This window comes from Leptolyngbya subtilissima AS-A7 (assembly GCF_039962255.1).
Taxonomy (GTDB): Bacteria; Cyanobacteriota; Cyanobacteriia; order Phormidesmidales; family Phormidesmidaceae; genus Nodosilinea.
This window is the reverse complement of record NZ_JAMPKY010000009.1, coordinates 285,162-329,999: the sequence shown is the minus strand read 5'-3', so window position 1 is coordinate 329,999 and position 44,838 is coordinate 285,162. Positions and strand designations below refer to the sequence as shown.

The window sequence follows — 44,838 nt, the reverse complement described above, 5'->3', positions numbered from 1 at the left end:
TGGTTGTCTAGAATCTCCTTCATGCTGTGGCCAATGCCCCAGTTGGTGCGGTACATATGACCTGCAACAATGAAGAGGACGGCTAGCGCCAGGTGGTGGTGAGCCGTATCCGACAGCCAGAGGCCACCGGTCACGGGGTTCAGACCGCCCTTGAAGGTGAGGAAGTCAGAATAGACATTCCAGTTCAGGGTGAAGAACGGCTTTATACCCTCGACAAAGCTGGGGTATAGGTCGGCCATCAGAGCCTTGTTGAGAATCCACTCGTGGGGCAAGGGAATTGCCCCTATTGAGTCGATTACCCGGCCACCAATGGTTAACGGCCGCCCCGCATCGATCGCATCCATACAAGCGTTGATGGGCAACGACACGTGGATCTGCTGACCGGCATAGCCCAAGCAGCCCAGGCCCAGTAGCCCAGCCAAGTGGTGGTTCATCATCGATTCCACGTTCTGGAACCACTCCAGCTTGGGAGCGCGCTTGTGATAGTGGAACCAGCCGGCAAACAGCATCAGAGCCGCCATTACGAGCGCCCCAATGGCGGTGACGTAGAGCTGGAAGCTGTTAGTAATGCCGTTGGCCCGCCACCACTGGAACAAGCCAGAGGTGATTTGAATACCGTGGAAACCACCGCCCACGTCGCCATTCAAAATTTCTTGGCCAAAGATGGGCCAAACCACTTGGGCACTGGGCTTAATACCGGTGGGATTAGTTAGCCAAGCTTCATAGTTTGAGAACTTGGCACCGTGGAAGTACATGCCGCTGAGCCAGATAAAAATAACGGCTAAGTGGCCAAAGTGAGCGCTGAAGATCTTCCGTGAAATATCTTCTAGGTCACTGGTATGAGTGTCAAAGTCATGGGCGTCGGCGTGCAGGTTCCAAATCCAGGTGGTGGTTTTGGGCCCCTTGGCTAACGTGCGGTCGAAGTGGCCGGGCTTGCCCCATCGCTCAAATGAGACGGGTACCGGATCTTTATCAACCACGACCCTGACTTTTTGTCCCGGTTCAGGGGGACTTATGGTCATGGGACTCTCCTCTCTTCTACTCGAAAATACAGAGCGGATAAAGGCGCTTCCTACTCAATAGACGGATAAACCTGAGTCTATAGAAAGCTTAAATAAGCCGTTTCAGGCATTACAAGCCCCTGAGACACAAACGCTCTCCACTGGACGGCCAAGGGAGAGGCCTAAGAATCAGGTTTACAGCGCTTAACAGCCTAGTCCCTAGAAAGTTTCAAGCCAGCTTGGGAACGACCCCATAGGGCTTTAGATTTGCAGGGCTATGACAGGTTAAGTAACAAACTACAGAATCACCGCCGCTCTTGGTAAGGGAAGTTTTCACAAGTTAATAACTCTGAGAAAATTAAATTGAACTGTCGTTCAAGCTTAGGAAAAGGGTAGCTTGAGCCCCTTTTATTTCTTGTATTCAGAGAATTTTTTAGAAGCGATCGCAGCCCGCCTTTTTCACTAGCCAGTACATCAATGATTCAAACCAAAGTGCAGGTTAAGCGACGATCGCGCCCTAGGCCAGCTCAAACTTTTTCTGCTGCTGACCTACCTATGTATAAGGAGATACCTCGCTTAGGGGCGATCACCTAGCGATCGCTTTGTAAGTCATCTTGGGGGTCGCCATAACCAGCTCTGGGGCCACAGCAATCTGATCATTTCGTTAACTGCGGCTAGGGACAGACACCCAAAGAGACAATGGCTGTGGAGATGCCATTTGGTCCCGGCAAGGCGGCGGTTCAGGCGATCTTGACGCCCTTAAGGGGGCCAGCTTTAGTTTAGATTGAGAAATCTCTCGGCCTGCGATCGCCCCATGTGGTGTACATTATGAGAAAATTGTGACAAGTGTTTAAGTAAAACTAGTTTAGGAGGGCATGCCCTATGGATTGGCGAGTCGTTGTTGTTTTACTGCCGATTGCTGTGGCCGCAAGCTGGGCTGTGTTTAACATTGGCCGGGCTGCTCTGGGGCAACTGCAAGATTTCCTCAATCGAGAAGCTTAGGATTTGCCTGCGAGGCTAGTGCGCAATGGTCAAAGATCGGTCCTACTGGGGCGATAGTCCAAGACCCGCCCATGGGGGCGAAAGCACACCAGTTTCCAATCGACCCTAGGATGACCCAGCCACGGTTAGGTCATCCTAGGGTTAACTGCTTTAAATGGGGCATCAGTTGACTAAAGGCAACGCCCCGATGGCTGTTGGCGTCTTTTTGCTCGGGCGACATTTCGGCAAAGCTTTTGCCCAGAGCAGGCACATAAAAAATTGGGTCGTAGCCGAAGCCGCCAGCGCCACGGGGGGCCCGCAAGATCTCGCCGGGGCAGATGCCTTCTGTTTCAAGCACAATGTCGCCCTGGGGGTTGGCGAGGGCCAGGGCGCAGATGAACTGGGCGCTGCGATCGACAGATTCTTCTAGCTCTTGGAGCAGGCGCTCGATTCTAGCCGCGTCGCTGTTGGCGTAGCGGGCTGAGTAAATGCCGGGTGCACCGCCGAGGGCGTGCACCGCTAGGCCCGAGTCGTCGGCGATTGCCCACTGCCCCAGGGCTTTGGCTACCCCTGCCGCCTTGAGCCGCGCGTTCTCTAAAAACGTGGTGCCGGTCTCTTCTATATCGATCGCGTCGGGCTTGAGCTGCAGCTCCCAGTCCAGATCGCCTAAATACACCTGCATCTCTTTCAGCTTGCCGGGGTTTCCGGTGGCAACAATAACCGTGGGCATCGGCAACACATCCCTCAAACATAGGCCATGGGTCGATTGTAGTGCCTTGCCCGTCAGGCAAAATGGCACGCTCCCAGCAGATTGGGCTTAAGACGGTTCCAGCTAATTCCGATTAAAAATTTCAATAGGGGGGCGTAACTGCCCTTGGCCAGCGCGGTCTAGCCAAATCCCTGGCCACGACATTACCTGGAACACTCCAAACCTGGTAGCGTGGTGAACAGTATGCCATTGCGAAGGTTTTGCCCTTGAACCCCGAGCGCTCCGCTGAAGGCTCCAAATACTGGACGCTTGCCCCCTACGTACGGCGCGAGTGGCCCACGATCTTGCAAGCGTTGTTTGGCACCGTCATTTTTGTCTCTTTTTGGCCCATTTTGGCCTGGCTATCAGGGAATATTTTGGAGCAGTTGGCGGCAGGCAACGTGCCTGTGGTGTCACGCTTTATTGCCATCACCATGGCCGGGTTTGCGCTGCAAAAGATTGGTCAATACATTCAAGACTCGCTGATGGCCAAGGCCGCCTTAGAGGTGGCCTTTAATCTGCGCAGAGATGTGTACACCCACATTCACCGGCTCAGCCTCACCTATTTTGAGCGCAGCCAAACCGGCGACCTGTCATACCGCCTGACCGAAGACATCGATCGCATCGGCGAGGTAGTGCAAAAGCTGTTCCACGACTTCTTGCCTTCGGTGCTGCAGCTGGTGGTGGTGCTGGGCTACATGGTCTACCTCAACTGGCAGCTAACCCTAACGGCGGTGGTTTTAGTCCCCATTCTGGCGGTGCTAGCGGGGTGGTTTGGGGAGCAAATGCTGAAGTTTTCGCGGCGCAGCCAAAACCTGGTCTCAGACCTGTCGTCGCTAGTCACGGAAGTGTTTAGCGGCATTCGCTTGGTGCGCGCCTTTGCCGCTGAAGACTACGAAGTCGAGCGCTTTACCCAGGAGGCCGAGAAAAACCGTCAGGCCAAGTACAAGGCCGCTTGGCTGCAGGCGGTGCAGTACCCGGTGGTGGGCTTTACCTATGCCGTGGTGGTAATGCTGATTTTGCTGGTGGGCACCTGGCAAATTTCCCAGGGCAATCTCACCGGGGCCTCCTTTGGTAGCTACGTCGTCGCCGCGCTGATGCTGATTGACCCGGTGAACCACGTCATCATTAACTACGGCGAGTTTAAACAGGGTGAGGCCTCCGTTGACCGCGTGATTGAGCTGCTTGAGATTGAGCCAGCGGTACGCGAGCTGCCCACAGCCGCCGAACTGCCCAAGGTCACCGGACGGGTCGAGTATCGCAACGTCACCTTTGGCTATGAGACTGACGAGCCCGTGCTGCGCAATCTCGACCTGCTAGCTCTACCCGGCGAGAAAATTGCCCTGGTAGGATCCTCAGGTGCGGGCAAATCTACTCTCGTCAACCTACTGCCCCGCTTCTATGACCCCCAATCGGGCCAAATTTTCATCGACGATGTGGATGTGGCCACCGTCACTCTACGCAGCCTGCGGCGACAGATTGGCATTGTGCCCCAGGAGACCACACTGTTTTCCGGCACGATCGCCCAAAACATCGCCTTTGGCCAAAAAGACTTTGACATTGAAGCGGTGGAAGCCGCTGCCCGCATCGCCAACGCCCACGATTTCATCAGCCAATTTTCCCAAGGCTACTACACCTGGATGGGCGAGCGAGGGGTGAACCTGTCGGGGGGGCAGCGGCAGCGGGTAGCGATCGCCCGAGCAGTCCTCCTAAACCCCCGCATTCTGATTTTGGATGAAGCTACCTCTGCCCTAGATGCTGAGTCTGAGGCGCTAGTGCAGGAGGCGCTGGAGCGGCTGATGAGCGATCGCACCGTTTTCATCATTGCCCACCGGCTGGCCACCGTGCGCGACGCCGATCGCATTTTGGTGATGGAAAAGGGCCAGGTAATTGAAGCGGGCACCCACAGCGAACTATTGGCCAACCAGAGCCGCTACGCCCAGTTCTATGCCCAGCAGTTTGCCGGCAGCAGCCTGGGGTAGAGATTTTGCCCCCCGCTGTCACCTCGCCCACTCAAGTATTAATCTGGAGTAAGTAATTATTCCTGGTTTACCATGGCATCGCCCCCGGCCACGGGCCTTGGCCCCACTTCAGAAAAAGCAATCTATCAAGATGGTGTGGGCGATCGCCTGTTCATTTGGCTGTTTAGCCGCAAGATGGCTAAAGCCGTGGGCAAAGACACCGCTCACAGCGGCTACGACGGCGTTGTCGATTTATCCACTCAGATTATGCAGGGGCGCAATGCCCAGCAGCAGCAGGCACTCGTCGCCGTGGTGCTCAAGTCTCTGGTGCCATCTCCAGTGCTGTGGCTAATTCGCAACCTGTTTTCGCCAACCCAGCTAGTCTGCGAACTCAACGCCTGGTTTGCCGCGCAGCTATTCGAGTGGCTGGTCGGTCCCTGCGAAGTCAAAACCGTAAAATTCACCGACGAACAGGGGCGAATCAGAGAGCAGCGCAGCGGCGTCCAAATCAAGAAGTGCCGCTACCTAGATGAAAGCCGCTGTGTCGGCATGTGTGTCAATATGTGCAAGCTGCCCACCCAGCGCTTTTTCACCGAAGACTTCGGTATTCCCCTCACGATGGTGCCGAACTTCGAAGACTTCAGCTGCGAAATGATCTTCGGCCAGACCCCGCCGCCTCTGGAGACTGAGGATGCATATACGCAGCCCTGTCTTATCGATCACTGCTCTCTAGCTACCCGCGATCCACAGCCCTGCCCTAAAGTCAGGAACTGATAGCCTCTGATAGAGTCTGCTCATACTCCTCAAGCGCTGCCAACACCGATTCCAGCTCTTGTCGGTTCAACTCAGTAGGGTCTAATTGGTATCGGATTTGAGCTTTCTGGTAGCGTACTTCCTGTCGATCTCTGCGAGTTTCGCGTTCTGTTGCCTCAGCTCTTCGGTCTCTTTCTTCAGCCTCGCGGTTTCCTTCTCGATTTCGACGGTTCCACTCAACGCCGAAATTAGCCAGTGCAGCCAGGAGGGCTGCCACAGTGAGTCGGTTGCTCCAAGTTTGGGGCTGGGCGACGATGCTGAGGAATTGGAAGTCTTGTTCGTCATAGAACCTCAGGAACGCGATAGCAATCACTAATATTGTGACTAAGCTGCCGGGCAACAATCCCAGAAAGTTGATCCACACCTGGCGCTTGATATAGATCCATTCTAAGCGATCGCCTCTGGCCCAATAGACCTGGCCATTGTAGTAGAGGGTAGCTAGCGAGAGATGGGGAAGGTGGGGCGATAAGGGGTTTGACCAGATTTGGCGACTTAAACGCAATGGGAGAAAAAAATCGCTACTGTAATCAGCAGTACAATATCCACTGGTTTGCTGGCGGTTCTACACCCATGATTGAAGTTGAGCACCTGAGTAAGACCTACGGGTCTACCACGGCCATTCGAGACATCACCTTTGGGGCACAGCCTGGGGAGATTCTCGGTTTTTTGGGGCCGAACGGGGCAGGTAAAACTACTACCATGCGAATTTTGGCGGGGTATCTCCCAGCGTCTGAAGGTACCGCCCGAGTAGCGGGGTATGACGTGCATACCGACTCGATGGCGGTGCGGCAGCGGATTGGTTACCTGCCCGAGTCGCCGCCGCTGTATCCCGATATGACGGTGCAGGGCTTTCTCAACTTTGTGGCCAAAATCAAGGGCGTGCCGGCTGATCTACGCCAAAAGCGCGCCGACATTGCGATCGATCACTGCGGTCTGATCGACAAGCGCAAGGTGCTGATTCGCAAGCTGTCAAAGGGTTATCGACAGCGAGTAGGCATTGCCCAGGCCATCATCCACGACCCGCCGGTGATTATTCTCGATGAACCCACGGTAGGACTGGATCCGCGCCAGATTAACGAGGTACGACAGCTAATTAAAGGGCTGGCAGGTAGCCACACCATCATTCTCTCCACCCACATTTTGCCGGAGGTGAGCATGACCTGCGATCGCGTCACCATTATCAACCGGGGCCAGGTCGTCGCCACCGACACCCCCGACAACCTCACCACCCGCCTCTCTGGCGAATCGGCCTATGAACTCGAGATCAAAGGGGATGTGGATAGAGCCCAGCGCCTGTTGAGCGAGCTGGCCCCCGTGCGCCAGGTGACCCTACTGGGGCTAGAGCACCTGCCGGAGTATCATCACCGTTTGCGAGTGAGTGCCGAAGCCGATCGGGGTTTAGGGGGTGCGATCGCCACCGCCCTCGTCAACGCTGGCCTCGAACTCCACGAGTTGCGCCGCCAGCAGGCCACTCTCGAAGACGTCTTCCTCAACCTCACCACCACCGAACCCGCTCCGGGGCCAACAGCAACGCCCGAAGCATTCGCCGAGCTCCCCACCATCGAGCCAACACCAGAAGAATCCGAGGCTTAGCCATTTGGCTTCTATATCTTGAATTTCCCCTCATCCTCCCCACCTCCCTCATCCCCCTAACCCATCCACCCTCCCACTCCCCGCCCATGACCCTTCTCTTCAAAAACATCCTCGCCATCTACCAGCGCGAGCTGCAAAGCTACTTCGCCTCGCCTTTGCCCTACATCATTGCCGCCGTGTTTTGGCTGCTGGGGGGCTTCTTCTTAGTGGCGATTTTGCTGGGGCCGCAGGGCATTTTGGCCCAGGCGGCGATGGCCGACCAGGCGGTGCAAATGGGCATGCCTCCGTCGCCGCCCTTTGATGTGGCCTACGAGTTCAACAAGGCCTACGTGGGGCTGCTGGGGTCGCTGTCGATGTTTGTGCTGCCCATGCTCTCGATGGGGCTCTACGCCGACGAGCGCAAGCAGGGCACGCTGGAACTGCTGGCCACGTCGCCAGTAACCAACTGGGCGGTGGCCCTGGGCAAGCTGCTGGCGGTGGTGAGTTTTTACATTGCGATGGTGCTGCCGCTGATGGTGTGTCAGTCGATCGCCCTAGGGGCCGCCGAACCGTCTACGGGGTCAGGGGTATTCTTGCTGTCTCACCTGGGACTGGTGCTGATGGCAGCCAGCGTGTTGGCCCTGGGCATGTTCATCTCGTCGCTGACGGAAAGCACGGTGCTGGCGGCGATCATGACCTTTGCGCTGATTTTGCTGCTGTGGCTGGTCGATGCGGTGGCCCAGGGGCTGCCAGGAGTGGTGGGTAGCGCGATCGCCCATCTATCTCTGCTCAAGCACTTCACTGACTTTACCGAAGGCATTTTCGACACCGGTGGCCTGGTGCTGTTTCTCTCCTTTATTGGGCTGGGGCTGTACCTCACGGCTCAATCCATCGAGACCCTCCGGTTCCAGCGGTCCTAGTACCCAATCAATCCATTTGACGTCAGCAGGTTAGTAGTAGCGGGTAATGGCGATGAAATCGTTTGCGGCCTACCAAAAATATTTGAAATACCTGGCGTTGCCGGGGTTGGCCCTAGTAACGGCGGGGCTGATTGCGGGCATCGTCGCCGGATGGACTCTGCTGCCTGCGGGCCTACTGGTGGGAGGCATCGGCCTACTCTTGCTCGGGCTAGTGCTAGGCAACCAGGGGCAGGGCCGGTTTTGGGCTCAGCGCTCCACCGAGGCGGGGGCCAATGCCCTAGTCTCTACCCTGGCGGTGCTAGCCATTTTGGGCCTGGTGAACTTCTTAGCCGTGCGCTATGCCAGCCGGGTAGACCTCACCGAGAACCAAATCTTTACCCTGGCCCCTCAGTCGCAGCAGGTGGTGCAGACCCTAGAAAACCCTACCCGCGTCGTCGTATTCGACCCGCTGCCGAACCCCCAGGATCGCCAACTGCTCGAAAGCTACCGCCAGGCCGGGCCGCAGTTCACCTTTGACTACGTCAATCCCTACAACGACCCCCGCCAGGCCCAGGATTTTGGCGCTACCCAAACGGGCATGGTGTTTGTGGAGAGTGGCGACAATCGACGCTTTTTGCAGAATGTTGGCCCCAGCGAGCGGCTGTCGGAGCGCACGTTGACCAATGCCCTCGATCAGGTGGTGAGCGATCGCGCCCTCACCGTCTACTTCACCCAGGGTCACCAGGAGTTCACCATCGACGGCAGCGACACCGGCTTTTTGCAGGCCGCTACCGCCCTCGAAGATAAAAGCGCCGTAGTGCAGCCCCTCGACCTGTCTAAAACCAGCACCGTGCCCGAAGATGCCAGCGTGGTGGTGGTGGCTGGCCCCGCCGCCGAATTCTTTGAGCCTGAAGTTAAGGCGCTGCAAACCTACCTCAACGGCGGCGGCAGCCTCATGCTGCTGATCGACCCGCGTACCAGCCCTGGCCTCGACACCCTGCTCGACCCCTGGGGCATCACCCTCGACGATCGCATTGTGCTCGATACCTCTGGTAGCGGTCAGCTCGTCGGCCTTGGCCCCGCCGCTCCGCTAGTCACCGACTTCGGCGACCACCCCATCACCCGCGACTTCACCGGTGGGCGATCGTTCTTTCCCCTGGTGCGGCCAGTCAATGTCGAAGAAGTGCCAGGGGTAACGGCGACGCCCATCCTCCAGAGCAACCCTCAAAGTCGGGCCGAAGCCCTCTCCACCGAGGGCGAGCTGCAATACGACGAGAACGCGCCGCCCTCTGGCCCCTACACCCTTGGGGTTGCCCTCAGTCGCCCCGTCGATGGGGCCGCCGCTGCCGAGGGTGAACCGCCGCCGGAGTCGCGCCTAGTCGTGATTGGCAACGCCACCTTTGCCACCGATGGCCTATTTGAGCAGCAGCTCAACGGCGATGTCTTTCTCAATGCCGTCAGCTGGCTGGGTCAGCAAACCGACGCTACCCTCTCCATTCGCCCCCGCGAAGTCACCAACCGCCGCATCACCTTAACGGTGCAGCAGCAGATCGGTCTTGGAGTATTTGCCCTGCTGGTACTGCCGGCAATCGGTCTTGGTCTAGCCGTGCTGATGTGGCTACGGCGGCGATAGAGCACGCTGCCCAGATTGCTGAAGAGCAATGCAAAGAAGGCATTAGGGAGATTTGAGCGTTTGCGACTGGGGGTGTAAAACCTGTTGAGCAAAACAGGCTACGGCATAAAGAATAATGGTTTCACCCAAAAGTTCTGCTAGTTCCTCTAGGGTGATGCGGAGATGCTCGATTAGAAGCACGGTTGCCGATGAGGCATGGGTGGGTAGCGCTGCCGCGATCGCAGCCTTTGCCATCTCGGTCCCAAACCCGCCCAGCAAAAAAATTCCCAGCCCCGCCAGCACCCCCAGTACCGTGGACCGGTGAGTACGCCATAGCCAGGCTAAATCTCGAAACCCCAGTACCGCGATCGCCACCAAGAGGCTCAGATAGACCAATTTCCAGTCCACCTGCCTCAGGGTGAGGTGAAACTTGAGCAACTCATCCGCAGCGCCCAAGAAGCAGAGCAGCGCCACGGCACTGGGCAACACCCAGGAAATCGGCCTAGCCATGTGCCGCCTAGACAGCAGGACACCCACACACAGCAGCCCAATCGTGCCCAGCAGGATCGCCTGTAGCCAAGAGGGCAGCGATCGCAACCCATTAAAGTCAAATAGCCCCGCCTCGCCCCGCCGACTGACCAGGGCTAAATAGGTCAAAGCAAGCCCCACCTCAAAGCCAACTAGGGCGATCGCGGCTTGTCTCAAAAACTTTGGTGTGGGCATCGCAAATATCACTAAATCGCTAGGCCCAGCTTGCCCTTTGCACAGCGACAATAGCCATCGGATTTAGTCGGGTCTAGTCGGCAATACCCACCGGCATGGGCAAATTGACGGCGATTGGTGGCCCTACAGCCAATTAACCGGAGGTGAAGACAGCCAAAAAAAGCCAAAAGTCAAACCTATTGGGCACTTTTTCGTTTTTAGCTCTTCTATGTTCCTTATTTTGCTACACGCGCCCTATCTAAGCTGATTGCGATCGCACATCAGCAAATAACTCCTGAATTAAGAACAGAATTTTTCAGAAGTTTTTCCCCTCGCGCAACCAGGACATCTGTTCCATGCTGTTGGGGTGTTCTCTGCTGTTGAGCGAATCCTTCGGCCTGGTTTTCGAAGCAATTCAAACCTAGTCTGAGGTTCTCCTGGTTGCCCGTTTACCCATTAGGTGTGTAGCCATGACTGTATCTACCCTCACCCCGCCCAGCGTACAGTGTCCCGAATGCGGCGTTCACAGCATTGTGGAATACAAGCCCACAGTGTACCACTGTCTCAAATGCGACTTTGAAAAAGACCTGAGCCTCTCTCCAGAACCTAAGAGCGACGGCCTAGGTTCAGTTATTTTAAGCATGCTCGGCTTCAGCCTAGGGCTGCTCATCCTGCTGTAGCGCTGACCAATGGCTTGATAGTGCAAATGCACCACAGTATTATGGGGGAGCCGCCACTTAGGCTCCCCTATGGCCATTGTTTCTTCTCACACCGCCGACGATTCGGCCAAGCCCAAGCGGGCTCAGTCTAAACCGTCAGCACAGCCCACCGAAGCGGCTGAATTGCAGCCGCTGCTCTCCCTCGTCAAAGGTGGGGAGATGCAGCCAGAAGATTTAGGGGATGAAGTTACCGAGGCGGCACCATCCACAGCCCCTGAAGACACTCTGCGGCCCCAGCGCCTGCAAGACTACATTGGCCAGTCTTCCCTAAAGGAAGTGCTGGGTATTGCCATTCAGGCGGCTCAGTCGCGGCAAGAGCCGCTCGACCATTTGCTGTTATACGGGCCACCAGGGCTGGGCAAAACCACCATGGCGCTAATTTTGGCCCAGGAAATGGGGGTGACCTGCAAGATTACCACGGCCCCTGCTTTAGAACGCCCCCGCGACATTGCAGGCCTGCTAGTCAATCTCAAGCCCGGTGACGTGCTGTTTATTGACGAAATCCACCGGCTGCCTCGGGTCACAGAAGAAATTTTGTACCCAGCCATGGAAGACTCACGGCTGGATATCACCATTGGCAAGGGGCAGTCGGCCCGCACTCGCAGCATTCCGCTGTGCCCGTTTACGCTGGTAGGGGCAACGACCAGGGTAGGGGCGCTGAGCTCACCGCTGCGCGATCGCTTTGGTCTCATCCAACGACTGCGCTTCTACGAAATCGACGAGCTTCAGCCCATTGTGCTGCGCACTGCCGACGTTCTCAAAACCCCCATTGAACCCGCCGGAGCCGAAGAAATTGCCCGCCGCGCCCGGGGCACCCCTCGCATTGCCAACCGCCTGCTGCGACGAGTGCGCGACTATGCTGAGGTTAAGAGGGCAGGCCCTATCACCGCCGCCCTAGCTGCCGAAGCGCTAGAACTATTCAACGTTGACCCCTGCGGCCTCGACTGGACCGATCGCCGCCTGCTGTCAGTGATGATCGAAAACTTTGGCGGTGGTCCCGTTGGTCTCGACACCATGGCCGCCTCCACGGGCGAAGACCCCCAAACCATTGAGGAAGTCTACGAACCTTACCTGCTGCAAATTGGCTATCTACAGCGCACTCCCCGGGGTCGAGTGGTCACCCTTGCCGCCCGCCGCCATCTGGGCTATGACGAAGCGCTACCGGGCGACGGCAGCCAGATGACACTGTTGTAAGCCGAGGGGTGGGGCCAAAGGCACAGGGTTCTAAATCGTTTCTTACCCCGTCAACCTTGTACCCAATCCCAGCGCCTAGGCTGGCTGGCTATCTAAAACAACCGTCCCCGCTACGTCTCCCGGCATGTCGATGATTGCCTGCATCAGGTTAGTTTGGTTGAGATTGGCTCCAGTTAGGTCCGTCCCCAGCAGGTTTGCTCCCAGCAGGTTCGCTCCACTGAGGTCAGCGTTGGCGAGACAAGCGCCCCACAGATCGGCGTGCATAAGGTTAGCCCCAGCTAAGTTGGCCCCACTGAGGTCTATCCCAGTTAGCCTTGCTCCGCTAAGGTCAGCTCCCCACAGGGATGCGCCCGGGGCCAGGTGGTGCAGCGTTTCAGGCACCTGAAACCCTCGCGGAAAATGGGTGCTATCGGAGTAGAGGGCACCATCTAAGTTGGCGTGGGCTAGCTGACACCCTTGCAGGTTGGCCCCAATTAGATTGGCGCGGCCCAGGTCACTATGGCGTAGGTCGGCCCCGCGCAGGTCGGCTAACATCAGCGTGGCCTGACGCAGGTCAGCGTAGCGCAGATCGCTATCGCCAATCAGAGCACTGAGCAGGTTGCTGCGTCTTAGCACCGCCCCAAACAGTTGACTGTTCACCAGCAGTGCCCCGCTGAGATCGGCAGCGGTTAAGTCGGTGCCGCCCAGATCGCGCTCTCGCAAATCTTTAGTCGCGAGGGCCGCCCCTGGTGCCAGGCTCCACATTCGAGCCTGCCCAGGGTTAAATCCTTCGGGAAACTGGGTTTGGGCATTGTAGAGGGCTCCCTCCAAACGCGCATCATCGAGGTCGGCCCCGGTCAGTACGGCCTCGCGTAGATCGGCCCAGCGCAGGTCAGCCCCCACCAGTTTGGCGTTGCAGAACTGGGTCTGTTTGAGGTTAGCCCGACGAAAATTTGCCTGAGTGAGGTTTGCCCCGCTAAAGTCGGCTCCCCAAAAATCAACCCTAGCTAAACTCCAGTGGTTGAGGTCGGCTCCGGCCAGATTGATGCCGGTAAAGTCTCGCTCCCCTTCCACAAAGGCCGTCCAAAGATTTTCTAGCGTTTTGAGATTCATGCCTGCATACCGCTCAACATTGCCTGGGAACATCGTTAGTGATCAACTGACTTTTGCCTACTGGGCTGGCACCCCTAGCTTGTGGCCAAACGCCCTAGCCAAGGAACGGCCTGCTGCGGTCGTTCGGGCTGATGCACCCAAACCACATAGCCATTGTCATCCATGGTAGTGAGGGCGCGTTTGCCTTGCTGCTGAAGCTGTTGCACCAGCATTTGAGCTTTGTCTAAGTCGGGGCGGTTGCGGTAGTAGCGGTAGTACTCACCCTCAACGGCAAGGGCCAAACTGCGGCACTGATCGGCACCTTGAATGTGGTAAAGCGCATGCTCATTCATAGGGCTAGACGTTAGCTCCACTTTGGCCTGGGCATCCGGGGCAGCCGGCAACAGGCTAGCCCAGTCAAGAGCTGTGGTCGTCTTGGCGGTAGTTGCAGTTAGCGCTCCGTCGTGGCTGGCTGCAGCCAATTCAATAGAATGAAATTGGTTTATGGTGTCGGCGATAGGCAGGCGATCGCCCTCAAGGTCCTCCTGCTGGTCGTCCGCTAGCAGCACCTGGTCGAGCAAGCCCTGATGCCGCTGCACTCGGCCCTGCCGGACGCGCATGGCCTCAGCGGTACCGATGCCGATCGCAACACTCGACAGGATTGCAAAGCCAATGTAGCGAATCGAAAATTCCTTGTGCTGATTGGTGATTAGAGCTGAGTCGATCCAGTAGCTTAGTGGTTGGGGTAGCTGCTCCGAAACTCGGACTGCGCGATCGGAAGCCATTGGCCAGGTGAGAGCTGCAAACCCAGCACTAGAGGCTAGCAGCGCTGGCAAGACAATACGACGAAAGGGAGAGTTATCCATAGCAGAGAACACACTGAGGTGAATAAATCACCCTCCGGAAGATCTCCTTCAGAATACGCAATAGACCAGCAAGGAACTGCGAATTCACCGATGGTACTCTGTGATACTTTGATGAATCCTTAGAGTTATATCCGTAGAAATACGGATATCTCGGCCATCTAATAGAAAAGCTGGGATCCTTCACAAGGAAAGGTTTGACCTCTATCAGAACTTGATGCGATCGCTCCTGATCAGTGTTTGTGTCTCTGAGTATTGGAACACCAATACCCAGCAAATCAGCTCAAACTATGCGGTGGAACATCTTTATCAGTCTGCTCGTACTTTTAACCGCTGTGACCCCCGCCGCTTGGCGCGTGGCAAACGAACAACTCAGCCGTCATCAAGCTCTAGAAGCCGCAGGGGATGGCGCCACAGAGATCGTATCTACGGCCCAAGCTATGGCCGCTCCGGGCGATCGCCGCTGTCAGCAGTGCGATCTAGCCGATGCCGATCTTAGCGGTCAAGACCTCAGCCGCAAAAATTTTCGAGAGGCCGATATGACTAGGGCCAACCTAACTAGCACCCAGTTAATTAACGCCGTTTTGCATAAAGCGAATCTTACCCAGGCCACACTCCATCAAGCCAACCTTCAGGGGGCAGACCTTTCTGAAACTAATCTGTTGCAAGCCGACCTCAGCCAAGCTCAAATGCTCCATGCCAGTCTTGTCAAAGCCAACCTTACCAGCGCATCCCTTACCCAGGCCGAGTTGCGCGACGCCGCCCTGTGCTCAGCCCAAATGCACCAAGCTGATCTTTCAGAAGCCAGCCTCTACGGGGCGATCTTGCGCCAAGCCGATCTGTCAAACGCCGATCTGCGCGGGGCAGATCTACGCTACGCCGACCTCTACGAAGCCAACTTAACCAACGCTAATCTCACCGGGGCGCGCCTAGAGTTTGCTACCATGCCCGATGGCAGCACCTACAACCAAGGCTACGTGCAGCCCATCAACCCCTCCCAGGACTGCGACCACAACCGTTCTGAGAGCGTCGCTGAGCAATCAGAACCCTAAGGCCATCCCCTATTTAGCCAGAGAATACTGGCTTAAACACCGTCGCAAAGCATTCTTTTCCCGGCTCTCAAAGGCGAAAGCTGCCAACAAACGCAATAAAGCATAGTGCCATTCTCATGGCTACCCAGCGATCGCATTATTAGGCGACTAAACAGCCGAAGGCCGCTTCACGGTCAGATTTAACTTAGCAAGTTCTTATACGCTAGCCATTTTCCTTGCCAGCGTCATAGTAAGCCTGCGAGAAATTTGTGGGCCTCGGCTTGGCCTGTTGTCAAAATCTTTCCGTTGCCACCACTAATGCCTGCCACCAGTACGTTCGTAGTCAAACCCTAAATGCATAAGCCTACAGGTTAAACTAGCCCTTTGGCCTGTTCTGCCTATGCCTTTGTCTTAGGGTTGTGCTTCTAGCACTCTGGTTCTGCCAAAATGACTTCGGAAAGTATGAGCTCAGGTCACTGAAAGTTGACGATACGGGCAAAGCTTTCGGGCTCTAGGCTGGCACCACCAACTAAGGCACCATCGATCTCGGGCTGAGCCATCAGCTCATCGACGTTGTTAGGTTTGACCGAACCGCCATACTGAATGGTGACATCGGGGTTTTTCAGCAGTTTGCGAATGCCGCCAATTACCTGGTTGGCATCGGCAGCTTCGCAGGTGTCTCCAGTGCCGATCGCCCAGATCGGTTCGTAGGCAATGACCAGATTGTTTTGGTCAACATCCACCAGACCCTTCTCAATCTGAGTGGCAATCAACGATTCGGTTTCGCCAGCATCGCGCTGACTCTTGGTTTCGCCTACGCACAAGATTGGGGTTAGGCCAGACTTTTGAGCCGCTTTCAGGCGCAGGTTAACCGTTTCATCGGTGTCGCCGAAGTACTGGCGGCGCTCACTGTGACCCACAATCACGTAGCGCACTCCGAGCTCTCGCAGCATATCCCCCGAGATTTCGCCAGTAAAGGCTCCCTCTGGCAGCCAGTGAATGTTCTGAGCACCCACCCTGATTCTGGCTCCGTGCAGGCTTTTGGACAGGGCTCCCAAAGCGGTGAAGGGCGCACACAGAACTATTTCACGCCCATCGGGGGTGTCGGCGAGTTGTCCAAGAAAATGGCGTAGAAAATCCAGGGTTTCGCCCTGGGTCTTATACATTTTCCAGTTGCCAGCGATAACGATTTTGCGCACGGTGTTTTGAGGTTAAAGGCTAGATATTCAAAATTGCATCCCTGCATCGTACTAAGAAAAGAACCCCCGAATCAATTGTTGCCGCGCACAACGTTTGATTCGGGGGTTAAAGAGGAGAGGTGTTGGGTAGATGAGAGGGGACTTTGCGATCGCCTCACCCCTCATTCCCTTTACCTTCCTCACCTTTTCACTGCTCTAGCGCAGGGCCGCTGCCTCGCGGGCTGCTGCCGCCTCGTCAGGGTGAATGTTGAGGCGGGTGAGATTAATCCGACCGCGGCCATCAATTTCACGCACCTTGATGATCACTTCGTCACCGACGTTGACTTCGTCTTCGACCTTGGCCACGCGATAGTCAGCCAGTTGCGAAATGTGAACCATGCCCTCCTGTCCAGGCATAAATTCCACAAAGGCTCCAATGGGGATAACGCGGGTAACTTTGCCCACAAACACGTCACCAGCGGCAGGCTTAAAGACGATCGATTCAATCAAGGCTTTAGCCTGAAGGGCTTTTTCGCCTTCGATCGCCGAAACAGTGACGGTGCCATCGTCATTGATGTCGACCTTAGCACCGGTTTGCTCGGTAATCGCCTTGATCTTCTTACCGCCGGGGCCAATCACCATACCGATCATCTCAGGATCGATCTTGAAGCTGATTAGGCGCGGAGCGTAGGGCGATAGCTCTGCTCTTGGGGTATCAATGGTGGCCAGCATTTTTTCAAGGATATGCAGGCGGGCGGGCTTGGCCTGGTTGATGGCATCAGCAATCACCGACAGGGGCAAGCCGGTGATTTTCATATCCATTTGCAGGGCGGTGATACCCGTGTCGGTACCGGCGACTTTGAAGTCCATATCGCCCAAAAAGTCTTCGATACCTTGAATATCGGTGAGAATGCGCACCTCATCGCCTTCTTTGATCAAGCCCATAGCCGCTCCGCTGACGGGCTTAGTAATGGGCACACCGGCATCCATCAGCGACAGAGTAGAACCACACACCGACCCCATGGAGGTGGAGCCGTTGGAGGACAACACCTCCGATACCACCCGAATCACATAGGGGAAGTCTTCTTTGGAAGGTAGCACTGGCACCAGGGCACGCTCGGCGAGAGCGCCGTGACCAATTTCGCGACGACCGGGCGATCGCATGGGCCGAGTCTCGCCCACCGAGTAAGGGGGGAAGTTGTAGTGGTGCAGATAGCGCTTCTCTTCGTCGGGATGCAGGTCGTCCATCATTTGGGCATCGCCAGGAGTGCCCAGGGTGGCAACCGACATCACCTGGGTGAGACCGCGTTGAAATAGCCCAGTGCCGTGCACTCGCTTGGGCAACAGTCCCACTCGGCAGGAGATTGGGCGCACCTCATCGAGCTGGCGACCATCGACCCGCACCTTCTCACTAACGATCTGCTGGCGCATCAGCTTTTTGGTCACCGACTTATAGGTATTGCTCAGGGCTTTACCATTCTCGGCCACCGCCACCTTGATCGGGTTTCCTTCCTCTAGGGCGTCAATGGCGGCGACTAGCTCATCTTTAATGGCGTCGAGCTTTTCGTCGCGCTCGGGCTTGGTGAGGCTAAACTGCTTCAGCACGTCCTTAATGGCAGCGGCAGTTTTTTCTTCGATAAAGGTCCCCAGGGTGGGGTCGGTCTCAGGCTCTTGCTCGGTAACGATCTCAATGCCTAGCTCTTTGATCAGTTCTAGCTGGGCCTTGATCAGATCTTGTACAACTTCATAGCCAAAGTCGATGGCCTCAATCACGTCAGCCTCGGGAAGCTGGTTGGCACCAGCCTCGACCATGATCACACCGTCAGGGGAGCCCGCCACCACTAGGTCGAGATCGCCGGTTTCAACTTCTTTGTAGGTAGGGTTGATGACAAAGTCGTCACCCACTAGACCTACCCGCACTGCGGCCATCGGTCCATAAAAAGGAATTTTGGCCAGCAGCACTGCGATCGATGCGCCTGTGGCCGCCAGTACATCTGGGGGTACCTGCTCATCCATGGCCAGGGTAGTGGCGACAATTTGAATGTCGTCGCGCAGCCACTGGGGAAACAGGGGTCGCATGGGGCGATCGATGAGGCGACAAATTAAAGTAGCCCGCTCAGGGGGACGGCCCTCCCGCCGCAAAAATCCACCGGGGATGCGCCCAGCAGCATAAAGCCGCTCTTCGTAATCAACCAGCAGAGGCAAAAAGTCGATGCCTTGACGTCCTGCTGAGCGGGTTGCGGTCACCAGAACCGCGGTCTCACCCGACTGTACCAACACCGCACCCCCCGCTTGGGGAGCCAGTAACCCACCCCTCAGGTGAATATCGCGACCACCGAAGGAGATTGTTTTTTCAAATTCTTGCATGTACGACTACGTCCTTTCTCTCTTACCATTCTTCTTGGTTTCTTTGGCCTGATCCTAGCACCGATGACGACAATGGCTTGTTGCATGGGCCGCCAGAGACAAAATTAGGCAAAAGACTTAAGGTTCTGAGGCCCCTTGGGTACTCTACGGGCGTTGGTTTGGATCAAAATTTCTGGCCCCAGGAGGCTACGGTCATCGCTGTACTGGTTACTGGAGTAGCAGGATTTGTGGGCTCGTTTGTGGCCCGGCGGCTGTTAGACAGCGGCCAGCAGGTCTACGGCATCGATAACCTCAACGACTACTACGACGTGGGTTTGAAGCGCGATCGCCTCGCCCAGCTCGCACCCCACGATGGCTTCACCTTCGAACAGCTCGATCTGTTCGATCGCGCGGGAATGCTGGCGCTATTTCGCAACCACCAGTTTCAGTACGTCATTCACCTGGCGGCCCAGGCGGGGGTGCGCTACTCGCTAGAAAACCCCTTTGCCTACTCCGACAGCAACCTGTCGGGGTTTCTCAACCTGCTGGAGGGCTGCCGCATGATAGGGGTTGAGCACCTGGTGTTTGCGTCATCCAGCTCGGTGTATGGGGCCAATCGCAAGGTACCGTTTTCGGTGGACGATCGCGTTGACCACCCGGTGTCACTCTACGCCGCCACCAAAAAGGCCAACGAGCTGATGGCCCACGCCTACAGCAACCTGTATCAAATTCCCACCACAGGGCTGCGTTTTTTTACAGTCTATGGCCCTTGGGGACGGCCCGATATGGCCTACTTCAAGTTTGTAGAAGCAATCTTGGGCGATCGCCCTATCCAGGTATTTAACCAGGGCCAGATGAAGCGCGACTTTACCTACATTGACGACGTAGTGGAGGGAGTCGTGCGGGTCATGACACATATTCCTGTCTCTAGCACAGACCCCAATAGCGACAGCCAGGCTCCCTACAAGATTTACAACATTGGCAACCACCAGCCAGTGGAGCTGCTGCGCTTTATTCAGGTAATCGAATCGGCCCTCGGGAAGAAAGCCCAAACTGTTTTGTGCGGCATGCAGCCTGGAGATGTGCCCGCCACCTATGCCGACGTCAGCGATCTCATGGCCGACGTAGGATTTGCCCCCAGTACCCCCATTGAAGTAGGTATCCAGCGGTTTGTGGATTGGTATAAGCAGTACTACAAGGTCCAGTAGCTTGCAGGGTCTAGTAAGCCAGGGTTTCTAAGGTTTCGCGTAGGTAGCGACGCACCAGCTGATCGAGCGGAGCGGCTTCAGCCTCAGCGGCGGGCAGCTCACCCTTCCAGCTTTTGAAACCGGAGCTGCTGGCGATCGCAGACTTGAGGCTGAACCAAATGCGGGCGTGTTCAGAAAGCTGCAAGGAGTTTACGGAGCGAGTTACGGCCATAGCTGCCTCTAAAAAGTGCGGATAACTGTCGAGATCTCGGGTTTTTCTACCCCTCAGGGCCACTCGCTCAGTCTGCGAGTCAGCAAAAACTCTAGTCACTAGAGGACTACTTACAAGATAGCGTAATCACCCAGCGGCGATTGTGCCAAGGACCACAGTACTCAGTACTAAAAATTGGCAAAATCTATAGTCGGTGCGCTAGAGCCCTAGCGAGAATTGGGGTAGACATCGACGATCGCAGGCAAGGACTGTGGATAGGCGGCATCGTCTAGGTGGGCCGTGTCGTCGCTAGATTCCTCAACTTCTGGGTGGCGCAAAGGCTTGTAGCCACTCGTAGCATCACTATCTACGAAGGAATCTGCCGCAACGGAGTCTTTGGGATTTTCAGGGTCAACAGCGCCTGCGATCGCTTTTGAGGAGGCTGCCAAATCTGAGGAGACTGACAAATCTGATGCACGGATGTGAGCCGCTAAGTCGTCAGTTGCACCTGCTTCAAGCGCATGCTCTAAAGGAACTTCGGTTTCAACTATCGCTTCAGCAACACCACCCTCAGGCTCGTCTAAGACCCCAACAGGCACAACCTGAGGAGGCTCAAAAGTTTCCACCATGGCTGCAGTAGCAGACTCGGGCCTCGGCCGATTGATTAAGTCGGGCAAAATCTTGCCGACCGTCAGCCCAATCCAAGTGAAGTCAGCAGCCACGTTCTCAATAGGATAAGGGGCAACCTTGGTCATCACCCGATCTGGCGTAGCCAACACCTGAAGTACGGCTATGGGTATCTGCAAGAAAAGGTTGGCCATAAAGAAGCTGAGGACGGCGATCGCCACACCTCCTAGTCGTCCCCAATCGCTGAAGGGCGTCAGGTCACGGGCCAGAAATGCTAGAGGATAAAGCTTTAGCAACCCCCAGACCAGAGGCACCGGCACCAGCAGTGCTCCCAAACGCACTCGCCACCGCCGAAATTGACTCAGCAGACGACGCTGATCATCCTGCAATGCAGCCGGCTTCAGCGCCAGCCCTAGCAAACTAAAGATGTAAAAAGGCTGCCGCAACTGCATCACCAGCACCGGCAGCACGCCTAACGCAACAATGACACCCAGCTCTAGCCCAGGCAGAACCGGGTTACCCACCGCCAGCCCAAGTAAGCACAAATCAATCCACAGCGGTACCGTCGCCAATCCGGCTAGGTGTACCCACAGATACGGATCGCAGCGCCAGGGTGCCATTGTCAACTCCGTTTCTACACTGCCGTCTCGCAGGGTCCCTCGTAGAAGGACCCTGCCCTTGCCTAGGCCATCGCCAGGGTGCGACGCTTCGTGACCATCTTGAAGGCATCGATAATGTCGCCTTCTTTCCAGTCGCTGAAGTTGTCGATGCCGATGCCGCACTCGAACCCAGAGGCCACATCTTTGGCATCTTCTTTCATGCGCTTGAGGGAGTCGAGCTTGCCTGTGTAGACAACCTCGCCACTGCGCACCACTCGGAGGTTGCAGTTGCGAGTGACCTTGCCCGAAAGCACGTAACAACCGGCAACCGCACCCTTGCGCACGGGGAACACCGCCCGCACTTCCACCTGACCCAGAGGCTCCTCGACCATTTCGGGATCGAGTAGACCTTCCATAGCACCTTGGATGTCGTCGAGGAGGTTGTAAATCACCTCGTAGTCGCGCACGTCTACACCCAGGCGATCGGCAGACTGCCGCGCCCCAGGAGCCAGGGTGGTGTTGAAGCCAACAATCACCGCGCCACTGGCAGCTGCCAGGTCGACGTCAGTCTCGCTGATTTCACCAGGAGCAGCCAGCAACACTCGAATCTGCACCTCGTTCTGCGGTAGCTGCTGGAGCGCCGCCAGAATAGCTTCGATAGAGCCCTGCACGTCGGCCTTGAGCAGTAGGTTGAGATCCTTGAGATCGCCCTCCTGAACCTGGGCAGAGATGGTGTTGAGGGTAACGCGACGAGAGGCCATCGACTGCTGTAGGCGCGACTGACGCTGCTCAAGCATGCGCTTGTCGGCCACGGCTCTAGCGGTTTTCTCGTCGGAGTAGACCTCAAATTCGTCCCCAGCAGCGGGGACATCGTTGAGACCCAGCACCTCAACCGCAAAGGAGGGGCCAGCGACTTTGACTCGCTTCAGGCGATCGTCAAGCATGGCCTTGACCTTGCCCAAGATTGGGCCAGCCACCAGGGAGTCGCCCACCCGCAGCGTACCGTTCTGAATCAGTAAGGTAGCAACCGGGCCGCGCGCCTTATCAAGATTTGCCTCAATCACGGTACCGCGAGCCAGACGATCAGGGTTGGCTTGGAGATCTTCGATCTCAGCAACCAGCACAATCATCTCCAGCAAGCTGTCGAGATTTTCACCCGACAGGGCGCTAACCGGCACCATAATGGTGTCGCCACCCCATTCCTCAGGCACTAGCCCGTGCTCCATCAGCTCTTGCTTGACGCGATCGGGGTTGGCAGTCTCTTTATCAACCTTGTTGATGGCCACAATCAGCGGCACCTCGGCAGCCTTGGCGTGGCTAATGGCCTCAATGGTCTGGGGCCGCACGCCGTCATCGGCCGCCACCACCAGAATGGCAATGTCAGTCACTCGGGTACCCCGCGCTCGCATGGCGGTAAACGCCTCGTGGCCAGGGGTGTCTAGGAACACAATCTGATGGGAAGTACCCGCGTGGTCGACATCGACGTGGTAAGCACCGATGTGCTGAGTGATGCCGCCAGCCTCACCTTGGGCCACCTTGGTCTTGCGGATGGAGTCGAGCAGCGTAGTTTTACCGTGGTCAACGTGACCCATGATGGTAACCACCGGAGGCCGCCGCTTGAGGCTCTCAAAGTCGGCTTCGTCGATCATTTCAGTGACCTTTTTGGCCTCTGACTCCACTTCGCTGGTTTCAACCATGACCTCGAATTCCTCGGCCACCATCTTGGCGGTTTCGATATCAAGGGTTTGGTTGATGTTGGCAGCGATGCCCTTAAAGAACAGAGACTTGATCAGCTCTGTCTCGGGCACCATAATTTGCTCGGCCAGCTCATGGACGGTTAGCCCTTCGGAGAGCACGATAAACTCGGGGCGCTCCTGGGTGGGCTGAGACTCACCCCGGCGACCACGACGGGAGCGACCACCGCCGCTACTACTGTCGCGATGCTGAGGCTTGTGGCTCTTCATCGTCGGTGACGACGGCTTGCCACTACCGGCACTCTTGGGCTTAGGTGGGCGCGCTAGCGAGATGCTCAGATTTTGGGCATCGGTGGCCTGTTCTTCGTCTTCGTCAAGCTCATCGACCAGCACGTCGAGATCTTCATCGTCTTCGCCCAGCACGCCTTGGCCCCGCCGCTTGGTCTTGCCGACCTTGCTGGCTTTTTCGCGCATCTTTTGATCGTCGTCCTCGTCTTCGCGCTCTTCGCGCTTATGGCGAGGCGGTGAAGGGCGACGCGGCTGATCGTCAAGGCCACCGACCCCAAGTACAGAGATGGAATCATTGCCGGGAGGCGTTTCGGTGCGAGCGGCCGTTTCGGCTCTGGCCGTTTCAGCATCAGCGTTGGGTCGCCGCAGCTTGGGCTTGGGCTTCAGACGAGTAACATCTTCGCCCGCATCAATTTCGCGGATAGGAATGGTGGGACGCGGTGCGCTAGGGCCGTCAGCCGAACGACCTTCTGAGCTGCGGCTCTCGGGGCCACGGCTCTCGGGGCGGCGAATGACAGGGCGGGGCGGACGAGCGCCCTCTGGCACAATCACCTGGCGATCGTCACTTTCGGTACGAACCCGAGACACAGGCCCAACTAGCTCTGGTCTTGGCTTGACCGGCAGTGGAGCGGCCTCTACAGCGGGCTCGACCGCAACCGCCTCAACCTCTTCGACAGGAGTCTCAGCAGGAGCAGGAGCGTTAGACCCAGGGCGATTAAGAGATACTGGCGGCTTAGGTTTAACCTCATCGACTCTAGGAGCTTCCCCAGGACGGCTGGGGGGCTGAGAGAGACTATCAGGACGCGTTGGTCGACTGGCGCTGGGGGCAGGAGTGCTAGGGGAGGCAGCGCTGGGAGTGGGAGCGCCTGCCTCAGTGTCAGCCCTGGGGGTAACCCGATGGCGACGAATTTCTAAAATCTGCTGCTTGCGTTCGGGTCGAGCACCATTTTTGACCGGGGCCGCTGGTCGAGGCCGACTGGCAGAGCGATCTGGCGCAGCATTGGGCCGATTGGCACCGCCGCTGGCGCGAGACTGAAGAGCCGCTGAGCGAATTTGCTCAGCTTCTGACTCTGCGATGGTGCTGCTGTGACTCTTCACGGCAATGTCGAGGCGACTTGCGATCGCCAAGATGTCTTTGTTATCCAAATCCAATTCCTTCGATAACTCGTAAATTCTCACTTTGCCGTTCATCCACATCTCCCTACGCTAGTCAAGCTTGTTACTTACATAAACCAACCTGCTTCGTCCAACAAAACGACATCAAACCATTCTGACGAATACGTTAGCCCTAACATGGCATTGTAAACCAAGGCTAGGTGGACATGGGACCTCAAGCAAGTTTACTGACGCCCTAGGGGGGCCAGTCAGATACCCATACTATGAGTGTAATCAGTTGCTTCCCCAATGAACAGAATCTCAGAGGGATCGCGTATAGAGACGATTCAGTTGCAAAAATTTTTGGTTAAGCCTCCTGACGGCACATTTTTTCCTTAACACTCTCTACTTAGGCCTGCCGGCCGGGCAGAGATTGTTGGCCAGCAACGGAATTAGCCGTTTTGCCCTCTAGTCGGCTCCACAGGCTTTGGTAGACTTCCTCTGGTACGTTAACTTTTAAAGCCCGCCCCAGCCGACTTTTTTTCTGAGCCTGGCGCAGGCAGTCGGCCTGGGGGCAGAGGTAGGCCGATCGCCCCATTCCATCGCCGAGACGCACCGATCGGTCGGGATAAACCCGCACCACCCGCCAAAAATCAGCTTTGGGGGCGACCTGCCGACAGCTGATACAGCGTCGATAGTTGGGTTGCATGGGAAGCTTTCTCCAAAACTTACTCTTCCTCTGCGATCGCCGCTGGGTTTTCGTCTGCCAGAGATTCTTCCTCTAGAGCCTCCTCTTCTTCAAAGTCGGTGGCTAGTTCAGCCGCCTCAGCCGTAGGCTCTTCAGCAGACTCTGGGAAGTCAGCGTCATACTCAGCATCGGAGGGTGCAGTCTCCAGTTCATCCTCCTCAGAGGGTGCTTCATCAACCTCTAGGCCCGCTGCTCTAGCCTCAGCCGCCGCTCGCTCTGCCGCCGCCTTAGCCTTCCATTCTGCTGCCTCAGCTTCCTCCGCTGCCAGCTCTGCGGCTTCGCGGGCGGCTTCCTCGCGAGCCGCCGCTATTTCGGCAATCTTGCGGTCTTCCTCATCATAGTCATACTTGCCCGAGTCTTTGATGTCGATCTTCCAACCGGTGAGACGAGCCGCCAAGCGAACGTTTTGGCCCTCTTTACCGATCGCCAAACTGAGCTGGTCTTCGGGCACCAGCACGTGAGCCTGGCGATCGTCGGGGTTGACCAGGCGCACCTCGTCCACACGGGCGGGGCTTAACGCGTTGGAAATATACGTGGCCGGGTCAGGTGACCAGCGAATGACGTCAATTTTTTCGCCCCGCAGCTCGTTGACCACCACCTGAATGCGCGATCCCCGAGCACCAATGCAGGCACCCACAGGATCCACATCTCGCTCAAGAGTGTCTACAGCGATCTTGGTGCGGGGACCAACGGAGCGCGATGGGGGGTTAGCCTCCCGTGCGACGGCCACGATGCGGACGATTTCGTCCTCAATTTCGGGCACTTCGTTGGTAAATAGCTCGACTACCAGCGCCGCGTCGGCCCGCGACACTAGCAGCTGCGGGCCACGGTGAGAACCTTCGGAGACTTTTTTGAGGGCTACGCGGAAGGTGGCGTTGGCCCGGTAGTTGTCGTTGGGGAGTTGATCGCGCTTGAGTAGCTCGGCCTCAACCTCGGGCTGGCCCACGCCGCTGACGACCGCCATAATCACCGACTGGCGCTCAAACCGCAGCACCCGCGCCGAGAGAATGCTGCCTTCGAGGTCTTGGAATTCCTCTTGTACCAGCTTGCGCTGCTGGTCGCGCAGCTTTTGGGCCAGCACCTGCTTGGTTTGAATGGCGGCCATACGACCAAAGTCGCGCTGGTCGGGGGTGACATCAAGCACCACGGTGTCACCGGCTTGGGCTTCAGGGGCAACTTCGCGCACTTCTGACAGAGCGATTTCGTGGTCTTGGCTAGTGACTTCGTCAACAATGGTTTTGGTGGCTAGCACCCGGAAGCCTTGGTCGTCGTAGTCGTCAACATCTAGCTCAATGTCAAAGTTATCGAAGTATTCTTCGTCGAAGTGGGTGTCGATTTCGCGGGTGCGGCGGTAGCGCTCGTAGCCTTTGAGCAGGGCCTCTCGCAGGGCATTTTCAACCGCGTGCTTGGGCAGGTTGCGCTCGCGGCTAATGACATCAATCATTTCCTGCAGATTGGGCAGACTTACTAACGACATAACCACTCACCTCTGGACAATAATTCTTCTAAGCAACAAATCTGTGACGATCGCAAAACCTAAATGCAGCACGTGTGACCCTTAGTCAGGGCTTTGGTCGCTCAACTCCACCGTCTGTACCAGGTTGCGAGGAAGGGAAAAGGATTTTCCTTTTTGGCTGAGCACCACGGCCTCATCATCGCGGCGCACTAGCTGGCCCACCCACTGTTTTTTGCCCTTGTGCGCCTCAGTTAGGGCAACTTCGACCATAAACCCCTTAAACACCACAAAATCGCGATCGGTTTCGAGGACAGCAGAGACGCCTGGACTTGATACCTCCAACACGTAGGCATCGGGAATGATATCGCTGGTATCGAGTACAGCTTCGAGGGCCTGGCTCATTCTTTCGCAGTCATCCAGGCCAGTGTCTTCGTTTTCTAGACTGCGCACGTCGATGCGTAGCACTGGAGGAGACTGGTTGGTGTGAAAAACCGCCTCAACCACCTCTAGCCCTAGTTCTTGGGCAACAGGGGCCACCAGCTCAAGCACCTGGGGAATAAGGGGATGTACCATTTAACCCGCGAAAGAATGCCAATAAAAAAGTGGGCCTCGACCCACCTCCCAAAACATTGCTGCTAAAGGAGCCCAAACCCGGGGGTTTGAGCTTCACCATTCTAGCGGATTGTGGCGGCATTGAGACAAGCGCAGGCCGCGATCGCCCTAGGGAGAGGGTTGCAGGGGATTTGTCCAAATGTTTTTGACGGAAGCGGGGATCAAGATTAAGGGGAGGAATTCTGTCTATTCTGGCAGGCACTGCTCGCCATTGCCGGTGAAGGCCAAGGGGTAGTCTGGGCTCAGCGGATAGCCTACTGGCCCGGCTCTAAAGCCGTAGCCCCGCACTACTTTGTAGGTTTGCAGCACCTGACCAAATCGGCGCACTTCTAAGGTTTCTGGCGGATCGACGCGATCGAACATGGCTAGGTGAGTGGGGCAAATGGGGTGCCAGGTTTCGCCCAGCAGCACAGCGTCGCGCCCCTCAAGATCGGGGGCATCGTACCAAAAGTCAAACTGATCGAGGCGGCCTGAGATCGCTAGTACGCTAGGGTCGTTGAGAGCGTAGGCCAGGGCCGAGGCCGAGCGGTAGTCGGTGGTGAGCAACAGAGGATCGTCGAGATCGTCGGCTTGAGTCGCTACGGCTTGGGCAATCTGGGGCCAGCCAAAGAGCGCAGCACCGTCAGGATCCACTGAACCAAAGAACGTGCCGAGGGGGATCACGGTATAGTAGGCAACTAGAGCCGCGGCGGCGAACAGGCCCAAGACTTGGGCGATCGCCAGCTGCCCCGCCCGCGCTGGCTTTGACCACTGGGGTCGATAAAACTGATCGCTGAGCAGCGGGAACAGCAGCGGGTAAGCCAAGATATTCCAATAAAACAGGGCAACGGAGACGGCAGAGAGGGCTGCAAAGGCGGCCGTAGAGAGGCCAAAGATCCACAGCGCCAGGGCTAGATAGCAGGATTCCCGAACTGTTGCCGTCTGCCCCCGTCGCCGGAGCAGCCGAATAACGCTCCAGGACTGAATGGGGCCGAGGATGAGCCCACATAGGGCCAAAAACACCACGGGCTGAAGCAGGTTGAGGTTAAAGCCACTTCCGGTAGTGCGATCGCGGTAAAACCGAAACGAAAAGAAGTCGTGCTGAACATTCCACAGCAAAATCGGCGAGAGCACCAGCAAGAGTAGGCCCAGAGCCAGGTAGAGACGGCGATCGCGCAGCACCGACCAGCGTCGCCTATCCGCCAAAATCATCGCTACAAACCCCAGCCCCACAAACACCGCGTTGTACTTACACAGCCCGGCCAGGCCAAGAAAAATAGCGGCACCGTAGAGATCCCGCCCGCTGCCTTGGCTGGGTTTCTCAACCACGCTATCCACGTAGCGGACAAATAGAAAGCTGCTAACCACCGCGAAAGTCACCAGCCAGTGGTCGTGCCAGGCCAGCCCTAAGTACCAAAAAAACAAGGGCGACGACAGCCCCAGCAGGATGACCAGCCAAGTGCGATCTCTGGCTTGGTCGCCATAGAGGTAGCGACAGATGTGGTAGACCGTGAATCCTAACACCCCGCTGCTGACTAGGTTAGGCAGGCGCAGAACAACCGCAGAGCGCCCTAGCCCTGCGGCAAACACCCCCTGCACCCAAGCGTGAAAGGGCGGGTGGTCGTAGTACGAAAAGCTCGGTCGTTGCCCCCACAACCAGTAGTAAGCTTCGTCGGGGTTAGGGAAGGCTGTCAGCCAAAACACCACCCGCAGGGCCAAAAACCCCAGCAAAAACCAGCGTCCCCAAGCCCACACCGGAGACTGAAAGAAAGCCCAGCGCTTACTCATCGGGGGATTCTAGGGCGCTGGTGTCGATGTCATTTAGCTCGGGAATATCGCCAATGTCGAGGGTGCTGGGATCTTCCCCAACCAGATCAGCCTCAGCGTCAGAGGAGAGCAGCACGGTAGGCAAACCGGCTCCCCGCAGGCCTTGAAGAATGTGCCCCGGCGTTTCAGGAAACACCACAAACAGGGGAAGGGTCTTATCGGTGCCGTCGCTAAGCAGGTGCTCATAGCGCTGGGGCAGCAGCCACTCGTAGCCGCGATCGACCAAAATCTGTGTGTGCCGCCACCGCATCAGCAAGTCTGAAAAGTCTTCTTGGGGGCGGTGAATGTAGACAAAAATTTCAACCCCAGTTTTAATCTTCCACTCGGGATCGCACATCAGCAGGGCGACATCGCAGGGCAGCGTCACTACGGATCCAGGTGCAATGCTCTGGCTGTGGGGATTGAGGTGCACCCCGTCACGGACGCGCACGTTCGGCAGCGGCAGCGTAATGACACTCTCATCAGGCCGTCGCATGCTGGGCACAGCCTCGAGGTAAGGCCGATGGTGCTTGAGCAACTCCAAGGCCCCCTCGTGGTCGGTACAGACCGAGAGCAGCGTTTCGTACTGAATAGGTTTAATCGCCATGCTGACTACAGAGAACTACGAGTTAGGGTCAGTATGCCCTGCATTTTATCCAAACTGGGCGGTCGCAATGGCGGGCTACTCGAACGCATACCTCTAGTAGCTGATCCTCAATAGCCGCGAAGAACCTCACAAGCAGGACATCGACTTTCTGTTGTATTAACCCTGGCCACTAGCCTCGGGCTGAGCTGTGTTTAGAGTCTAAGGGGCCACGGGTAACCCCGAGCTTGCTCTGCAGATGGAGGGTACGCCAGAGCTGGCTACCGCTGATCTCTCCGGCTAAAAGCTGGCGATATTGGGCGATCGCGCGCTCCACCTGCTCCGGGCTTTCATCTAAAAATTCCAGCCGAAAGTGCTGTGCTCCGGCCTGCATTAGCCGCTGGGCGTATTCGGCCCCGGTTTGGGCAACACCGTTGAACACCGTATTGCGGCAGCCCGCATCGGCTAGCAGAGGGTGCTCGGTGCCAACTCGGTCACGCAGCTTGACCTGCTGACTCTCGCAAGGACGGCCGCAGTCGCGAAAGTCTTTGCCATCAGACAGAAAGGCGCAGAAGACGCAGTGCTCCATGTGAAACATGGGCATGTGCTGGTGCAGGGTAATCTCGAACCATTGAGACGGGGCTGACTCCAGCAGCTCTACCAGCTGGTCGGCGTTCAGATCGTAGGAGGCCGTCACTCGCTCTAGCCCGTAACGGTTCAGCAGATAGTCGGCTGTTAAAGCGTTAGCCACGTTCAGCGAAAAATCCCCCACACAGCGCTGATCGGCGAAATAGGCCAGGTGGTCGTAGTTGCGCACCAGGTAGCCGTCAGCTTCAGACCGCTTTACCTGGTCGAGAATATAGGTTTCTAGCGGCTTGGTGATGCGAGGTGGGGCAACCCAGATGGTCTGTTCGGCATGGGCTCGGTTGACTTGGAACCACCCCACGGCGTCACGGTAGGTGGCAGGGTTTTCGAACTCACAGTAGATGGTCTTGATGCCTGCCTCGGTAGCGGCAGCAAGCTGAGCACGGGTGCGGACAAGGATAGAGAGATGGGGGTGAGTTGATGGAGAGGAACCACGGTCTGGTGAATCTAGGCCAGAGTTTGGGGTCAGATTGGATAGAGAGGCGTTGAAGTTGAGGTGCCAAGGGTTAGGGCGTAAGCGCAGCTCCTCTAACCCTTCTACCAGCTCTCGCCGCAGCCGATTCAGCTCGCTGACGGGGATCATCACATTCCCCTGGAGATGATTGCTCAAGGATTTGAGATGGAACGGGGTGTTGCCCAGGCGGCCCAACTGCTGCTCCAGGCGATCGCCCGTCAGCGGCTTTGAATGGGCTTCTACTAAGGCCATAGTGGAGGCCGCCTGAGCAATATGGCCTTGGCTGTCGCGGGCGATCGCCACCATTTCTTGCCCCACCACGCCATGCACCTCAATGGTGATGGGCCGCGTGAATTTGGGGCGATCGCCGCTGTAGGTCTGCTGAAGTTCTTTATCTAGGGCTGGGTCGCTGGTTTTCCAAAGCTTGTCGCCGGGGTGAATACGGCGCAGATTGAGCGCGTCTCGGCCAAACGCTAGCCGAGTTTCTTGACCGACATCATCCACCTGATAAACGCGCCCTCCCTGCTCCTTTTCGGCGGGGTGGCCATCGTCAAACACTACCCCATCCCCCGCCTTGATCGGAGCCTGAGCTTTCAGAAACACAGCATCGTTGGTGACGCGGGTGATGTCGCCTAGATATACCCCGCGCTTTTTGCCAAAGCGGGCGTGGACGAGGGTTTGGTTGTCGATGCCCTCGAACCAGCCGGTGTAGAGGCCGCGGGAGAAGGCCATTTCGAGCTGGTAGCGGGCTTGAGTGGGTGGATGGGTGGGCGGGTGGATGGGTGGATGGGTGGATGATTCTGTAGCGTGGGTTAGAGCCGCGGCCTCAGACTCCGCCATCAACTGATTCCCAGACTCACGTTCTCTTGCCACCAGCTGATCTAGTGCCTGCCGATACACCCGCGTCACGTTGGCGACGTACTCCGGCGACTTCAACCGCCCCTCAATCTTCAGGCAGCTGACGCCGGTTTTTACCAGTTCAGGGAGAACAGATAGACCGGAGAGGTCTTGGGGGCTGAGCAGGTAGGCGCGATCGCCCAAATCCACCCGTTCCCCATCAGCAATTAACTCGTAGGGCATGCGGCAGGCTTGGGCACACTCGCCCCGGTTGGCCGACCTGCCACCCAGAGCTTCGCTGGTGAGGCACTGGCCCGAGTAGGCCACACATAGCGCCCCGTGGACGAAGACCTCTAGGGGTAGGGCGATGTTGCGATCGCCCATCTGAGCCTGAATTTTGGTGAGGTCTTTAATCGAGCACTCCCGCGCCAGCACCACCAGCTGACAGCCCAGATCGCGGGCAAACTCGACCCCAACGGTACTGGTCACCGTCATCTGCGTCGAGCCGTGGATGGGAAAATCAGGCGAAAGATGGCGAATTAGCCGACACACCCCGATATCTTGAACGATTGCAGCATCGACACCAGCTGCAATCATCGTTTTGAGGTACTGCGCGGCCTCTGCTAGCTCTGAGGGAAATACCAAAGTATTGAGCGTGACGTAGCCCTTCACACCGCGCCGATGGAGAAAGGCCATTAGCTCAGGTAGATCGGCTTCTGTAAAGTTCTCGGCTCGCATGCGGGCGTTGAAGCGATCGAGGCCAAAGTAAATGGCATCGGCCCCGTTTTCGACCGCTGCTTTGGCACAGTCCCAGTTGCCTGCTGGGGCTAGCAGCTCTGGCAGCATAGGCGATGTGATGGGAGCATTAAGACTGGCAGCTGGGTCGAGGGCAGGCATGGGTTTAGGCTCGCAGAGCTAAATAGTGGCCCCCAAAGGCGGCCAGAGGCACCATTCTATTCTGAACAGATTCCAGACGATTGAAAGCTTGGTTGGGCTATGAGTTGCCGGAGGGGCGATCGCACAATTGTTCCAAGGCCATTACACAGAGCAATAAATATTTGGTGATGATCCCGCTGGTTCCTACAATGGGGTAACTAACTATTGGTTGCAAAACCCTGGAGAAATCTATGAGTCGTCCGATAATCCTCGGCATTGTGGGTGACAGCGCAGCGGGTAAGACCACTCTGTCGCGGGGTATTGCGCAGATTTTAGGTGAAGACGACGTTACCATCATCTGCACGGACGACTACCACCGCTACGATCGCAAACAGCGCAAAGAAATGGGCATTTCAGCCCTGCACCCCGACTGCAACTACATCGATATCATTCAGCAGCACCTGGGCCTGCTGCGCACTGGGCAACCTATCCTCAAGCCCATTTACAACCACACCACTGGCGAGTTTGACGCTCCCGAATATATTGAGCCCAAGCGCTTTGTAATCGCCGAAGGGCTGCTGGGCTACTCGACCCGCGCCTGCCGCGACGCCTACGATGTCAAAGTCTATCTCGCTCCTCCCGAAGACCTGCGCGCCAATTGGAAGATCAAGCGCGACACCCGCAAGCGCGGCTATACCCCCGAAGAAGTAGTTGAACAGATCAAAGCCCGGGAAGAGGACTCCGAAGCGTTCATTCGTCCCCAGCGGCAGTGGGCCGATGTAGTGGTTAGCTTTTACCCCCCAGATGGCAACAGCAGCGGTGACGAACTTCTGCTCAACGTACGTTTGGTAATGCGACCCACCATTCCCCACCCCGACTTTACCCACCTGCTAGAGGACAAAAACGGTGGTTCTCTAAGTGATGCGGTGCGCATGGGCCTCGATCGCGACATGGGCAAACCGGTAGACGTGCTCGAAATCGACGGCCACGCCACTGAAAAGCCCGTGCAAGAGCTAGAGCGCACCCTATGCAGCGAAGTTCCCTACCTGGGCAAGTTTTGCAGCATTGAGGGCAACACCGACATTGGCAAGGTGGTAGGCACCACGGGCGAAACCCTGCAAAGCTATCCCCTAGCGCTGACCCAGCTGCTCATTACTTACCACATGCTCAAGGCCGCCAGAGTCCCCGAGTAGGAGAAAATGGCGGCAAAGGGCAGTTTGCCCTCCTCGAAATCTCTAATCGTCGCCGCATGAGTGATCGCCCTAAAAATAGCCGGCAGCTCCGCCTCTGCGCAGCTGCCGGCTATTTTTGGCTTCTGTGGATTATTGCTGCGATAGCGATTCGCCCTGGGACAGTTCGGTCAGCATCATTTGAATAAAGTTAGCGGCCACCTCCGCCGACTGGTCATGGGTGGCAAATACGATCGCCAGGCTGTTGGTGTCTCCCGCCCCATAGCAGAGCACCCGAAAGGAGCCATCCTCGAAGTAGCCAGTGCGATCGATGCCGCCCTGGTCAGATTCGACCCCCAGGTTGTTAATCAACTGGTCGGCCCGCGTCAGACAGCCCGCCACATCGGTGTCGAGCAGCTGGTCGCCGCTGGCAATTTCAGGGCGAGCATTGGCGGGTTGAATTAGAGCGGCCAAGCCGAGGCCGGTGAGGGCGATCGCGTATAGATGCCGTTTCATAGGAATTAAAACTAGGGTTAAGTACAGCTGCCGCCCCGCTTAAGGGTGCCCCGCCACCGGCACGGGTGGCAAAGGATTGTTTCACGGCCTGATCAGTTAATACAGGTTGCCCCCTAGCTTTCCGGATGCCACAAAGCAAAAAAGCGCCGGAGCTACTAGCTCCGGCGCTTGGGGTGTTGAGGAGTGAACGATTAATAAACAATGTAGGAGCCCGATATGTCACCGAGGTAGCTGAGGTATGACAACCCTGTGACATTTCTGATTCCCCTTTTTTTACAGCATGGTCTAGGCTAATCTTTCCAGAGTCTTCTGACCTTTGCCCATTTACCTGTCTCTACTCCCTCCGTGACCCAGCCCGACGCTCTGCGCAGTCTACTCAACGCCGTTTCCCAGGGGCAGCTTAGCCCCGATGCTGCCTTTGACCGGCTCAAATATCTCGACTTTGAGCCGGTCGATGACTTTGCTAAAGCCGATCACCACCGCACACTGCGCACCGGCTTTCCAGAAGTTATCTGGGGGCCAGGCAAAACTCCCCACCAGATTGTGCAGATCATGCACAGCCTGCATCAGCATAATCCGGTGGTCATGGCCACTCGCATTGAGCCCGAGGTTTACGCCCAGGTGCAGCAGCAAATTCCGGCGGCGCGGTACTACGACATGGCCCGCATTTGCGCCCTAGTGCCCGCAGACTGGGCAGCTCAGCACCCTGGCACCATTGGCGTGCTGACGGCAGGCACCGCCGACCTACCTGTAGCCGAAGAGGCTGCCATTACCGCCGAACTGAGCGGGTTTACGGTCAAGCGCCTGTGGGATGTCGGAGTAGCCGGGCTACACCGCTTGTTGCACCACCGCCACCTGATTCGTGACATGGATGTGCTAATTGTCGTAGCGGGCATGGAGGGCGCGCTCCCTAGCGTAGTCGCGGGCCTAGCCGATTGCCCCATCATCGCGGTACCCACCAGCATTGGCTACGGAGCCAGCTTTAACGGCCTCTCGGCCCTGCTCACCATGCTCAACTCATGCGCAGCGGGCATTGGTGTTGTCAACATCGACAATGGCTTTGGCAGCGCGGTGCTGGCCGGCCAGATTTTGCGCACCGGAGTGCGGCTGGGGAATAAGGGAGTGGATGGGTAGGGGTTGGATGAGCGGAGAGTTTTGAGTTTTGAGCTTAACCTTCAGCCATTGACTCAAAACTTAAAGCTGAGCATTCAAAACTCTTTCACCGACTAACGCAGGTCAGCGGGCATGGCAGCGGGTTTGACGTCGATGGTTTGGTCACGGCCATCGCGGTGAATATCAAGCTTGAGGGTACCGCCGAGTTTAGTAGCTTCTACCCGAGCCTGCACATCGGGCGGGCTATCGACAGGGTCGCCCTCAATCGCGCGGATCACATCCCCGATCTTCAAACCTGCGGCTTGGGCTGGACTGTCGGGCAGCACCCCAACAATGAGAACGCCGGGCTCGTCATCGTTGTCGATTTTAAGATTTAGCTGCTCTTCCTCGTTGAGGCGATCGACCATCTCGGCGGAGAGTTCGACCATTTGAATGCCGAGGAATGGGTGCAGCACTTCACCGTTAGCAAAGAGCTGATCGGCGATGCGCTTGGCGGTTTCAATGGGAATGGCAAACCCCAAACCTTGAGCGTTGGCGCGAATGGCGGTGTTCATACCAATCACCTCGCCCCGGTCGTTGAGGAGGGGGCCACCGGAATTGCCGGGGTTAATAGCAGCATCGGTCTGGATAAACTGTACCCGTTTGTCGGGAATGCCCACTTGGTTGCTGCTGCGCCCTAGGGCGCTGATGATACCAGCGGTGACGGTGTTGTCAAGACCGAGGGGGTTGCCAATGGCGATCGCCCACTGCCCTGGAGCCAAGTCTTGGGTGCTACCAATCTGCACGGTGGGCAAGTCGGCGGCTTCGATTTTGACTACCGCTACGTCGGTTACCGAGTCGACTCCAACCACTTTCCCCTCAAAGTCACGCCCATCGCGGAGGGTAACCTGCACTGTTTTGGCCCCCTCAACTACATGGGCATTGGTCAAAATCTGGCCATTGGCGGTGAGAATGAACCCCGACCCAGTCCCTTGCTCTAGGCGATCGGGCAGCTCAGAGGGGGGCATTTCTTGCTCGTCAAAGAAGCGCCGAAAGAAGGGATTGTTGAAGGCATCGGGGGAAATTTCGGGCACGGTGCGCTCGGCATCAATGCGCACCACCGCTGGCCCAACCTGCTCTACCGCTAGAGCAATAAAGTTTTGGTTTTCTCCCATCGGGTCGATGGTCAAGGGGTTGGGAGTAGCCTGAGCTACGGTAGTCAATGAAGTCTTGACCGCTGGAGGAGGTTCAGCAGCGGCATCCTCTGCTGGGGCTGAACTCGCTTGGCTAACGTAATAATGACCAGCCCAACCTGCACCACCTCCTACGGCCAGAGCTACTGCCACCAACGCGAGCTGCTGAGAAAACTGCTTTGGTAACGAGTCCATGCTGAGTGCCCTCTGCTACTGTGCCTGGTGTGCCTTACCTACTGCGCCGGATTGGCTTTGCGATCGCGACTGCGAGCAAACCCGAAGCCACTTAGCGCTGCCGATAATTTGACTGATCTGGCTCTACTCTACCGAATATTTTGCGGAGCAAATAATTTCCGGACGGGGCCGTCTGGGGCTAGAAAACCCAGGTATGCCCCCCTGAGCAATTGGGGTTGTCCTGCCTATTATAGAGCTGTACTCCTGAGAGATTGTTGGGTTCGCCAGGGGAGCCACAATCAAAATCGGCTAGGTCGCTAAGTTTCCATGATGTTTTACGATTCGCTTCAGCATTGGGCCACCCGTCGGTTGGGCGCTACTAGTCCTACCCAGCGATTGGGACACAAAGGCTTAGTTTGGCTGCTTGGTCTGGCCGTCACCCTACCGCTGGGGGCGCTGGCCACGCCAGGCGCGATCGCCCAAACCGGCCCAGCCGCTTGCTCTCAACCTGCCCTGTCGCGCTTGACCCGTCACCGCGTAGCCCAAGGCGAAACGCTGGCCGCCATTGCCCAGCGCTATAGTCTGTTACCAGCCACTATCATGGGGCTCAACCCTGCCGTTCAAGGGGGTGCCGTCAGCCCGGGGCAAGAGCTGATCATTCCGCCCTTCAACGGCATTCGGGTCAGCGTCCCCCCAGGTAGAACCTGGCAGCAGGTTTCCCAGACCTACAACAGTCGGCCCGATGTGCTGTTTGAGGTCAATGGCTGCGTGAGCACGGTACCGACCACCATTTTTCTGCCTGGGGTGAACTGGTTTCCAGGCGTGGCGACCACAGCGGCCACCGCTGCTCCGGCCACACCGCTTCAAGGATATCCCCTACCCCAGCGATCGCAGGTGATTGTCAACTACGGCTGGCAGCCTGACCCAGCCCAGGGCAAGCTGGTATTTAACACTGGGGTCGCCCTGGCTAGCTCAGCCAGCACTCCAGCGCTGGCGGTGGGGGCAGGCACCGTAGCCTTTGCCGGCACTGACGCCACCTACGGCAATCTGGTGGTCGTCAACCACGCCCAGGGGCTGCAAACTCGCTACGCCAACCTGGCAGCGCTGAATGTACGAGCTGGGCAAACGGTGCGCCAGGGCGATCGTCTGGGAGCGATCGCTACCTCAGAGGGCAACGACGCGTTCCTATTCTTTGAAGTGCGGCTTAATTCCACCGCAGGTTGGGTTGCCCAGGACCCCCAAGACTACGTGCCCGCCATGGTGTTGCGCTAAGAAACTGCCTGGTTTGGGCAGGCTTGGGGGGTTAGCATGACGCCAAGCCCGCCCAAACCCTAGCGCCCACTGGCAAGAGCGCCTACAATTGGCCTTAAGGGTGTACAGCAACACTGAGGTTTGTGCACCGATGGCCACCAGGTAACCTATGGCACAGCATTTTTCTGGACAGCCCTCGCCCCGTGCTCCCCAACCTTTCTCTGAAGACCGCGACCCTGCCATCACGTCGGGGCTGTTTTGGGCCAGGTTGCTAACCTACCGCCCCTTGTTTTTGCTGGGAGGGCTCTGGTTAACCCTGGTATGCGTGTCTGCGATCGCCTACCACGGCCTCATGTTCAACGAACCCATAGAAGATGCCGTTTCTGAAGCACCCCTAACGGTTTTGCCACTTCCAGCCGACGATGCCGCCTCTGCCCCAGAGATTGCACCAGAGCAGGAAGCTTCGCCCCGCTCTGGAGTGGCCCTTTGGGGTCTGCTGAGTCTGGTGGGGTTATGTGCCTTCGGCTCCTTTGTGCTCACCCAGCAGATCAAGGTCTCATCTCGAGCTACCAAGCGCAAAAAGCCCCGTCCGCGCCCAGTCGCTAAAGCGCCTGCGCCGATGCAGCCACCCCATCCTAGGCGTTTAGCTCCCTACTCGCCTCAGCGCGATGGAGTCGTAGCCCCTGGGGTCAGACTAGTGGAAACCCCTATGGTTGAGCCGCACCCAACACCGGTACCAGCGCGGCCTAGGGCTGGCACTGTGCCGCAGTTTAGAGCGGTGCCTCAGCCAGGGCGTTGGCGCGACCTCCCCCGAGGGGAATCGCCCCAGGTCTCGGCTTCTAGCGGTGCGCCTGGGCCAGCCGCCACTCCGGCCGTGGTGCCCCCTGAGGCAGACCTGCCCCTCGACTGGTCTGAGGGAAGCGTGGCTCACGCGCTGGATATGCGGCAGCGGCGATCGCTGTCGTCCTTGATGTAGGCATTGTTTACCTTGGGGCTTTGAGTCAGCTTCCGGTTATCTATCACTCCGACTACGTCGCCCCCCTGCCCGACGGGCATCGCTTTCCGATGCCCAAGTTTCGGCTACTGCGCGATCGCCTGCTGCACGATGGTGTGATCACCCCAGACCAGATTTACCAGCCCGGCGAACCGCCTCAGGCCTGGCTGGAGCTTGTGCACCAGGCTGCCTATGTCAACGCTTACCGCCAGGGCACGCTAGATGCTAAGGCCCAACGGCGCATCGGGTTGCCCTGGAGCGCCGCCCTAGTTAAGCGCACCTGCACGGCGGTGGGGGGCACCATTCTCACTGCCAAGCTGGCTTTGGAGCATGGGCTGGCCTGCAATACGGCAGGGGGAACCCACCACGCCTTTCCCGACTACGGATCGGGATTTTGCATCTTTAATGATCTGGCGATCGCCACTCGAGTGCTGCAAGCGCAGGGCCGCGTCAATCGCGTGCTGATCCTCGACTTAGACGTGCACCAGGGTGACGGCACCGCCTGGATCTTCCGCGACGACTCCAGCGTTTTTACTTTTTCCATGCACTGCCAGGAGAACTTTCCAGCCCGCAAACAGAGCAGCGATTTGGATGTGCCCTTGGCCTTGGGCATGGAGGATGATGCCTACCTAAACTGCCTGGCGCGATATGTTCCAGATTTGCTGGCTCAGGTGAAGCCTGACCTCGTGTTTTACGATGCCGGGGCCGACCCGCACAAAGACGACCTGCTGGGCAAGCTGGCGCTGACCAACACCGGCCTTTATCAGCGCGATCGCTTCGTACTCGACAGCTGTGTGAAGGCGGGCTATCCCATCGCCTGCGTCATCGGCGGCGGCTACGGCCAATCGATGGAGGATCTGATCTTTCGCCACTCGCTGCTGCATAGAGCCGCCGTCGAGGTGTACCAGGCTCACCGCTTATAATTGAAACTTTGTAGCTCTGTCAGACCATGGATTGGGCGATCGCCACCTTCTACAAATTTGTCACCCTGAGTGAACCAGCAGCGCTGCGCCGGGAGCTTTTAGAACTGTGTCAGAGCTGGGGGCTGCGGGGTACAATTTTGCTGGCTTCAGAAGGGCTGAACGCTACCGTAGCGGGCGATCGCCAGAGCGTTGATACCCTGTTGGCCTGGCTGCACAACCATCCCGAAATTGGCCCCTTCTCCCACCAAGAATCCATCACCGCTGCGCCCCCCTTCGAGCGCATGAAGGTGAAGCTCAAGCGGGAAATCGTCACCTTAGGACATCCCGAAGTCAACCCTGCTCAGCAGAAGGTCGGCACCTACGTCGAGCCTCAAGATTGGAACCAGCTCATTGCCGATCCTGAGGTGATGCTGATCGATGCTCGCAACAACTTCGAGGTCGAGCTGGGCACCTTTAAGGGCGCGGTGAATCCCCAAACCCACTCTTTTAGGGAATTGCCGAATTATGTAGACAACCACCTCGACCCCGCTCAGCATAAAAAAGTGGCAATGTTTTGCACGGGCGGCATTCGCTGCGAAAAAGCCACTGCCTACCTGCTAGAGCAGGGCTTTGAGCAGGTTTACCACCTCCAGGGCGGCATTCTGAACTACCTCAAAACAGTACCGACGGCTGACAGTTTGTGGCAGGGCGACTGCTTTGTGTTTGACGAACGGGTGGCCGTTAATCACTGCCTGCAACCCAGCGAATACGAGCTCTGCCTGGGCTGTGGCCACCCGGTGGGCGAGGCCGAGAAAGCCTCACCTCACTATGAAGCGGGCATCAGCTGCCCCCACTGCTATGCTGCTCTTACCCCCGCCAAACGGGCTCGGCTAGAGGCTCGTCAACGCGATCGCTAGCTTTAAGGAAATCTATGCTGCCCACCGAACAACCGCTTCAGGCCCTGACCTATGGCCCCACCGATGGCACCGCTGATTGGTGCCTAGTGGCTCTCCACGGCTGGGGGGCCAACGCCGCCGATCTAATCGGATTAGCCCCCTATTTAGAAATAGCCAACTTCTCAATGGTCTTTCCCGATGCGCCCTGGCCCCATCCTCAGGCTCCGGGGGGCCGCATGTGGTACAACTTTCCCAACAGCTATGATTTTCGCCGCCCCTACGATTTTGAGACCCAGACTGACCTCCAGACCAGTCGAGAGCGGCTCAAGCTCTGGATGTCAATGCTGCCTCAAACCACCAAAATTCCCCTAGAGCGCACTATCTTGGCTGGGTTTTCCCAAGGGGGGGCGATGGCGCTAGACGTGGGGTCACAGCTGACTCTAGCCGGGCAGATCATTCTCAGCGGCTACCTGCACAGCCCTGCCCAGGCTCCGGTGAGCCCCCGCCCAGTGATGATGGTGCACGGTACCTTTGATGCGGTGGTGCCGATCGGCAAGGCCCAGCAGGCCAACGACGCCCTCACCGCCATTGGCCAACCCGTGACCTGGCAGGAAATGGCCATGGGGCATGAAATTCCACCTCAGGTAATGGGGCTAATTGCCGGGTTTTGCGAAGATTTGCGGCAGGCCAGCGGGAATCCCTGACCAAACCTTTATCCTAAAGGGAGAGTGAATTGACCCTGGCTGCACCCGTGCGGCTCTGAGGCAAACGTCACCAAGGGGGAAAAGACTATGCTGAGCCTACACGTTTCACCGCAAACCGTCTCAGATATGACACCGGACACGGTGGCTGAGCTGGCTACTCGCCTAGAGACCGATGCCTACGAGAATGCCTTTGAGGGACTGCAAGACTGGCACCTACTCCGGGCGATCGCCTTTCAGCGACCCGAGTTAGTTGAATCCTACGTCTATTTGCTCGACCTCGAAGCCTACGACGAGTCGTAGACCGTTGGCGGCTAAATCCTGTCTAGATACCCCCGCTTCTGCCGGGGCAAACGGTTGTTTGCCCCGGCAGAAGTGTCGTTCTTAAAATCGAGATGACTGGCGTCGGGTTTGGGATGGCAAGTAGTTCTACAGCCGTGGACGCTCCCCGTCGAGTGCTGATAGGCATTAGCGGCGGCATTGCAGCCTATAAGATTTGCTCGGTGATTTCGTCGCTGGCCAAGGCAGGCCTAGCGGTGCGTGTTGTGCTGACCCAGCAGGGGCAGGCCTTCATTCCACCCCTGACGGTGGCCACCCTGGCCCGGCACCCTGCCTATACAGACGAGAATTTTTGGCAGGCGACCCAGGGACGGCCGCTGCACATTGAGCTGGGCGAATGGGCTGAGCTGTTGGTGATTGCCCCCCTGAGCGCTAACACGCTGGGCAAGCTGGCCCACGGTCTGGCCGATAATTTGCTGACCAATACCGTACTGGCCTCGACCTGCCCAGTGCTGTTGGCCCCAGCGATGAATACCGACATGTGGCAGCAGCAGGCGGTGCAGCGCAACTGGCACCAGCTACTTCAGGATCCGCGCTATCACAGCATTGATCCAGGTAGTGGGGTGCTGGCCTGCGATCGCATCGGCACCGGGCGCATGGCCGAGCCGGAGGACATTCTCACCCCCATTCACTCGCTGCTGCACAGCGGCGGGCAGCGCGACCTGGTAGGGAAGCACCTGCTGATCAGCACCGGCAGCACCCGCGAGTTTTTGGATTCTGTGCGCTTTATTGGCAACCCCGCCAGCGGTAAAATGGGGGTAGCCTTGGCCCAAACTGCAAGTCACCGGGGCGCTACAGTCACCCTCGTTCATGGGCCGATGGAGGAATCCCTCAAAGCCCGCCTGGGCGGCATTCAAACCGTGAGCATTACCACGGCTGAGGAGATGCATCGGGCGATGCTAACTAACCTACCCCAGGCCGATTGGATTGTGATGGCGGCGGCGGTGGCCGATGTGAAACCAGCGACCCAGGCGTCCACTAAGTTGGCTAAAGCAGATCTGCCCCAATCCCTACCCCTGGCCCAGGTGCCCGACATTGTGGCCGATTTATCCCAAAAGCGATCGCCCCACCAGCGGCTAATTGGCTTTGCCGCTCAGACCGGCGACATCACTCCCCCAGCGTTAGATAAGCTGCAGCGCAAGGGGTTAGATGCGATCGTGGCGAACCCTATTGATGTGGCGGGAAGTGGATTTGGGGGCGATCGCAACCAGGCCGTCCTGCTCACTCAAGCGGGCGACAAGCTTCCTATTCCTCCCTGCACCAAGTTGGAGATGGCCCACCAAATCTGGGATGCTCTGCTGAAAGCTGGATTCTAGCTGTGCTATATCCTGTGGATTCAGCTACCCCTCACCTCTTAAAATAGGGGCTGTTCTAACACTGCGGCCGCTATGACTGCTACCTCTGCTCCCAACCTGCTTTCCAGCGTGGTGAATCAGGTGCTCGCCATTAAGCCCCTGTGGAATTTTGCCAAGGGGCGCGCCCGCCATATGATGGTGACGCGGGCCGAAACCATCGGCGTGCCCTGGCGGGAACGAGTTCAGGCCTTGCAGAGCCGTCGTACAGGAGCTGGGCTACCCACAGCTGAGACCGAGGAGCTGTCGCCCCTTTGGCAGACCGATTTAGAAGCGGTGCAAAATCCTTACCTCATCTATCCCGACTATTACACCACCAGCTTTCACGCCTACGACGAGGGCAATTTGGGCTGGCGACCGGCGATGGAAGTCGAAGTGGCGGCCCAGGCGGTGCACGCCAAGATCTGGCCCGAGGCCGGAGCTGCTGGCGACGATCGCCTTCGCCAGAGCTACCACAATGTCCTCGTTGCCCAACTGCCCCAGGCCCCGGAGACCATTGTGGATGTTGGCTGCGGGGTGGGCATGAGCACCGAAGCGTTTCAGACCACCTTTCCCCAAGCTCACCTAACTGGAGTAGATTTATCGCCTTACTTTCTCGCCGTGGCCCAGTATCGGCAGCAAGAACGGCAGGCAACTGGAGAGATTTCCTCGACTGCAACTCCGATCGCCTGGCACCATGCGGCCGGCGAAGCAACCGGACTACCCGCTGCCTCCTATGACCTGGTTTCGATCTGCCTGGTCTTTCACGAGCTACCGCAATCGGCAGCGAAGGCCATTCTGCAAGAGGCGCGGCGGTTGCTGTGCCCCGGTGGCCACCTGGCGATTATGGATATGAACCCTCGTTCTGAGGCAATTCAAAAACTGCCGCCCTTTGTCTTCACCCTACTCAAAAGCACTGAGCCCTATTTAGACGAGTACTTCAGCCTGGACATGGTGGCGGCTTTCGAGGCGGCGGGGTTTGAGCAGCCTACCGTGACGTTCAATAGCCCACGGCACCGGACATTTATTGGTCAGGCAATTTAGGAGAATAGTGGCTGGGAAAAGCCCAGCGATCGCGATAGGCCATGCTGAGTCGCGCTTTCTCATCAGGCAGGTACGCGTGTGCTGATCACGTGGGGCATAATCTGGACAGACCCTGCAACAACTTCTCCCTTCTGTCCAGGGCTCAGTACCTATGAAAAAAGTCAGTCCCGCCTCAGGGGAGACCCTCGAGCGCTTAAAGTTGAGCCTCTACCTGGTGCCTATTTTCGGGGTCGTGCCTGCTCTTTATAGCCTGTGGCAAAAGCAGGGCAGCCGCCAAGAGCTAGCGGTCAGTCGGCTGGTGGTTACCTTGGCCTTCACCTGGGTCATTACCTACGGGGTGCTCAGTGCCGGGAGCCATCTAGCACCAGGGCTGTCGCTGCGGCTACTGATTACCAACACCCTAGTGACGACCGGTTATACCTTGACTAATCTCGTCTTAATGGTGCGTCTATTGCAGGGCAAATCGGTCAACCTGCCGGGGTTTAGCCAGTGGAGCAAGCGGCTGCCTTAGGATTACGGGTGTCAACTCAGCCTCCCTGCTAGCACAAATTCTGGATTGGGAGAAAGCGCTAGACCTCGTCCCCAGGGCTGTTCCATGGCCGGACGAAAAATTAACCCAATTTGCTGGGTCCGTGCCATATTACGTGGGTCGGCTGACTAAATTGCTGTTAACATGCAGCTAAAAATTTGGCAGAGTCATCCCCCTACGGGGCTGTAGTCTCCTACCCCGCTCATTTTTATTGCCCCGAGGTCCCTGGTGTCCCAACGTCATCCCCAACATCTCAACGCTCGTTCACCCCAGGGGCATCCACAAAAAATGCCAACTCAACAGCGACGACGCATGCCGC

At 57.4% G+C, this 44,838-nt stretch carries 41 protein-coding genes (1 of these 41 cut by a window edge); 22 read left to right on the top strand and 19 right to left on the bottom strand.

Annotation, left to right across the window (positions count from 1 at the left end):
- On the bottom strand, window positions 1-1,022 hold a 1,022-nt coding region (locus NC979_RS19935; protein WP_488656490.1), incomplete at its 3' end, for a photosystem I psaA/psaB family protein.
- Window positions 1,023-1,883: 861 nt separating this feature from the next.
- On the opposite strand from NC979_RS19935, the gene NC979_RS19930 reads away from it, so the two are divergent.
- Entirely contained in the window at window positions 1,884-2,003 is a 120-nt protein-coding gene (locus NC979_RS19930; protein ID WP_106871929.1) for a photosystem II protein Y, read from the top strand.
- Between the two features lie 130 nt (window positions 2,004-2,133).
- Here NC979_RS19930 and rdgB read toward each other — a convergent pair whose 3' ends face one another.
- A complete protein-coding gene (rdgB, locus tag NC979_RS19925) occupies window positions 2,134-2,712 on the bottom strand; it encodes an RdgB/HAM1 family non-canonical purine NTP pyrophosphatase (protein WP_190516902.1) in 579 nt (192 codons plus the stop codon).
- A gap of 245 nt (window positions 2,713-2,957) precedes the next feature.
- Between rdgB and NC979_RS19920 the strand changes: the two genes are divergently transcribed.
- Both NC979_RS19920 and NC979_RS19915 read left to right on the top strand, forming a co-directional pair.
- Entirely contained in the window at window positions 2,958-4,712 is a 1,755-nt protein-coding gene (locus NC979_RS19920; protein ID WP_190516900.1) for an ABC transporter ATP-binding protein, read from the top strand.
- 72 nt (window positions 4,713-4,784) lie between these two features.
- Window positions 4,785-5,465: a DUF4033 domain-containing protein gene (locus NC979_RS19915; RefSeq protein WP_190516897.1), complete on the top strand. Its 681-nt coding sequence runs from the start codon at window positions 4,785-4,787 to the stop codon at window positions 5,463-5,465.
- Window positions 5,466-5,546: 81 nt separating this feature from the next.
- On the opposite strand, the gene NC979_RS19910 is transcribed toward NC979_RS19915, so the two are convergent.
- On the bottom strand, window positions 5,547-5,789 hold the full coding sequence (locus NC979_RS19910; protein ID WP_190516895.1) for a hypothetical protein: 243 nt from the start codon (window positions 5,787-5,789) through the stop codon (window positions 5,547-5,549).
- A 216-nt stretch (window positions 5,790-6,005) separates the two neighbouring features.
- Between NC979_RS19910 and NC979_RS19905 the strand changes: the two genes are divergently transcribed.
- From NC979_RS19905 to NC979_RS19895, 3 genes are all read left to right on the top strand, one after another.
- Window positions 6,006-7,097, top strand: coding sequence for an ABC transporter ATP-binding protein (locus tag NC979_RS19905; protein WP_431191096.1), 1,092 nt, complete (start codon window positions 6,006-6,008; stop codon window positions 7,095-7,097).
- A gap of 86 nt (window positions 7,098-7,183) precedes the next feature.
- A complete protein-coding gene (locus tag NC979_RS19900; RefSeq protein WP_190516893.1) occupies window positions 7,184-7,996 on the top strand; it encodes an ABC transporter permease in 813 nt (270 codons plus the stop codon).
- Between the two features lie 46 nt (window positions 7,997-8,042).
- Window positions 8,043-9,608 carry a GldG family protein gene (locus NC979_RS19895; RefSeq protein WP_190516890.1) on the top strand — a complete coding sequence of 522 codons (1,566 nt, stop codon included), beginning with the start codon at window positions 8,043-8,045 and terminating at the stop codon, window positions 9,606-9,608.
- A gap of 42 nt (window positions 9,609-9,650) precedes the next feature.
- Here the strand turns inward: NC979_RS19895 and NC979_RS19890 are convergent, their stop codons facing one another.
- Window positions 9,651-10,310, bottom strand: coding sequence for a DUF8692 domain-containing protein (locus NC979_RS19890; RefSeq protein ID WP_190516887.1), 660 nt, complete (start codon window positions 10,308-10,310; stop codon window positions 9,651-9,653).
- A gap of 449 nt (window positions 10,311-10,759) precedes the next feature.
- Here NC979_RS19890 and NC979_RS19885 point away from each other — a divergent pair, with 449 nt between their 5' ends.
- Window positions 10,760-10,969 (top strand): hypothetical protein, encoded by a 210-nt coding sequence (locus tag NC979_RS19885; protein ID WP_190516883.1) that lies wholly within the window; start codon window positions 10,760-10,762, stop codon window positions 10,967-10,969.
- Between the two features lie 69 nt (window positions 10,970-11,038).
- Window positions 11,039-12,202: a Holliday junction branch migration DNA helicase RuvB gene (gene ruvB / locus NC979_RS19880; protein ID WP_190516881.1), complete on the top strand. Its 1,164-nt coding sequence runs from the start codon at window positions 11,039-11,041 to the stop codon at window positions 12,200-12,202.
- Between the two features lie 75 nt (window positions 12,203-12,277).
- Here the strand turns inward: ruvB and NC979_RS19875 are convergent, their stop codons facing one another.
- A complete protein-coding gene (locus NC979_RS19875) occupies window positions 12,278-13,294 on the bottom strand; it encodes a pentapeptide repeat-containing protein (RefSeq protein ID WP_190516879.1) in 1,017 nt (338 codons plus the stop codon).
- 74 nt (window positions 13,295-13,368) lie between these two features.
- Window positions 13,369-14,139, bottom strand: coding sequence for a hypothetical protein (locus NC979_RS19870; RefSeq protein ID WP_190516876.1), 771 nt, complete (start codon window positions 14,137-14,139; stop codon window positions 13,369-13,371).
- Between the two features lie 332 nt (window positions 14,140-14,471).
- Between NC979_RS19870 and NC979_RS19865 the strand changes: the two genes are divergently transcribed.
- Entirely contained in the window at window positions 14,472-15,188 is a 717-nt protein-coding gene (locus NC979_RS19865) for a pentapeptide repeat-containing protein (protein ID WP_190516874.1), read from the top strand.
- A gap of 452 nt (window positions 15,189-15,640) precedes the next feature.
- Here the strand turns inward: NC979_RS19865 and tpiA are convergent, their stop codons facing one another.
- The gene (gene tpiA / locus NC979_RS19860; RefSeq protein ID WP_190516872.1) at window positions 15,641-16,366 is read right to left on the bottom strand and encodes a triose-phosphate isomerase; all 726 of its coding nucleotides are present in this window, start codon (window positions 16,364-16,366) and stop codon (window positions 15,641-15,643) included.
- Between the two features lie 195 nt (window positions 16,367-16,561).
- Window positions 16,562-18,712: a polyribonucleotide nucleotidyltransferase gene (locus NC979_RS19855; protein WP_190516870.1), complete on the bottom strand. Its 2,151-nt coding sequence runs from the start codon at window positions 18,710-18,712 to the stop codon at window positions 16,562-16,564.
- A gap of 158 nt (window positions 18,713-18,870) precedes the next feature.
- Between NC979_RS19855 and NC979_RS19850 the strand changes: the two genes are divergently transcribed.
- Window positions 18,871-19,899, top strand: coding sequence for an NAD-dependent epimerase (locus NC979_RS19850; protein ID WP_199308724.1), 1,029 nt, complete (start codon window positions 18,871-18,873; stop codon window positions 19,897-19,899).
- A 10-nt stretch (window positions 19,900-19,909) separates the two neighbouring features.
- Here NC979_RS19850 and NC979_RS19845 read toward each other — a convergent pair whose 3' ends face one another.
- The 9 genes from NC979_RS19845 to NC979_RS19805 form a co-directional block, all read right to left on the bottom strand.
- On the bottom strand, window positions 19,910-20,110 hold the full coding sequence (locus NC979_RS19845) for a hypothetical protein (RefSeq protein WP_190516868.1): 201 nt from the start codon (window positions 20,108-20,110) through the stop codon (window positions 19,910-19,912).
- Between the two features lie 206 nt (window positions 20,111-20,316).
- A complete protein-coding gene (locus NC979_RS19840) occupies window positions 20,317-21,336 on the bottom strand; it encodes a low-complexity tail membrane protein (protein WP_190516865.1) in 1,020 nt (339 codons plus the stop codon).
- A 62-nt stretch (window positions 21,337-21,398) separates the two neighbouring features.
- Window positions 21,399-24,443 carry a translation initiation factor IF-2 gene (gene infB, locus NC979_RS19835; RefSeq protein WP_431191095.1) on the bottom strand — a complete coding sequence of 1,015 codons (3,045 nt, stop codon included), beginning with the start codon at window positions 24,441-24,443 and terminating at the stop codon, window positions 21,399-21,401.
- 358 nt (window positions 24,444-24,801) lie between these two features.
- Entirely contained in the window at window positions 24,802-25,101 is a 300-nt protein-coding gene (locus tag NC979_RS19830) for a YlxR family protein (protein ID WP_190516861.1), read from the bottom strand.
- A 19-nt stretch (window positions 25,102-25,120) separates the two neighbouring features.
- Window positions 25,121-26,617, bottom strand: a complete 1,497-nt coding sequence (gene nusA, locus NC979_RS19825; protein WP_190516859.1) for a transcription termination factor NusA — start codon at window positions 26,615-26,617, stop codon at window positions 25,121-25,123.
- 81 nt (window positions 26,618-26,698) lie between these two features.
- Window positions 26,699-27,169 (bottom strand): ribosome maturation factor RimP, encoded by a 471-nt coding sequence (rimP, locus tag NC979_RS19820; protein WP_190516857.1) that lies wholly within the window; start codon window positions 27,167-27,169, stop codon window positions 26,699-26,701.
- Window positions 27,170-27,394: 225 nt separating this feature from the next.
- The gene (locus NC979_RS19815) at window positions 27,395-28,975 is read right to left on the bottom strand and encodes an ArnT family glycosyltransferase (RefSeq protein ID WP_190516854.1); all 1,581 of its coding nucleotides are present in this window, start codon (window positions 28,973-28,975) and stop codon (window positions 27,395-27,397) included.
- Entirely contained in the window at window positions 28,968-29,600 is a 633-nt protein-coding gene (locus NC979_RS19810) for a hypothetical protein (RefSeq protein WP_190516852.1), read from the bottom strand. Before NC979_RS19810 ends, NC979_RS19815 begins: the two co-directional genes overlap by 8 nt.
- A 169-nt stretch (window positions 29,601-29,769) precedes the next feature.
- Entirely contained in the window at window positions 29,770-32,409 is a 2,640-nt protein-coding gene (locus NC979_RS19805; RefSeq protein WP_190516850.1) for a U32 family peptidase, read from the bottom strand.
- A 230-nt stretch (window positions 32,410-32,639) separates the two neighbouring features.
- Here NC979_RS19805 and NC979_RS19800 point away from each other — a divergent pair, with 230 nt between their 5' ends.
- Window positions 32,640-33,581, top strand: coding sequence for a phosphoribulokinase (locus NC979_RS19800; protein WP_190516849.1), 942 nt, complete (start codon window positions 32,640-32,642; stop codon window positions 33,579-33,581).
- A gap of 129 nt (window positions 33,582-33,710) precedes the next feature.
- On the opposite strand, the gene NC979_RS19795 is transcribed toward NC979_RS19800, so the two are convergent.
- A complete protein-coding gene (locus NC979_RS19795; RefSeq protein ID WP_190516847.1) occupies window positions 33,711-34,073 on the bottom strand; it encodes a hypothetical protein in 363 nt (120 codons plus the stop codon).
- Between the two features lie 345 nt (window positions 34,074-34,418).
- On the opposite strand from NC979_RS19795, the gene larB reads away from it, so the two are divergent.
- Window positions 34,419-35,207, top strand: a complete 789-nt coding sequence (gene larB / locus NC979_RS19790) for a nickel pincer cofactor biosynthesis protein LarB (protein ID WP_190516845.1) — start codon at window positions 34,419-34,421, stop codon at window positions 35,205-35,207.
- 92 nt (window positions 35,208-35,299) lie between these two features.
- Here the strand turns inward: larB and NC979_RS19785 are convergent, their stop codons facing one another.
- Window positions 35,300-36,553: an HhoA/HhoB/HtrA family serine endopeptidase gene (locus NC979_RS19785; RefSeq protein WP_190516842.1), complete on the bottom strand. Its 1,254-nt coding sequence runs from the start codon at window positions 36,551-36,553 to the stop codon at window positions 35,300-35,302.
- Between the two features lie 306 nt (window positions 36,554-36,859).
- Here NC979_RS19785 and NC979_RS19780 point away from each other — a divergent pair, with 306 nt between their 5' ends.
- The 10 genes from NC979_RS19780 to NC979_RS19735 form a co-directional block, all read left to right on the top strand.
- Window positions 36,860-37,804 carry a LysM peptidoglycan-binding domain-containing M23 family metallopeptidase gene (locus NC979_RS19780; protein ID WP_242023924.1) on the top strand — a complete coding sequence of 315 codons (945 nt, stop codon included), beginning with the start codon at window positions 36,860-36,862 and terminating at the stop codon, window positions 37,802-37,804.
- A gap of 148 nt (window positions 37,805-37,952) precedes the next feature.
- The gene (locus NC979_RS19775) at window positions 37,953-38,759 is read left to right on the top strand and encodes a hypothetical protein (protein WP_190516839.1); all 807 of its coding nucleotides are present in this window, start codon (window positions 37,953-37,955) and stop codon (window positions 38,757-38,759) included.
- Between the two features lie 20 nt (window positions 38,760-38,779).
- Complete coding sequence (locus NC979_RS19770) at window positions 38,780-39,700, top strand: histone deacetylase family protein (RefSeq protein ID WP_431191094.1); 921 nt, start codon at window positions 38,780-38,782, stop codon at window positions 39,698-39,700.
- A gap of 26 nt (window positions 39,701-39,726) precedes the next feature.
- A complete protein-coding gene (gene trhO / locus NC979_RS19765; RefSeq protein ID WP_190516837.1) occupies window positions 39,727-40,596 on the top strand; it encodes an oxygen-dependent tRNA uridine(34) hydroxylase TrhO in 870 nt (289 codons plus the stop codon).
- 14 nt (window positions 40,597-40,610) lie between these two features.
- A complete protein-coding gene (locus NC979_RS19760) occupies window positions 40,611-41,279 on the top strand; it encodes an alpha/beta hydrolase (protein ID WP_190516835.1) in 669 nt (222 codons plus the stop codon).
- 87 nt (window positions 41,280-41,366) lie between these two features.
- Window positions 41,367-41,579 (top strand): protein IsiD, encoded by a 213-nt coding sequence (gene isiD / locus NC979_RS19755; protein WP_073610190.1) that lies wholly within the window; start codon window positions 41,367-41,369, stop codon window positions 41,577-41,579.
- A 134-nt stretch (window positions 41,580-41,713) separates the two neighbouring features.
- Entirely contained in the window at window positions 41,714-42,931 is a 1,218-nt protein-coding gene (coaBC, locus tag NC979_RS19750; RefSeq protein WP_347403904.1) for a bifunctional phosphopantothenoylcysteine decarboxylase/phosphopantothenate--cysteine ligase CoaBC, read from the top strand.
- Between the two features lie 72 nt (window positions 42,932-43,003).
- Window positions 43,004-43,990 (top strand): class I SAM-dependent methyltransferase, encoded by a 987-nt coding sequence (locus NC979_RS19745; RefSeq protein ID WP_190516829.1) that lies wholly within the window; start codon window positions 43,004-43,006, stop codon window positions 43,988-43,990.
- A 151-nt stretch (window positions 43,991-44,141) separates the two neighbouring features.
- Entirely contained in the window at window positions 44,142-44,501 is a 360-nt protein-coding gene (locus NC979_RS19740) for a hypothetical protein (RefSeq protein WP_190516827.1), read from the top strand.
- A 306-nt stretch (window positions 44,502-44,807) separates the two neighbouring features.
- Window positions 44,808-44,838, top strand: partial view of an LCP family protein gene (locus NC979_RS19735; protein WP_190516825.1) — the beginning only. 1,313 nt of this gene lie beyond the right edge of the window; 31 of the gene's 1,344 nt are visible here — the first part of the coding sequence; it begins with the start codon at window positions 44,808-44,810; the stop codon falls past the right edge of the window.

Bases quoted from the DNA above. Each gene is read 5' to 3' on its own strand.
- NC979_RS19930 (WP_106871929.1), top strand. From the start codon at position 1,884: ATGGATTGGCGAGTCGTTGTTGTTTTACTGCCGATTGCTGTGGCCGCA.
- rdgB (WP_190516902.1), bottom strand. From the start codon at position 2,712: ATGCCCACGGTTATTGTTGCCACCGGAAACCCCGGCAAGCTGAAAGAG.
- NC979_RS19915 (WP_190516897.1), top strand. From the start codon at position 4,785: ATGGCATCGCCCCCGGCCACGGGCCTTGGCCCCACTTCAGAAAAAGCA.
- NC979_RS19910 (WP_190516895.1), bottom strand. From the start codon at position 5,789: ATGACGAACAAGACTTCCAATTCCTCAGCATCGTCGCCCAGCCCCAAA.
- NC979_RS19905 (WP_431191096.1), top strand. From the start codon at position 6,006: ATGGGAGAAAAAAATCGCTACTGTAATCAGCAGTACAATATCCACTGG.
- NC979_RS19900 (WP_190516893.1), top strand. From the start codon at position 7,184: ATGACCCTTCTCTTCAAAAACATCCTCGCCATCTACCAGCGCGAGCTG.
- NC979_RS19895 (WP_190516890.1), top strand. From the start codon at position 8,043: ATGGCGATGAAATCGTTTGCGGCCTACCAAAAATATTTGAAATACCTG.
- NC979_RS19890 (WP_190516887.1), bottom strand. From the start codon at position 10,310: ATGCCCACACCAAAGTTTTTGAGACAAGCCGCGATCGCCCTAGTTGGC.
- NC979_RS19885 (WP_190516883.1), top strand. From the start codon at position 10,760: ATGACTGTATCTACCCTCACCCCGCCCAGCGTACAGTGTCCCGAATGC.
- ruvB (WP_190516881.1), top strand. From the start codon at position 11,039: ATGGCCATTGTTTCTTCTCACACCGCCGACGATTCGGCCAAGCCCAAG.
- NC979_RS19875 (WP_190516879.1), bottom strand. From the start codon at position 13,294: ATGAATCTCAAAACGCTAGAAAATCTTTGGACGGCCTTTGTGGAAGGG.
- NC979_RS19870 (WP_190516876.1), bottom strand. From the start codon at position 14,139: ATGGATAACTCTCCCTTTCGTCGTATTGTCTTGCCAGCGCTGCTAGCC.
- NC979_RS19855 (WP_190516870.1), bottom strand. From the start codon at position 18,712: ATGCAAGAATTTGAAAAAACAATCTCCTTCGGTGGTCGCGATATTCAC.
- NC979_RS19845 (WP_190516868.1), bottom strand. From the start codon at position 20,110: ATGGCCGTAACTCGCTCCGTAAACTCCTTGCAGCTTTCTGAACACGCC.
- NC979_RS19840 (WP_190516865.1), bottom strand. From the start codon at position 21,336: ATGGCACCCTGGCGCTGCGATCCGTATCTGTGGGTACACCTAGCCGGA.
- NC979_RS19830 (WP_190516861.1), bottom strand. From the start codon at position 25,101: ATGCAACCCAACTATCGACGCTGTATCAGCTGTCGGCAGGTCGCCCCC.
- nusA (WP_190516859.1), bottom strand. From the start codon at position 26,617: ATGTCGTTAGTAAGTCTGCCCAATCTGCAGGAAATGATTGATGTCATT.
- rimP (WP_190516857.1), bottom strand. From the start codon at position 27,169: ATGGTACATCCCCTTATTCCCCAGGTGCTTGAGCTGGTGGCCCCTGTT.
- NC979_RS19815 (WP_190516854.1), bottom strand. From the start codon at position 28,975: ATGAGTAAGCGCTGGGCTTTCTTTCAGTCTCCGGTGTGGGCTTGGGGA.
- NC979_RS19810 (WP_190516852.1), bottom strand. From the start codon at position 29,600: ATGGCGATTAAACCTATTCAGTACGAAACGCTGCTCTCGGTCTGTACC.
- NC979_RS19805 (WP_190516850.1), bottom strand. From the start codon at position 32,409: ATGCCTGCCCTCGACCCAGCTGCCAGTCTTAATGCTCCCATCACATCG.
- NC979_RS19800 (WP_190516849.1), top strand. From the start codon at position 32,640: ATGAGTCGTCCGATAATCCTCGGCATTGTGGGTGACAGCGCAGCGGGT.
- NC979_RS19795 (WP_190516847.1), bottom strand. From the start codon at position 34,073: ATGAAACGGCATCTATACGCGATCGCCCTCACCGGCCTCGGCTTGGCC.
- NC979_RS19785 (WP_190516842.1), bottom strand. From the start codon at position 36,553: ATGGACTCGTTACCAAAGCAGTTTTCTCAGCAGCTCGCGTTGGTGGCA.
- NC979_RS19780 (WP_242023924.1), top strand. From the start codon at position 36,860: ATGATGTTTTACGATTCGCTTCAGCATTGGGCCACCCGTCGGTTGGGC.
- NC979_RS19775 (WP_190516839.1), top strand. From the start codon at position 37,953: ATGGCACAGCATTTTTCTGGACAGCCCTCGCCCCGTGCTCCCCAACCT.
- trhO (WP_190516837.1), top strand. From the start codon at position 39,727: ATGGATTGGGCGATCGCCACCTTCTACAAATTTGTCACCCTGAGTGAA.
- NC979_RS19760 (WP_190516835.1), top strand. From the start codon at position 40,611: ATGCTGCCCACCGAACAACCGCTTCAGGCCCTGACCTATGGCCCCACC.
- isiD (WP_073610190.1), top strand. From the start codon at position 41,367: ATGCTGAGCCTACACGTTTCACCGCAAACCGTCTCAGATATGACACCG.
- NC979_RS19745 (WP_190516829.1), top strand. From the start codon at position 43,004: ATGACTGCTACCTCTGCTCCCAACCTGCTTTCCAGCGTGGTGAATCAG.
- NC979_RS19740 (WP_190516827.1), top strand. From the start codon at position 44,142: ATGAAAAAAGTCAGTCCCGCCTCAGGGGAGACCCTCGAGCGCTTAAAG.